The following is a 56,407-nucleotide window of genomic DNA, read 5'->3' on the forward strand; positions in this document are numbered from 1 at the left end:
TTTGATATCCTTGTCATAGATCACAGATCCTTCCTCTCATCTCTAAGTTAGACATTTCTAACTATGTGCATCATAACATACTGACTGATATTCAGTCAATATGCTTTTGCGATAATACGCCACAGATTTTTCCCCGCGAACCGCCCCGGATTTGTATATGTTTGGCAAAAGCTCATACGCAAAAGCTCCTCATTGCGTGCAGGGGCGATTATCAATCGCCCGCCCCGCCGCGCCCGCCCGTGTCAATATCCAAAAAACGCGCGCTGTCCAGGGGAAATATAGAAACTTTCACAACTTGACAACGCCTGTGAGTTAGGCTAAACTAACCAGTAGTTAGCTCCTGCTAACTTTTTTTGACAGATACGCGGGAGGGGTTGTCGCATGACGCTCAGCAATATGCCTTTACATAAAGAAGCGGTCATCACCAGGGTCGGCGGCGAGGGGGTGCTGCGCTGCAGGCTCCTGGACATGGGGCTGATACCGAAGACGAAGGTCACGGTCTGCCACGTGGCGCCCCTGGGCGACCCCATCGAGATCCGCCTCCGCGATTACACGCTCACGCTCCGCAAGGAGGACGCCGACAAGATCGAGGTCAGCGGGACGGAGGCCGGCATAGAATGATTCTGGCGCTCGCAGGCAATCAGAACAGCGGCAAAACGACGCTTTTCAACCAGCTCACCGGCTCCAACCAGCGCGTGGGCAACTTCCCCGGCGTGACCGTGGAGCAGAAGACCGGCGCGGTCCGGGCCGTCAAAAACTGCACGGTGGTGGACCTGCCCGGCATCTACTCCATCCGCCCCTATTCCGCCGAGGAGATCGTCACCCGGGACTTCATCCTGAACCAGCGGCCCGACGGCATCATCAACATCGTCGACGCCACCAATATCGAGCGCAACCTGTACCTGACGCTCCAGCTCATCGAGATGCGCGTCCCGATGGTGCTGGCGCTGAATATGATGGACGAGGTGCGCGGCAACGGCGGCACCATCGACATCGCGAAAATGTCCGAGGAGCTGGGCATCCCCGTCGTTCCCATCAGCGCCGCCAAAAACGAGGGCATCGACGAGCTTGTGGACAAGATGGTCAAAACGGCGAAGGACAAGGCTCTGCCCCGCCGCATCGACTTCTGTGAGTCCGGCCCCGTGCACCGGTGCATCCACGCCGTCTCCCATATCATCGAGGATCACGCGGAAAAGCTCGGCATCTCCCCCCGCTTTGCCGCCACAAAGATCATCGAGGGCGACGAGGACCTCACAGGCCGGCTGGAGCTGGACGGCAACGAGCTGGAGATGATCGAGCACAGCGTCGTCGAGATGGAGACCGAGCAGGACCTGGACCGGAACGCCGCCATGGCGGAAATGCGCTACCAGTTCATCGAAAAGGTCTGCGCCCGCACCGTGGTCCGCAGCCGGGAGAGCCGGGAGCACAGCCGCAGCGTCAAAATCGACAGCGTCCTCACCAATAAATACCTGGCCATCCCCCTTTTCCTCGCCATCATGTTTGCCATCTTCTGGCTCACCTTCAGCGTCATCGGCGCCCGCCTGAGCGACCTTTTGAGCCTGGGCATCACGGCGCTGACGGACCTTGTGGACCTGGGGCTCACCGCTTACGGCATCAATCCCGTGGTCAAAAGCTTCGTGGTGGACGGCGTCTTTACCGGCGTGGGGAGCATGCTGAGCTTTCTGCCGCTCATCGTCACGCTGTTCTTCTTCCTCTCGATTCTGGAGGACACGGGCTATATGGCCCGGGTGGCCTACGTCATGGATAAGCTCATGCGGAAAATCGGCCTTTCCGGCCGGAGCATCGTGCCGATGCTGCTGGGCTTCGGCTGCAGCGTCCCCGCCGTCATGGCAACGCGCACCCTGTCCTCCGACCGCGACCGGAAAATGACGATACTCTTAACGCCGTTTATGAGCTGCTCGGCGAAGATACCGATCTACGCCGTCTTCACCGCCGCGTTTTTCGTCCGCTACAGGGCGCCCGTCATGATCGGCCTGTACGCCGGCGGCATCCTCGTCGGCATCGTCGTGGCGCTTCTGTCCAACAAAACGGTCTTCCGCGGCAAACCCGTGCCCTTCGTCATGGAGTTGCCCAACTACAGGTTCCCGTCCGTCAAAACGGTGCTCATCCTCATGTGGGAAAAGGCCAAGGATTTTCTCGCCCGGGCGTTTACGGTCATATTGCTGGCCACCGTCGTCATATGGTTTTTGCAGACGTTTGATTTAAAGCTCAACGTGGTCGCCGACAGCGCGGACAGCCTGCTGGCCATCATCGGCCGGTTCGTGTCGCCCATCTTCAAGCCCCTGGGCTTTGACGACTGGCGCGTCTCCACGGCGCTCATCACCGGCTTTACGGCCAAGGAGGCCGTCGTCAGCACCATGGGCGTGCTTTTAGGCACGGACGCGGCCAGCCTGTCCTCGGCCCTCAGCGCCATGTTCACGCCCCTCACCGCCGTCAGCTTTCTGGTTTTCACGCTCCTGTACACGCCCTGCGTGGCCGCCGTCGCCACTATCCGGCGGGAATTCCAGTCCGGCCTCATGGCCGCCGGCGTCGTCGTGGCCCAATGCGCCGTCGCCTGGCTCGTCGCCTTCGGCGCGTATAATTTGTTCCGGCTGATATTGTAGTGGTACGAGGCGAACACAGTTCGCCCCTACGGGGCAGCGCTTCTAGTCTTTGCGACTGCATTGCCCATTCCCCTCGTAGGGCGGGGGCTTGCTCCCGCCGCTCTTGTTGGTGCGGCGCCGACAAGCTCCCTCCTTCAGCCGCCCACGGGCGGCAGCTCCCTCGTCTGAGGGAGCCAAAGAAGACGCGCCGCCCATTCTAAGCCTCCCTCGGACGAGGGCGGTGGCGCGCAGCGCCGGAAGGAGTGAATCTTGTTCCGCGCCGCGGCGTGTGACATTCCCCCGCGCCGGGAAAGCGCCCTCCTTCAGCCGCCCACGGGCGACAGCTCCCTCGTCTGAGGGAGCCAAAGAAGGACGCGCCGCCATTCTAAGCCTCCCTCGGATGAGGGAGGTGGCGCGCAGCGCCGGAAGGAGTGAATCCTGTTCCGCGCCGCCGCGTGTGACATTCCCCCGCACCGGGAAAGCGCCCTCCTTCAGCCGCCTGCGGGCGGCAGCTCCCTCGTCTGAGGGAGCCAAAGAAGACGCGCCGCCATTCTAAGCCTCCCTCGGACGAGGGAGGTGGCGCGCAGCGCCGGAAGGAGTGAATCTTGTTCCGCGCCGCGGCGTGTGACATTCCCCCGCGCCGGGAAAGCGCCCTCCTTCAGTCGCCACAGGCGGCAGCTCCCTCGTCTGAGGGAGCCAAAGAAGGACGCGCCGCCCATTCCAAGCCTCCCTCGGACGAGGGAGGTGGCGCGCAGCGCCGGAAGGAGAGATACGCCGCACCCGGAGCGCGCCGTATCCCTCTCAGCCGCCCGCGGCGGCAGCGCCCTCGCCTGAGGGCGGAAGAATCAGGAGGTACCCATGCATCTTCTGGACTACATCGTCCTGTCGGTTATTTTCGTATGGCTAATTGCTGCAATATGTTATATAATAAGGCAAAAGAAGGCAGGCCGGAGCACCTGCGGGGGCGACTGCGCCGGCTGCCAAAAACGCTGTGCTCAAGCTGGAGTGAAGCAGAATGAAAATTCTCGAAGCGGCGGAAAATTATCTTGAAATCATCCTGATCGAGCAGGAAAAGCTGGGCCACGTGCGCTCTATCGACATCTGCAACGCGATGAATTACTCAAAGCCCACCATCAGCGTCATGATGAAGCAGCTGCGCGAAAACGGCTATATCGACATGGACCGGGACGGCTACATCACGCTGACCGACAAGGGCAGCGAAATCGCCCTGAAAATTTACGAGCGCCACGAGCTCCTGGCCAAAATGCTGATCTCCCTCGGCGTCGACGAGGAGACGGCCTATCACGACGCCTGCAAAATTGAACACGACATCAGCGAAGTCACCTTCGACATGCTGAAGGCCCATTATTACAAGGTTATTTTGAACAAATAATCAATGCGGCGCAAAGCTATATATTCGGCGTTCCGGTGCAAACTATAGGCATCAGGAAAAAAGGAGCATTGGAATGAACCGAGACAAATTGATCGCCCAAGTCAAGAACGAATACGCCCGCCTCTCCCAGACGGAGACCCAGCAGCATTTCGGCCAGACGACCACCGGCCTCAACGCCGAAGCCTATTACGGCAACCTCCTGAACCTGGTCGAACGGGAGATATCCGCCGGCACGTTCGACGGCTTTCACTCCGGGCAGGAAATCGTCGACGCCGTGGCAAACGACAAGAACAAATGGCTGTCACAGTGGAAACAGTAGCCCCCTGCCGCGCGGGCGGGACAGGCACAGTTCCCGGAAGCTTCCGCCAACGGCGGGGGCTTTTTTTTATTGGCGGGACAACGCCGCGCCGTTGTAACACCTTGTCACAGAAAAGCTATAATGATGGCAGACAAGTAAATAAGGGGGGATAAATGTAATGACTCCGCCATTCGTCAGCTACACCACTTTTAACCGGCTGGGGCTGACGGCGAGAAACTTAAATTCACTTTTAAGTAATACGACGGATGATTTTGAACTGCATATTATCGACAATAACTCCCAGGATGGTACATGGGACTATGTTCAAACTCTGACCGACAGCAGAATCAAATCCAAAACGCGGTTCGAGATAAATTTCGGCCCCATCTATTCTGTTAACTTTAATCTGGCGCGCCGCCGCCCCGATCAATATTTCATCGTCATCGAAGGCGACGTCCACCAATACGCCCCGGACTGGATCAGCCGGTTTATGCGGGTCTTTGAAGCGTTTCCGGAGGTCGGGCTCCTCGGCATGTCGAGGCCCTCTCCGTATCCGCCGTTCCTGCCTGAAGTCTCACTGCAGGAGAGGAACGGCGTCAACTATCTGCAGCTGGCGCGCACGGAGGTCAACGGTACCCTCGATTTCATTCCCGGGCAATGCCAGATGCTCCGGCCGGAGCTGATCAGCATGCTCGGCTACTGGTGCGAGGAATGCGGCTACGGCGACGCGGAGCTGTCTCTCAGAACCAATAATTATACGCCCTATAAAGCCGGCTTCGTCATCGATGTGCCCACCGACATGGAGCAGTCCGTCCCGTGCGAGGGCTGCCAGGCGTCGCCGTGGTGCAGGTTTGACAAGGTCAGCTACAAATGCCAGGACGTCTGGGCCAGCAAGCACAAAAACGAAGGCTTTGTCGCCGCCAACGGCTGGAAATACAACGCGTACTTCAACGAGCTCAGCCAGGGCCTCAGGACGGCTTACTGCGCCAGCATCCACGATCCCGCGTCCATCAGCACCCATCTTTATCATATGGACTGGGCCCTGGAGAATTTCGCCTACTATATCATCAACGCCAACTGATATAAAATAAAGCGGCGTGCCGCCGCGCGTTAAAATAAAACATATTGTGGCACACCCGTTTAGGAAAGGCCTGGTATACGCCCGCGCGTATAAACCGGGCCTTTCGGCAGCCAAACGGTGCGCGGCCGCAGTAACACCTTGCCATATAAAAGCTATAATATGATACAGACAAGTAAATAAGGGGAGGATAAGTGCAATGACTCCGCCATTTATCAGCTATACCACCTTTCACAGACTCGGGCTGACGGCCCGGAACCTGAACGCTCTGTTAAGAGATACGACGGACGATTTTGAAATGCATATTATCGACAATAATTCGCAGGACGGAACCTGGGAATATGTCCAAAGCCTGACCGACAGCCGGATTAAATCGAAAACGCGGTTCAATGCGAATTATGGCCCTATTTATCCTCTGAATTACAATCTGTCCCGCCGCCGGCCCGATCAGTATTTCATCGTCGTCGAAAGCGACCTGCATCTCTACGTCCCGGACTGGATCAGCCGGTTTATGAAGGTCTTCGACACATTTCCCGAGGTCGGCCTTCTCGGCATGGCCAGGACCACCCCGTACCCGCCGTATCTGCCCGAGGTCACGCTCCAGGAACGGAACGGCGTCAATTACCTGCAGCTGGCGCGCACGTCGATCGGCAGCAGCATGGATTTCGTCCCCGGGCAATGCCAGATGCTCCGGCCGGAGCTGATCAGCCTGCTTGGCTACTGGTGCGAGGAATGCGGCTACGGCGACGCCGAGCTGTCCCTCAGGACCAATAATTATACGCCGTACAAAGCGGGCTTTGTCCTCGATATTCCCACCGATATGCTGCAGTCGTCCCCCTGCGAGACCTGCGAGGCCACGCCGTGGTGCAGATTTGACAAAGTCAGCTCCAGATGCTACGACCTGTGGGTCAGCAAGCACAAAAACGAGGCCTTCGTCCGCGCCAACGGCTGGAAATATAACGCGTATTTCAATGAGCTCAACCAGGGCCTCAGGACGGTTTACTGCGCCAGCGTCCACGACCCCGCGTCCTGCGCCACGCATCTTTACCACGCGGACTGGGCCCAGGAGAATTTCAACTTCTACGTCAACAACGCCAATTAGCATAGAGCATAAACGCCGCCTCAAACGGGGCCGCGCCGTTCCGGGCCGTAAAACGGCCGGGAAAATTCAAAACCGGGGATAGCCCCGGTTTTGAATTTTTTCTTCTTTCGTCAGTCCATCCGGGGCCGGGCGCCGGCGCTCTCCGGCACCGGCGGGGGCACGAGCCCCTGTACCGGCGGCTCCTCCATCGAATCGAAGCACGTCTCCTCCGCCGTCTGCAGCATTTTCACCAGCGTCAGCTTCGCGCTGCCGTAATTCTGCTTTTCGATCTCTCCGATCGCGTCCAGAACGCCGTTGAACAACACCCTGTAAACCGCCTCGTGGTCTACCATTCTAAAACCTCCATACGTCTTTCTCAATGAAGGTCTGCCCGAGAGGCCGCGCCTTTTACTGCCGGAACTTCTCATTCCCTCTACCGCTTAACTTTCGCGGCCTCCCGGGGCATCCCCCATCGAGAAATAACAAACGCGGTGCAAGGATAACACCCTACACCGCGAAACATGCGCAACACAATATTACAACACCTTGCCAAAATGAGGAAAGAGTATTATAATTCTGGTTGGTACAGCTCTGCTGTTGTGCGGGATGCCTAGTACATCCTGTACAGGGCGGGGAGTGCGCCAACACTCCTCGCCTGCCGCATTTATTATATTCTCGATAGGCTAATATTAACTCCATTGGGATAAAAATGCAAGAGGTAAATTTGAGCTTCCGGCGACAGCCGGGAGCTTTTTTGTTGGCTGTTGATTATTGCAGGGTTTGGGAATATACTCCAAGGTGGGGGGATGGGGTAGATGATATAGCAATACGCGACTTAGTTTAAGAAATTCGACCATATCAAATTGGAGAAATCTGTGGGAGAAAGCAGTATGGACTATAAATATTACTTGCCAAATGAAACTAATCAACCGGTGGAGTATACTACACAAAGCAACGCTGTAATTATTATTGGTGCAAATGGTTCCGGCAAAAGTAAGCTTGGCGAATGGATGGAAAAACGGTATGGAACTACTACCCACCGAGTAGGTGCGCAGAGGTCGCTGGTATTTGGTCAGTATATACAGCAGAAAAGCTATGAGCAGGCAACAAACCTGCTATTGTATGGACAAGAAAACGAACAAACTAATCATGATCAACGCTGGGGGTACGACGGAGAAAAGTATAATTATACTGCTACGCTGTTAAATGATTATGAAAATGTCCTGTCTGCTCTGGTTGCATTAAAAATAAAAGAACAAGAAGAGTACCTATCTGAATGCAGAACACGTGAAACGGCAGGACAGATTCATAATAACGTGCCTCCTATGGTTACAGATGTTTTGCAGCGTATATGGAAGTCTGTTTTTCTTCAGAGAGGCATAGAGCTCGATGACGCAAAAGTCACCGCCGTGTACTTAAAAGATGGCGCAAAGAAGGAATACAAAGGGCGTGACATGAGTGATGGCGAGCGTGTTGCCCTGTACTTGATTGCCCAAGCGCTGTGTGTGCCAAAGGATAAAACCATCATCATAGATGAGCCGGAAATCCATCTGCACCGTTCAATTATGAACAGGCTTTGGACAGCTATTGAAAAAGAGCGGCAGGACTGTCTTTTCATTTATATCACACATGATACTCAGTTTGCCGCGAATCACAGTCAGACAAAGAAGATTTGGGTGAAAAGCTATGATGGTGAACATTGGGATTTATCTGAAATGAGTGACAGCAATCTACCAGAGGAACTGCTACTCAACATTCTTGGGAATCGAAGGCCGGTTTTGTTCGTGGAAGGTACAGCAGACAGTTACGATACAAAGTTCTATTCTGAGCTATACAAAGAATACTATGTTGTCCCTTGTGGTGGTTGCTCCAGAGTAATTGCGCAAACAAAGGCAATGAAGTCCAATCCGCAATTACATCACTTAAAGTGCTATGGCCTGATTGACCGAGATTTCCGCAGTGATTATGAAATGGACAAGCTTCGAGAGGATGACATTTATACCATCAAAGTTGCCGAAGTTGAAAACATATTTTTGGTTGAGGAATTACTACGTGTTGTAAACTCAATCATGAGTTTTACAGATACTTCAAGAATCGACAGAGTGAAAAATTATATAATAAGTGATCGTTTTGGACCCCAAGTAAATCACCAAATATGTAACGCTGTGATTTCGGAGTTAAAGTACCGGCTCTCCACGGCAGATATTGCCGGCAAAAATGAAGAAGAAGTGAAACAGTCTCTTACAGATGTTTATGATGGAATCGTGTTTGAAGATGTAAAGGCAAGTAAGGAGCGCATCTTTAATGAGTCGCTTGCTTCAAATGACTACGCTAAAGTTCTGCAAGTCTTTAATTACAAAACGATGTCTAAATCAATAGGACACTTTTTTGACCTTAAAGATAGTGAATATTGTGATTTCGTAATCAGACAACTAAATGGCAGCAATGCTGAAGAAATTAAAGCATCAATAGTTGGATACTTGCCGCCAGAAATAGGCCGAGAATAATAACGTTAATTTCCCATCATGTTTATAATATAGAATTATCCTAGAAAATCAACTTGTCCAAATCGGCCACTTGGAAATTGAGGTATAAAACATGCGCTACAAATGCCCTTGTTGTGGATATTACACTTTAGATCACATTGCAGATGGCAGCTATGATATTTGCCCCGTGTGTTTTTGGGAAGATGATATAGTACAAAATGAAGATCCTTCGTTCGCAGGTGGGGCAAATGAACCATGCTTGATACAAGCTCGCAAAAACTTTCAAAAGTATGGTGCATCTGAAATTAGATTAGTCCAATATGTTAGAAAGCCCTTACCGGAAGAATTACGTGGTATTGATTAATGCCATGACGTTTTCTCGCAAAACGCAAAAAAGGTGTCGGAGCTCCAGTCCGATATATTAAAACCCTCAGGTATCAAAAATCAGAAATTTGTATGCAGGGAGAAAAATGATAAGACATGTTGTGATGTTTACTTTTAAAGATTTCGCCGGTGGACGGACGAAAACAGAGAATCTCGATCTGGCTGAAGAGATGTTTTCCGGTATGTATCCGATTATCCCTGAGATAAAAAACCTTTATGTCGGCAAGGACATTGCGCTCTCGGAGGGAGCATATGACCTGCTGCTATTGGTCGATATTGAAACTCCCGAGGCTCTTAAACGCTATCTTGAACATCCATATCACGTTAAAGTTTCAAATTTTGTTGGTTCCGTTCGTGACGACAGGCGCGTAATTGATGTCGAATTATAGTTTATTATTGCAATAATAAAAATCTGCCTAAATGCCAAATCCCAAATTGTTGGCAGTTTGGCTTCCCATTATGTTTATTGAACGGTGATATTTATGTTTAAATCTGTGCTTGGTATTACTATCGCTAATTTTGCTATCATTAATATTATAGCGCTTAATAATATGGGACCAGGGTGGGAAGTACCGGTCGATACAATGATTTCAATTACTAGATACTCATTTTTATTATTTGCGGCGGTTTTATTTGCACTAATATGTTTTTTGGCTAGCTACAAGCAATTCTTAAAGTCTTCTTTTCTATTTAAGATTGTTTACTTAATAAGTGTAATAATTTGTTTGTTGTCAATTTCTTTTCTGTTTTATGTTAAAGCTTTTCAGGGACAATTCTGGAGTCAGGGTTTCTCGATTCCGATTTTTTTTGCATCTACTTTATCTTTCAATTTTATACTCTTTATTATATCAATGTTCTCTTTATATAAATTTATATTTAAGAAGAAGTATTGACATCGTGAACGACTTTGTAACTTCCCATTATGTTTATGTGTGAGGTGTAGTTTATGTAAGTATAATCCGGCGTTTATAATACCGTCGAATTGATGGCGGCGCCTATAACGCTGAAATATAGCTCAGATATACGTATATCCAACTCGTAATTTAAAGTAATTTATCAAAGATAGGAATAAAGTAATGATAGTACTGGGAAACATATTGATTCTTTTAATACTTGCATTGATTCTGGTTCTGGCTGTTATTGCAATTATACGCGGATATAAAGGTATAAAAACAAGCAGACGTTTTGAGACAGCGAGCAGAAAAATAAAGATCAGTTATTCGGTGCTTTCGGGCTTACATATGTCTGCGGGCATTTTAGTAACCCTGAGTTATTTGATAGCAGGTGTATTGATCATAGTTTCACAATAAGGGATGTGGTAAAATGGGCTTCTTACTTTTTCTGCCGTTTGTCGCGGCCATAATTGGGGTTATTATTGCGATACTTGGCTTTATAGGCATATGCATGGTGGTTATCGGCGGCACCGGCATTGCAATGGATAAGATATACATCAAGCAGGCACAAGCTAAAAACAGCGTGCCAAAAGCATTCCATAACACCGGTTCAATAATCTTGGGAGCTATCCTGATATTATTGCCTGTGGGATATGTTTTATATGGGATTATTTCTGCGGTTACAAAATAAATTGATAGTTCTGGGCCAGAGCGATATTCCAGTTTCACATTATCCATATCTACTATAGTTGGGAGATAAGGTTACATGTATAAATTGGGTGTTAACTTTCCGATATGTCACATTATCTTTACGCTGTGTCAATAAGGCTGAATCTGATTATCATATTAGTGGAGGTGTAGTTGTGAAATTGGGATGTGTTACGTTAGATTCCGGCAACGCAGAAGAACACGCGGATTTCTATCAAAAGCTATTGGGCTGGACAATACGATTTACGAACACGGATGAGGGCTTGAAGTTTGTAGGAATAGTAAATGAAGCAACCGGCATGACGTTGCTTTTCCAGGAAGACAACGACTACGTACCGCCGGTATGGCCGACAAAGCCAGGGCAACAGCAGCAAATGGCGCACCTGGATTTTCATACTGACGATCTGGAAAAAGATGTCAATCATGCAATTTCTTGCGGCGCAAAGCTGGCAGAAACACAATACTCAGATAAATGGAGAGTAATGATTGATCCTGCAGGGCATCCATTCTGTATTGAGAAACTATCCTAAGTTTTTAATACTGTCCGGCAATAATAAGCATAATCCGGCGTTGATAACACCAGTCGAGCTCCGTTTAATGTTTATACTGTGAAAGGCGGTAATTGAAGTTATGGCAGATTGGTACAGTGTAAAGCTATTGCATAAGATCATAATATCGGGGTTGCCGGAACAAGATAAGCTTGATGAATTCTATCATAATGCTAATGAATTTTTTGAAGAACGCGTTGTTTTGGTTCAGGCTTCATCATTTGATGAAGCCTATAGAATAGCAGAAAGAGAAGCTAAAGATAATAATGATATTTATGAAAATAAATATGGGCAAATTGTAGAACATGACTTCTATAAATCTTTAGATTGTTATCATTTGTTCGAAGCTCCCCAAGCGTCGGCGGAAGTCTATTCAACATTCTTTTCAAAAAAACAAAATGAAGATGAACAAAAGCTTCTCAATGAAAAATATAATAGCTGTACCATTGAAGAAATGCATGTTTTACGGCATGCATAAACTCCGATTACCCCATATAATGCGCAGACGGAAGGAAGTCTTGTGTAGTATAGCCAAACTATAACAGTTGGGAGTCTTGATATGACAAAAGTCAAAAAACCTTTGGGTCATACGATTTATTTCAAGATACTATTGACGCTGCTGGTGTTTATCCCGGGTTATTCTCAAATGCCGTACGCACAGATGGATACGACCTCTGTTATTGCTTCTGTTATGGCACACCCGCTGATTGTATCGATATCGTGGCTTTTGCCGGTATTCAAGCTGTTGCTGCTGTGCGCTGCAATCACACCGTTCGCCTTCCGGGGAAAAGCGGAAAAGGCAATTATCGGTTATTATGCTGTCATATTGGCTGTTGTCGGTGTCTTTCAGAACATGGCGCAAACAGAAGCCTACGGCTTCGTATGGCTGCTGGGTAATACCTTGATTGAATTTGCCGTGCTCGGGTTTTGTGCTTACGATTTGGTAAAGGGTAAATCTAAAATCCGAAAGCAATATTTCAACAAAAGGCGCTGCTGGATCATTCCTTTGATGCTGCTGGCATATTTAATGCCCTATGCGGTTTCGGATGCCGGCGCGGTCATTCCGGCATTTCCCCTGACCGTGCTCTCCAACGAAGCCGGTGTCACCTATTGCATGATAACACCGGTCATTATTGGTGTTATGCTATTGTTTTCAAAGGGCGTTCATAAGCCCACGTTATCCGTTGTGTCTTATGCCGGGCTTATTTTTGGCTTGCTGAATATAGTGACCTGGTTTGGCGCGCGAAGCGAAAGCTGGTGGATGGGGATTCTGCATCTTCCGCTTGTGGTTGTTGCGCTGTATGGCCTGATTATTGCGCATAAAGAAAGAGCTTTCCAAGTCGATTAAAAATGCGCAGACCTGCATCACAAAATGAAAGGGTTTATTTAAGGAGGTATCCGCGTTATGGATAATGAATTGAAAATCAAAATGTACTCGTTGACGGTGGATTGCAAAGACCCTTATGAATTAGCAAAGTTCTATGCGGCGCTGCTCAAGTGGGAAATACCGTTCCATGATGAAGAATGGGCGTGTGTCGGCGCTCCGGGAACGGCGCAGGGGGCGTATCCCGGTATAATGTTTCAGCGGAATCCTGAGTATCAAGCGCCTGTGTGGCCGGAAGAGCCGGGAGCGCAGCAGCAAATGGCGCATTTGGACTTCGCCGTCAATGATCTGGAAGAGGCTGTTCAATATGCACTTCATTGTGGCGCGGCAATCGTGGACGCGCAATTTTCCGAGGATTGGAGAGTTATGCTTGACCCCGCCGGACACCCTTTTTGCTTATGTCAGATGAAATCAGTCATCGAGAGTCCCCATTTTGCGTTGTTATAGAAAAACAATCATGAGAAAGAAATTCGTTGCCGCAGGAATTATCATCATTGTTGTCATTGCTGCGATCGCATATATTTCACAACCAAAAAACATCATAAATGATGTCAGCAGATATAACATTGACAGAGTCGTTCACAACGGCGAGGATGTTACCCAGCGCGTGGATTGCAAAGCGCTGGCTTCCATCGTAAGCAAATATCAGTGCAGCCGGTTGCCCCATTCTTTTGCGCCTTATCCACTGTCACAGGTCGCCGTTGAGCTCAACGGCGTTAACGGGAATAACTCGCTGCATATTATTTTAGGCGATATTAATGTTGCGTACGAAAGCGCAAATAAGGGCGGTTTTTCAATAAAAAACAGCGGCGCGCTTTTAAATGAAATCCTGACTGTCATGCCCTATCAAACGCAAGAAGCGCGGGGGCTGAAGGAGAAAAAGGTGATAACCTTCTCCGATGGCGAGAGCGCGGACCTGTGGCGGACAGCTTATGACGGCAGAGATACATACAAGCTTTCGGATGAAACGACTCTGCTGACCGTCCAGGACCCCATCGGCCCGGACAATACTCATGTGGCCGGGGTGGAAAGCTTCGATGACCTGAGCGCGTCCGCCCAGAAGGCTGTCAGCGCGTTTTATGAAGCGCAGGGCTTGCTCTACGACACCCAGGCAGAGCTGAAAAACGCCTATGCGGCGTATCTGGCCTGTCAAGCAAGCGGAACGGAATACCGGGCGCGTTACATCAGCCAGGATATTGCCCCCACAGCCTCTAACGATCATATCATGTGCTTTCTGACGTCGGTGCTCTTACCCGCGGATGGGCAGACGTCGCAGGAGCTTCGTCTTGGCGCGGCGTTTGACCGGGAGACCGGCAAGGCGCTGAGCAACTGGGACTTGTTTACTCTGCCCGAGGCGGAAACCCGGCAGTGGCTTTTGGACGCGTTTGATGCCGACCCCTCTTTGCGCGCCGAAATGGAAGCCGCGCTGAAGCCGGAATATATCATCCTGTTCCCTAACAATCTGGAAGTGACGTTTCCTCAGGGGGCCCTGCCGAGCCAGGAGTTCAGATATGGTATTGGTTTAGATTATAATAAGCTCCGGGCCGTGCTTCAGCCCTGGGCCATTCCAAATGATCCGGTGAATAAGTGAGCGTGATTTCGTGAAAATATTTTTAAAAACTATAGTTGCCATATGCACTCTTGGGGCGGGCTGGTTATTGGGAATTTATTTACTTGACTGGTCTGCGCCCTGGAAGATCGCGCTATTTGCACTGGCTTGCTGGAGTATCGGGCATATAGTATATTCAATATTGAGAGTGATAGATAAGCGCTTCGGGCAATGATTTGAATTGGACATAACTGATACCACCCCAAAGGAGGCCCCCCGTGCTCTACCTTGAAAGCTTCACCATCCCGTCCGCCGACATGCAGGACTCGTTTTTCTATAGAGACGGCGACATCCGCCTCGCCAGGACATGCTATACGGATTTTTACCCGTTCCGGGTGTTCAACGCGCGGGAGCCGGAGTGCGTGGCGTTTGCGCCGGTGACGGTGTTTTACGGCGGCAACGGGTCGGGGAAAACGACGCTGCTGAACGTGATCGCGGAGGCTTTGAAGGTCGGGCGCGGCGCGGCTTATAACAGGAGCGTTTTCTTCCCGGACTATATCCGGCTTTGCAAATACACGCTGGGCGGCGGCTCCAAAGGGCGGGTGCCGGAGGGCAGCCGGATCATCACCAGCGACGACGTGTTTGATTTTCTCCTCGACCTGCGCTGCCTGAACGAGAATATCGACACCAAGCGGGACGCCCTGCTGAGCGACTATACGCAGACGAAATACGCGCGCTTTCAGTTCCGCTCCATGGAGGACTACGACCGGCTCAGGCAGACGAATCTCACCCGGCGGAAAAGCGGCTCCCAGTACGTCAAAGCGAATCTGATGCAAAACCTCCGCGAGCAGTCCAACGGCGAGAGCGCTTTTATGTACTTCACGCAGGAGGTGGGGGAAAACGGACTTTACCTGCTGGACGAGCCCGAAAACAGCCTCTCGGCGGAAATGCAGCTGAAGCTGCTGGAGTTCCTGCGGGACTCCGCGCGCTTTTACGGCTGCCAGTTCATCATCTCGACCCATTCCCCGTTCCTTCTCTCCATGAAGGACGCGGTCATTTACGACCTGGATGAGGCGCCCATTCGGGCGAAAAAGTGGACGGAGCTCCAAAATGTCCGGGTTTATCGGAACTTTTTCAGGGAACACGACGTCGAATTTGATATTAAGACCTGAGAGAGGGGGCATCGGCTTGAAACAGCTGAAAAAACTCATGGGCGCGGTCCTGGGGGCCTTGTTCCTGCTTTCCGTCCTGCCGGATACGTCGCTTGCGGCAAATACCGGCTTCACCGTGGAGCACGGGGTCCTCACCGCCTGCACCGGCGCGGGCGGCGACGTGGTCATCCCCGGCGACCTCGGCATCACGGCCATCGGGGACAGGGCTTTTTACTTCAACGATACCGTGTCCTCCGTGGAAATTCCCGACGGCGTCGTCTCCATCGGCGCGTCGGCCTTCGAGCACTGCGGCAAGCTGGCGTCCGTGACGCTGCCGGACGGGCTGCAAAGTATCGGCGCGGCCGCTTTTTCAGGCTGCGCCGCCCTGCGGGCAGTGGAAATTCCCGAGAGCGTGACGCGCCTCGGCGAGGGCGCGTTTATAAAGTGCGCGGCCCTGTCCTCGGTCAATCTGCCCCGGGCTGTCACCGCGATTCCGGAATATCTGTTTTTCAACTGCGAAAGCCTCGCGTCCATCGTGATACCGGCAGGCGTCACGTCCATCGGCGAGGGTGCTTTTTCCAATTGCACCGGCCTGCCCGCCGTCTCCCTGCCGGACAGCGTCACGGCCATCGGGGCCATGGCCTTTTCCGGCTGCGCTTTTACCTCGTTTACCATCCCGGAAGGCGTTACGGCCATCAGCGACGGCACCTTTTCCTATTGCGAAAACCTGTCGTCCGTCGATATTCCGGGCAGCGTCGTCTCCATCGGCAGCTATGCGTTTTTTGACAGCGGGAGCCTGGAGGCTGTTGACCTCCCGGACAGCGTCGTCAGCCTCGGCGTCTCCGTATTCACCGGGACGGGCATCCCGGCGCCGCTTTACTCCCGCGATCAGCGCACGCTTTATTACGTCCCCGCGTCGGTTCCGAGCTTTCAGGTCCCGGATACGGTGACGGCAATCGGCGGCGGGGCGTTCCGCAACTGCGATCAGCTGTCCGCCGTCGCCATCCCCGATACCGTGATGAGTATCGGCAGCGACGCCTTCAATTCCTGCCCGCTCCTGAACAACGTCGTCATTCCAAAAGGCGTCGCGGCCCTTGCGGACTATACGTTTTATAACTGCGCCGCCCTGTCCTCGGTGACGCTGCCGGACAATTTGGCAAGCATCGGCGCCGCCGCGTTTTCCGGCTGCGCGTCGCTCGTCGCGCTGGACCTTCCCGGCGGCGTCACCGCCATCGGGGACGGCGCTTTCTCCGGCTGTACCCGGCTCTCGTCCGTCGCCATCCCGAAAGGCGTCGCCGCTCTCGGCGACGATACGTTCCACGACTGCCAGAGCCTCGTCGGCGTCGCCCTGCCGGACGGCCTGAAAACGATCGGCGACAACGCGTTTTCCGGCTGCACCGGCCTGCCGGACTTTGCGCTCCCCCGGAGCGTGACGGCCATCGGCAGCCATGCGTTTGAAAACTGCGTCAGCTTTTTGAATTTCACTGTCCCGGAGGGCGTCACATCCATCGGTGACGGGGCGTTTTACAACTGCGGCAATCTCGTCTCGGTAACACTGCCGGACAGCCTCGCCGCCATGGGCGGCAGCCTTTTCCAGGACTGCAAGAGCCTGCAAACGGCGACCCTTCCGAAAAGCCTTACGGAACTCCCCGCCGGCAGCTTTGACGGCTGCGTCAGCCTGACGTCCGCCGCCCTCCCGTCCGGCGTGACGGCCATCGGCGACCGGGCCTTCAACAACTGCGAAAAGCTCTCCGCCCTGACCCTGCCGGCCGGGCTGAAGACGCTCGGCATCATGGCGTTTTACAATTGCGGCAAGCTCACGTCCCTGCCGCTGCCCGCGGGCCTCTCCCTCGTCGGCACCGCCGCCTTCACCGGCACCGGGATACCCACGCCCCTGCTGTCGGCGGACAAAACCGCGCTCTATTACGTCCCGGCGTCCTATACGGGCTATGCGGTGCCGGATACGGTAAAGGTCATCGGCGGCGGGGCGCTGATGGGCGCCGCCGTCACGTCCGTCACGATCCCGGGCAGCGTCACCGCCATCGGCGACTGGGCGTTTCAGTACTGCGAAGGCCTCCGCGAGCTCGCCATACCCGCGAGCGTCACCTCCATCGGCAGCGCCGCGTTTTACATGGGCCATCTCAACGGCGGCCCCGTCCCCATGCCGGCGCTCCGCGGCGACGCCGGCTCCTATGCGGAAACCTACGCCAAGGCAAACAACCTGACCTTCAAGACCACCGCCGCCCCCGTCGCCTGCGCGGTAACGGTCAACGGCGCGCCCGTGACCTTTGAGGCGTATAATTTCGGCGGCCGTACATATTACAAGCTGCGCGATTTGGCCATGGCGCTCACCGGCACCGGCAAGCAGTTCGACGTTATTTGGGACGGCGCGGGCAAAACGATCTCTCTCGTGTCAAAAACGCCCTATACCCCCGTCGGCGGCGAGCTGCCCGCGTTCTGCGGGACGGGCGGCGTTGACGCCGTATCGTCAAACTTCCCCGTCTATCTGGACGGCAGCCAGATCGCCCCGGCCGCCTACACCATCGGCGGCAGCAATTACTTCAATCTCCGCGACGTGGCCGCCGCCCTCGATTTCGGCGTCGCCTGGGACCCGGCGGCGAACACCATCTCCATCGACACGGCCACAGGGTATCAGCCCTGAACAATACGCTGAAAGCATGAGGTAATCACATGAGCTTCGTATCTCAGAATATTGAAAAGCTGCGGCTTCGCAGAAAGCTGACCCGGGAAGAGCTGGCCGGCCGGCTGTCCGTCACGTCCGAGGAGGTATCGAGCTGGGAAAACGACGAGGCCCAGCCCGATATCGATACCCTTGTCAGCCTCGCCGGCGTATTGAACACGGATATCGCGGCGCTGACCGGCGAACCCCCCGCCCGGAAAAAAGACGTCCGGCGGCTGCTGATCGCCTGCGGCCTCCTGCTGGTCCTGGGCCTTGCCCTCTATTTTTTAACGCCGTTCGCCGCCAGAATGAAAAGTAATTATTATATGATGACGCCCACCCTGCTGATCGGCGCATATCTGCTGCCGCTGTTCTGGCTTGTGCTTGGCTGGGCGCTCATGCAGGCCCTGGGCGTGGCCGGCGTCGCTAAACGGGGCCGCGCGCTGCTCAGCAGGCCGCTTCATATCGCCGTGCTGATCGTCGTCCTGCTGTACGCCGCGCTGATGCTCCCGTTCTTTATAGAGACGGTCTATATCCTGTCCGAGGAACTGCGCGCGATGAAAGATCCGTCTCTTTACCCCGGCGGCCTGTCATATTCCTATCAAACCCCGCTATTTTTGCAGCGTATCGAAATGTGGTTATTGAACGCGGTCTCCAGGCAGCCCATGATATTTATCCTTCCCGGCATAATTTTCTGGCTGAGCAAACCGCCAAAGCGGCAAAAATAAGAGCGTACCGCCCGGCGGGCAATTTCGTTCAGAGATATTTCACCCGGAATTTCATCGGTTTTTGTGCGTATTTTTCGACATAAAGACTGGACAGCCGGGACAGGATGTAGTATAACAAAGTCAACAATTGGGTTATTTTGAGGATTATTATGCTGCAATATATCATCGCGCTTGTACTTTCACTGGCCCTGATGCTGCTTTTGACGCCCCGGCTCCGAAAGCTCGCCATCAGGCTCGACTATCAGGAAAAACCAAAGGCGGACGAAGAACGTAAAATCCATACCGAAGCCAAGCCGTATCTGGCGGGCTTGGGTATTTTTCTGACCTTCTGGGTCTGCTATTTCCTGATCCTCCGGGACTTCTCCATGAAATCCTGGCTTCTGCTGCTGGGCTCGACGATGATCTTCGGCGTCGGCATGCTGGACGACTGGTTCAAGATCAAAGGCCGGGACCTGAAGGCGCTCCCGAAATTTCTGGTGCAGCTGGCCGCCAGTGTCCTGATTTATTACGCCGGCGTGCGGTTTTTCGGCTTCACGAACGTCTTTAACGGGTCGTACATCCTTCTGCCCGCGTGGCTTCAATTCACGCTGACGATCACCTGGCTCGTGGGCGTGACCACCGTCATCAATTTCATGGACGGGATGGACGGCCTGGCCGGCGGCCTCTCCTGCATCTCCGCGGGCACCCTTTTCGTCGTGGCCCTGGCGAAGGGCAGCACGTATTCGGCGGTCATGGGCATCGTCCTTGTGGGCATCTGCCTGGGGTACCTGAAATACAACAAATTCCCCGCGAAAATACTGATGGGCGACGCCGGGGCCACCTTCCTGGGTTTTATGCTGGCCATCATATCGCTGGACGGGGCCTTTAAGCAGGCCACCCTGATTTCCATCTTCGTCCCCGTCCTCGCCCTGGGCCTGCCCATTTTCGACAACATCTTCGTCGTATTAAAGCGCATGAAAAACCGCAAGCCGATCTACGTCGGCGACACGTCGCAGATTCATTACAGGCTCCTGTCCAAGGGCATGACCCAAAAGCAGGTGGTCATGTTCCTGTACCTGATCAGCCTCAGCCTGAATCTCCTGGCCATCATCATCTTCATGGCCCAATCCTACACCCCGGGCCTGGCCTGAAAAACCCGAACACAATAAACAAGCGGGGCGCCGATGGTTCAGCGCCCCGCTTGTTTATCCAACCCCCACCCGGCTGTGCACAGCCGGGCTTTCTTGTCTCGCCCGGGGCCGGGCGCCGGCGCTCTCCGGCACCGGCGGGGGCACCAGCCCCTGTACCGGCGGCTCCTCCATGGAGTCGAAGCACGTCTCCTCCGCCGTCTGCAGCATTTTTACCAGCGTCAGCTTCGCGCTGCCGTAATTCTGCTGCTCGATCTCCCCGATCGCGTCCAGTACCCCGTTGAACAGTACCCTGTAAACCGCCTCGTGGTCTACCATTCTAAAACCTCCATATGCCTTTCTCAATGAAGGTCTGCCCGAGAGGCCGCCGCTTTTTACTGCCGGAACTTCTCATTCCCTCTACCACCCATTTTCCGCGGCCCCTCAGACATCCCCCATCGAGAAATAACAAACGCGGTGTAGGATAACACCCTACACCGCGAAACATGCGCAACGCAAGAATACAACACCACCTTGCCAAAATGAGGAAAGGGTATTATAATTCTGGTTGGTACAGCTTTGCTGTTGTGTACGGATGCCTTGTTCATCCTGCACAGGTCATGGGGTGCTCCAACACCCCATGGCTGCCGCATTTATTATTCTCGATAGGCTAATATTAACTCTGTTGGGATAAAAATGCAAGAGTATTTTTAAGCTTCCGCCGAAAGCCGGGAGCTTTTTGTTTGTTGCTTATTGCCGGGCTTGGGAATATACTCCAATATGTGGCGCTTAAATATGCATGGTATTTGAAGTACAAAAGCAGTTGAACGGAAATTCTGTACTATGCTTTTATTATTTGAAGGAGAAAAGGGGCAAGGCATTCATGAATCATAAATCAGCGAATATCGTTAGTGCCGCGGCCGTCGTTTTAGGAATAATCGTCACGGCATTTCTTTATCTTTTTAAAGATATAACCATCGGGTTTATTTTAGTTGCAATAATAGGATTTCTATTCGTTTTGGCTGGGTTCGCTATTAAAATTATATTTTACAGGTGTCCGCATTGCCATAGTATGTTACCGTTTAGAACTATCGCTGTCCCTGTATATTGTTCCAGTTGCGGCAAAAAGTTAAATTAAGCAATTAACATAGAATATCTATGGCAGATGATTTAACAAGAAAATGGAGTATCAATGAAAAAAATATTTATCGGATTCCTGCTGATTTTTCTGGATTTCAGCTTAAATCTCGGTAACTCAAGGATCGGACTGATTCCCGATTTTATCGGCTATATCGTGATGATAAACGGGTTGCTGGAAATGGCGGAGGAAAGTCCGCTGTTTATAAAGGTCAAGCCCTTTGCCACCTTCATGGCTGTCTATACCGGCATTGTGTACTTTATAGACCTCGTCGGCATCTCCGCGTCGCCGGGCTTTTTGTCTATTGTCCTCGGCATTGTGTCTGCCGTCATTTCTCTGTACATATCCTATAACATCATTATGGGCGTTAAAGATATGGAGGAGATATATAACACCCCTTTAAACGGCAGCAGCCTGAAATCCACATGGACAATTCTCGCTGTTTTTAACATTCTGAATTTTGTATTCCTCTTAATCCCCGCCTTGGCAATCATCAGCGTCATCGTCTCATTTATCGTCGCCATCTGTTTTCTGGTCGCTTTTAATAACTCAAAGAACCTGTATTATAATATGAAAAGCTGGCTGTAAGCAAACGGGCGGGGCCAGCCCTAACAAAAGTACTTGCAAACGCACACCGCCTTGACAACCCACATCCTCACGCCGTATACTCAATTCACGAGGTGATACAAATGGATAAGGAACTCCTGGCCGCGATCGGTCAGATGATAGACGAAAAACTGAAACCAGTGCACCAGAGCATCACCGGTATGCACCAGGATATTACCGGTATGCAGCAGGATATCACCGGTATGCAGCAGGATATAGCGGACGTCAAGCAGGAGGTTGTAAAAACCAACCTTAAGCTTGAGACCGACATCACAAAACGGCTTGACTCTTTGACCGACGGGTACATCCTCAACCACGAAAAGCAGCACGACCTTGAACGCCAGCTCACCGATTTGCAGCGCCGGGTGGAGGCGCTTGAAATAAAAGTCAGTTAATAATTCAACAGTTTCAGGCGGCGCCGGCAATCGGCGCCGTTCTGTTTTTGCCGCCGTCACATAACCTTCCGGCGCTTCATATGCTGATCTTGAGCATACATGACTCGGAGGAATGTCTATGTCCGCTTTTGTTTCCATTTATGGTATTGTCACCATGATCAGCGATTTCTGGACGGGAAGTGATGCGGCCTCGGGCTGTTATAAATTAATGACAGTGCAAAATACCGACGGCAATGTCGTCAACTTTGTCATTACCCCGACGACCTATTTCGTTTATCATACGATCATATCCGTCGGCGACCCTGTTATTGGATTTTATGACGCCAACGTCCCCGTGCCATTGATTTACCCCCCGCAGTACCATGCGATTGTCATGGCGAGATTTACACAGGATCAGAACATAAAGGTCGATTTTTTTGACAGCCAGCTTGTCAGCAGTGACGGTACATTAAAGCTTACAATCGGCCCCGCCACCCAAATCATCCAGGAAAACGGACAGCCCTATACGGCAAATCCCGCCAATAAAAACCTGATCGCCGTTTACGGCGCTTCCACGCGGAGTATCCCAGCCCAGACTGTGCCGTACATGATCGTCGTCATGTGTCCGTTGACAAGCTAGCTTTACCGAAAAAACCGAGACCCCGGCCTTGTGGCCGGGGTCTTAAACTGTCGGCAAAGCCCTCCGGGCTTCGCCGACAAAAAGCTGCATGCAGCTCGCTCAGCCGCTCCCCGCATGAGAAGTGTCATTTCCGACGTACACGCCGCCGGAAATGACGGATTTCATCTTGTTCCCGCCGTGCGCGGCGGAAATTCTGCGAAGCTTTTTGCTGCTTATGAGCTTTTCGACAAGCTGAGCCCCCGGCCACAGGCCGGGGGCTCGCATTTCGTTATACACTATGCTCGATAGGCCGGTTCCTTCACCCGGAAGGTCAGCCCTTCGTCGTCCGCGTCCACGGCGATGACGCTGCCCTCGCCGGCCTCGCCGCGCATGATGACGCGGGCGATGGCCGTCTCCACGTTTTTCTGCACGTAGCGCTTTACCGGGCGCGCGCCGTAGACGGGCGAATAGCTGTCGCTTGCGATGCGCTTCTTGGCCGCGTCGGAGAGCTCCAGGGTGATGTTCTGCGCGCGGAGCTTTAAGCGCGTCTTGTCGAGGATCAGGTCGATGATGCGCGCGATCTTGCCCAGCGTCAGGGGCTTGAATATGACGGTCTCGTCCAGTCTGTTCAAAAACTCGGGGCGGAAGCTCGCCTGCAGCTCGTTCATGACGAGCCTGCGGGCGTTTTCCGAAATCTCCCCGTCCCGGCCGATGCCCTCCATCAAATACTGGCTGCCGATGTTGGACGTCATGATGACGACGGTGTTTTTAAAGTTCACCGTCCGGCCCTGCCCGTCGGTCAGGCGGCCGTCGTCGAGAATCTGGAGCATGGTGTTGAACACGTCGGGGTGGCCCTTTTCGATCTCGTCGAACAGGACGATGCTGTAGGGCTTCCGCCGCACGGCCTCGGTGAGCTGGCCGCCCTCGTCGTAGCCCACGTAGCCCGGCGGCGCGCCGATGAGCCGGGACACCGTGTGCTTTTCCTGATACTCGCTCATATCGATGCGGATGATGGCGCTCTCGCTGTCGAACAGGGCCTCCGCCAGCGCCTTGGCAAGCTCCGTCTTGCCCACGCCCGTGGGGCCCAAAAACAGGAACGAGCCCGTGGGCCGGTTGGGGTCGGAGAGCCCGGAGCGGGAGCGCAGGATGGCGTCGGACACCGCGTCCACCGCCTCGTTCTGGCCGATGACGCGCTGGTGCAGGATTTCGCCCAGGCGTAGGATTTTCTCCCGCTGGCCCTCCATCAGCCTGGACACCGGGATACCCGTCCATTTGGCCACGATCTCGGCGATCTCCGTCTCGGTGACCTCCTCGCGCAGCAAGGCGTTGTCGTTCCCGCCCGCCTTGTCCTTCTCGAGCTCCAGCTGCTTTTCCAGCTGCGGGAGCTTGCCGTATTTGAGCTCGGACAGCGTATTCAGATCGTAATTGCGCTCGGCCTTTTCGATCACGGCCTTGACCCCATCGATCTCCTCCTTGATCTTGCTGACCTTCTGGATGTTCTGCTTCTCCTCCTGCCACTTGGTGGTCATCTCCTCGTAGTCCGCCTTCAGGTCGGACAGCTCCTTCTGGAGTGCCTCCAGGCGCTCCCTGGAGTGGCGGTCGGTCTCCTTTTTGAGGGCTTCCCGCTCGATTTCCAGCTGCATGATCTTGCGGCTTTTTTCGTCCAGCTCCGCCGGCAGGCTGTCGATCTCCGTGCGGATGATGGACGCCGCCTCGTCCATCAGGTCGATGGCCTTGTCGGGCAGGAACCGGTCGCTGATGTAGCGGCTGGAAAGTACGGCGCAGGACACCAGTGCCCCGTCCGTGATGCGCACGCCGTGATGAATCTCGTACTTCTCCTTCAGGCCCCGCAGGATAGAGATGGTGTCCTCCACGCTGGGCTCTGTGACCGTAATGGGCTGGAACCGCCGCTCCAGCGCCGCGTCCTTTTCGATGTACTGGCGGTACTCGTTCAGGGTCGTTGCGCCGATGCAGTGAAGCTCGCCCCGGGCCAAAAGCGGCTTCAAAAGATTCCCCGCGTCCATGGCGCCCTCCGTCTTCCCGGCGCCGACGATGTTGTGCATCTCGTCAATGAAGAGGATGACGCGCCCTTCAGACTTCGTGATCTCGTCCAGCACGGCCTTGAGCCGCTCTTCAAACTCGCCGCGGTACTTGGCCCCCGCGATGAGCGCGCCCATGTCCAGGGCGAAGATCGTCTTGTCCTTCAGCGTCTCCGGCACGTCGCCCTTCCAGATGCGCTGGGCCAGGCCCTCTACCACCGCCGTCTTGCCGACGCCGGGCTCGCCGATGAGCGCCGGGTTGTTCTTCGTCTTCCGGCACAGGATGGTGATGACCCGCCGGATCTCCTGGTCGCGCCCGATCACCGGGTCCAGCTTGCCGTTTTTCGCGGCCTCCACCAGGTCCGTGCCGTATTTGCGCAGCGCGTCGTAGGTGTTCTCCGGGTTCTGGCTGGTGACGCGCTGGTTTTTCCGCACGTCGGTCAGCGCCGCGAGAAACTTTTCCGTGTCGATGCCGTATTTTGAGAAAATTTTTGCCGACGGCGTGTTCCGCTCGCCTAAAAGCGCCAGGTACAGGTGCTCCACGCCGGCGTAGCTGTCGCCGAAGCGTTTGATGCTGTCCTCCGCCTTCAGCAAAAGCTCGGAGAACCGCCGCGTGGCATACAGCCCGTCGCCGCTGGCTCCCGTTACCGACGGGATTTTGCCCAGCTCCCGCTCCAGCTCGTCTTCCAGCATGGTTTTATCGGCGCCCATGATGCCCAGGAGCCTCGGGATCAGGCCGTCCTCCTGCGTGAGCAGCGCGTAGTGCAGGTGCTCTCCGTCCACCTGCTGGTGCTGGTGCCGTATCGCCGATGCCTGCGATGCCGCGATCGCCTCCTGCGCCCGCTGCGTGAATTTTTCAATATTCATGGTATTACCCCCTCGTCGTCGAGTTGTGGATTTGATTTGTTCGTTTTAAAGCCTGCGGGGTTATAACCGCATATCCTTCTTTCCGTTCCGTACGGCCCGACACTGTTTACGCTGCCCTTCTCTCGTCGGAAAGATGCCCACATCGCCCCGTTTTCTTTGGCTCCCTCAGACGAGGGAGCTGCCGCCCGCAGGCGACTGAAGGAGGGTCTTGTCGGCGCGGCACAAGGCGGCGGGCGGTTCGTGAACCGCCCCTACACAGTCACCGTTTTGAAAAGCAGCCGCTCTTTCGAGCAGCGGGAAAACGGATGGCCCGCGGGTTCAGCATTGCCTTGGCGGTGCCAAAGCATTGTTTATCCGCAACGGTTGCGCCGTCCTCGGTGCCCGATCGACGGGGCGATGTGGGCATCGCCCCCTACGAAACCTTTGCTGCCATTAGGGCCCCATTGTCATTATGAAACCGCCGCTGTCCTTGCGGCTCCCGTTGTCCTTGCGGCTCCGTTGTCCTTGCGGCCCCCGCTGTCATTGCAGCTCCCGTTGTACTTGCGGCCCACGTTGCCATTCTCGCTCTCCACCCGTGTCATTCCCGCGAAGGCGGGAATCCACGTCCCCCGGCAAGGACGAAACCCGTTTGCGTCCGCCGGGCCGTGGGGCGCAGCCCCAAACGGGGTCCCAGGGGCGGAGCCCCTGCAAAATGAGTGTCATAGGGGCGCAGCCCCTATACCTCTATCGGGCGGGTGGGCGGGATTTCTATCGCCGTACGGCGCCTTTCGCCAGCTCCGCCAGCTGCGCGTACAGCTCCTTCATATCATCCGTCAGGTGCGCCGGGTTCACGATGCGCACCACCAGGCTCAACGCGCCGCGTTTGCCGTTTTTCGCGGGATAGCCCCGTGCGGCGATGCGCAGCTTGCCGCCGGACTGGATGCCGGCCGGGATCTTCACCTTCAGCCGCTCGTCGAGCGTGGCGACCTGAATCTCGTCGCCCAGCGCGGCCTGCCACGGATAGACGTCCACCGTCTTTTCAAGCGCGCCGCCGTCGAAGGAGAAGCCCGCCTCGGGCTTTAAGCCGATCTCCAGATACAGGTCGCCGGCCTTGCCCTTGCCCATGCCGGGGCCGCCGAGGCCCGTAAGCTTGATTTTCTCACCGGGCTGAATCCCCGCCGGGATTTTGAATTTTACCGTCTTCGTGCCGGATTCGGTCTGCAGGGCGATGGTCTTCTCGCCGCCCTTGTACGCCTCGCGGATGCCGATCTCGACTCTGGCGTCGATGTCCTGCCCGCTGCCGCTGTAGCTGTCAAAGCCACCCCCGCCGCCTAAATTGGAGAATATATCGCCATAGGCGCCGCCGCGCCCGCCGCCGAAAAACATGTTGAAAAAGTCGCTGAAATCGGCCCCGCCGCCGTCCGCCGTCGTCCAGGTATACGAATACCCGCCGCCCGTATCGGCGCCGGAACGGTGCGTGGACGGGTCGAAGCCGCCGTAGTTCTCGCGGAACCGGCCGCTCTTCATGTCCTCGTAAAGCGCATCGTATTTGGCGCGCTTTTCCTTATCGCCGAGCACCTCGTACGCCTCGCTGATCTCTTTGAATTTTTCCTCGCTGGCCTTGCTGCCGCCGGCAACGTCCGGGTGGTACTTTTTCGCCAGCTTCCGGTAAGTCTTTTTGATTTCCTCTTCCGTCGCGTCCCTGCCGATGCCGAGGACCGCGTAATAGTCCTTGAACTCCATAACCGTCACCTCCCTCTCGTGGATGGGATATATGGGATATAGTTTTATATATACATAATAACGCGAAGGTCAGGAAAGGTCAAATTAAACAAACGGCGTATTTGCGCCATTTTTGACCTTTCCTGACCAATAGCGAATTCGGATGCGCTCGCACCCGTTATTGCTTTATTTTGCTTTGTTTTTCTCGTTTGCGAAACACAATTTGCGCCGCCCGGTATTGTGCCGTACCGCCCGGCATTGTGCCGCACCGCCCGGTATTGTGCCGTACCGCCCGGTATTGTGCCGTACCGCCCGGTATTGTGCCGTACCGCCCGGTATTGTGCCGTACCGCCCGGTATTGTGCCGTACCGCCCGGTATGTCATTCCCGCGAAGGCGGGAATCCAGGCCCTCGTACAGGGAAACGTGGATTCCCGCCTTCGCGGGAATGACAAACGTTGCGGGAATGACAACATTTGGTTGCGGGAATATCGGCGTTTGGCTGTTTACATGTTTCTTGCATCCCGTCGCGGCTGATACGAACCCCATTTTTTGCAAACACTAGTGCCGGGAGGCGGTATCATGAAAAAAATCCTTGCATCGGTTTTCATCCTCGGGGCGATCCTCGCCGCGCAGACGCCGGCGGCGGCGGTGCCGATCGAGAGCGTTGCCCAGTATAAGGCGCAGATTTCGTTCTTCAAGGACGCATTGGACGCGCTCTCCGCGTCCTCGCCGGACGAGGCCGTCCGGCTCTGGGTCAAGGGGGATGAAATGCGCAACGGCGTTTACAAATACGCTGTCGGCAGCGGGCCCGTCAAGCGGTGGCTCACGGACCGGTGGGGAGACCCGGAAGAAAACTTCTGGATCATCGGCGGCTCCAGCCCATGGCTGACGTCCTATGAAATCGCCGGCAAGACAAACATCTCGCCGACGGCTGTTGAATATATCGTCAAATATTTCTGGGCCACCTCCGCCGGGCCGGAGGAGCCGACCGTCGAGCACCTGACCGTGTCGCAGGAAAACGGCGGCTGGTATATCACCAAAGTCAATCCCGTCAGCGGGCCGCAAAATTACTGAGATTTCCATCCGCGCCCCAATGTACAAAATCGCCCCGGCGCGCCGACAAGAAGGGCGGGATGAATACATCCCGCCCCGTATGTCCGTAGGGTCGATCTGTGATCGCCTCTGTTTCCCCGCCTCTATTTCCCCACGGCGACCTTTCCGCGCCCCATGCCGTAGCACAGCGCCCTTTTGGGGCAGCCGTCGATACATTCGCCGCAGCGGATGCAAGCCAATGACGCGACGCTGCCCGTTTTGATCTCGGCGGCGACATCGATGCTCATGGGGCACTTCGTGGTGCATTTCCCGCAGCCGACACAATTGGAGGGGTTCGCGCGGATTTTGAGCTGCGGCAGGCGCAGCGCCCGGCCCACCAGCTCTCCCGCCGTCAGAAACGGCGCCATCCAGCAAATGGTGTGGCAGGCCCCGCGCTTCCCCACCGTGACGGTGAGCGCGAACAGGATCGCCAGCACCAGATAGTAATTGATAAATTTCAGCGGCTCATCGACCGAGACGATATGCTCCGTCAGATACAGCGGATCGAAGCCCCGGATGCCGCCGGCCAGGATAAAGCCCGCCGCCAGGGCGGCAAACCACACCCCGAAAATGGCGTACCGGATCACCGCGAGCCTGTTCACCTTGACGGGCCTGTCGTTGATGGTCGCCCCCAACTCGCTCAGGCCGGCCACGGGGCAGAACCACGCGCACCACGCCCTACCGAGAAATATCCCCGACAAAAAGAGAAACGCGAACACCATGACGCTGCCGGCGACGAGCCCCGCAAACGCCGCGTCCAGCGAAACGTAGGGCGACAGGTAATTGAAGATGACCGGGAACAGAAACAGCGTTGTGAAGACGATGACTCTTCGGACCTTCTGCCTCATTTTCTCCACCTGCTTTCCAAAAATTCCGTTGTCTCCCGGCACCAGTCCAGATAGGCCCCGTTGGCCTTCCGCCCGAAATCGACGACGCGGCGGATCGTCGGGTGGGCCGGGTCGTCGTCCTCGATGGCCCTCAGCTCCGCGTCAAAGGCGTCCAGCACCTTCAGGTCCTGCTCATGCGCGGCCTGAAATTTTTTTACATGCTCCAGCATCACGTCCGGGTCCGTCAGATGCGAAAAGTACATCTTCAAAAGTATCTCAAACCGCATCGACTCTTTTTCCACCGGCAGCGCCAGCCATCCGCGCAGCGCCTCAAAGCCCTGGGGCGTCAGCCGGTACGCCTTCTGTGCCCGGGGCTGCGCCGCGTCCGCGTCCGTCTCCTTGACGTAACCGGCCCCGCACAGCGCTTTCAGCGACGGATACAGCTGGCCGTAGCTCTCGTTCCAGAAAAACCGGAACCGGACGTCGATGATCCGCTTGATCTGATACCCCGTCAGCGGCTCCTCGGACAAAAGCCCCAGGATCACGTAATCTGTTTGTTTCATAAAATCCACCTATCTAAAAGATATATATCTATTAGATAGGTTATCATGTAATTATTCCGATTGTCAAGGGGCAGAATTCGATTTTTTCCGGAGTTATCGCTAAATAGCTATTGCATTTTTAGCCCATTTAAGGTAATATATGGTAAAACAACGCTAAGGAGTGTTTAAAACAGCGAAAGCTGCGGCGCGGTATCGGGGGATGTAGCATGGTCGATTACGAAAAAATATACAGGGCATTGTTCAACGGTATTGCCGAAGCCCTCGTCAGCATCGAGCAGCAGGAATACGTCCAGGCCCGCGACAGTCTCGTCAAAGCCCAAATGGACGCCGAGGACATCTTCGCCGAAAAAGGCTGATGACCGTAGCGCCCTATCGATATTCCCTTTCAGCACCGACGATTTCAGCGTCGGTGTTTTGTTCCGTAAAGCGGAGAATGCTTTCCATAACGCCGTCGGCGAGCCGGTGGTCGGCGGCGAGGGCGGCGACGGAGAGGATGAGGGTCTGGTGGACGTCCTGGGCGCCGGTTTCGGCGGCGGAGACGTTGAAATTATTGCGGATTTTCGCCAGCAGGCTTTTGAGCACGCTGCGCTTTTCCTTCAGGGAATGCACCCACTCCGCGCGCAGCGTGACTGTCAGTACGGCGACGATCATGCCCTACCCCCTCCCCCTTCTTTTTTATTATCATAGCTTTTAATGGTTAAATTTTCAAATAATTTTACCATATAATTTCAACAGGATGATGGGCCGGTTATTCATAAACGGCGGCAGACAATATTTCGCCGGGCAGTTAAATTATTTCGAAGCATTTATTATTTGCATCGTATTTAATTTTATACGCTGCGCACACTATAATCGTCAGGCACGCAGATCGTTTAAAAAAATGAAAAAGAGGAGATTCAATTTGTCCGGGAGCGAGAACATTTATAAACCGAGCGCGCTGTCCGAGCAGCGCAAGTCGGAAGCGGCGCGCAGCGCCGCCGTTCGGGAGAGCGCCGCTGGAAACGCCGCCGTCAAACCAAAAAAATCGGAACGGGATTGCGACAAAACGCTGGGCCAGTCGAAGGACAGCGACGTCCGGAACATGTCGCCGAACGCCACGAATATCAGCCATGGCTGACACTCCAATCCAATAACCGAACCGGCTCATCCCGCACCAGATGAGCCGGTTCTTTTAACACCGCAGTTAAAATTTCGACGCGCAGTAAAAAATGATCGGAAGATATAGTATTTGCATCGTATGAAGTTTTATACGATGGCGCACACTATAATCGTAAGACGAAGGATCGTCGATTTCAATTTCAACAAATAAAAATAACGAAGGAGAAACGAACAATGGCCAGAAATAATCAGTTACTGAACCCGAAAGCCCGCGGCGCTCTGAACCGCCTGAAGATGGAGACGGCCAACGAAGTCGGCGTCAAGCTCAACGAGGGCTACAATGGGGACATCAAGTCCAAGGACGCGGGCCAGATCGGCGGCAACATGGTGAAGAAAATGGTCCAGTCTTATGAAGACAAGGCCACGGGCAGCACCTCGAGCACCGGCAGCAACTCCTGACACGTTTTGATAAAAAGCGCGCCTCACCGTCACGGTGGGGCGCGCTTTCAGGCCGTCGGATAAAGCCCTTCGGGCATTATCCGACAAGGGGGCATGCAGCGCGCTCAGCCGCGCGCTGCATGAGAAGAGTCACTCCGGAGGCGCATGTCCTCCTGCGTGACAATTTTAAATTTATTTGCCGCTCCGGCGGCAAACTCTGCGAGGCTTTGCCCCTTGTATGCAGATTTTTGACAAGCGGCAAGCGGCTGGGGAGCGGCGGGCGATTCGTGAATCGCCCCTACTTTCTATGCAGGGCCCAGAATCGCCCGCACTTTTCAGCTGTTCACCGCTTTTTCGAGCTGGGTCAGGGCCTTTTCGAGGACGCTGCGGGGGCAGGCGATGTTGATGCGCTGGAAGCCGGTGCCGGCCGGGCCGAACATCAGCCCGCCGTCCAGCCAGAGTCCCGCCTTGTGCACGATGAGCCGCTCCAGCGCGTCGTCGTCAAGGCCCAGGTCTTTGAAGTCCAGCCAGACGAGATACGTGCCCTCCGGCTCGATGAGACGGACCTGCGGGAGCCGTTCTTTCAAAAATCCGTGTACATAACCAAGATTTTCATTTAAGTACGATTTTAGAGCCTCCAGCCAGTTCCGCCCGCAAGTGTAGGCGGCCTTGCAGGCGACGATGCCCATGATGCCCAGCTGGCTGTAGCCGGTTTTTCCTATCTCGCGCCGGAACTGCAGGCGGAGCCTTTCGTCCGGGATAAAAATATTCGACACCTGCAGCCCCGCGAGATTGAACGTCTTCGTTGGCGCGGTACAGATAATGCTCAGCTTTTCAAATTCCGGCTTCAGGCTGGAAAAGACGATATGGCGGTGACCGGGATAGACGAAATCGGCGTGGATCTCGTCCGAGACGACGAGGACGCCGTGCCTGAGACAGATATCGCCCAGCCTTGTCAGCTCCTCCGCCGTCCAGACGCGCCCGACGGGATTGTGCGGGCTGCAGAGGATAAAGAGCTTTACATTATTTTCCTTGATCTTGCGTTCAAAATCCTCAAAATCGATGGCGTACCGCCCCTCGGAATAGACAAGCTCGCTCACCACCAGCTTCCTGTCGTTTTTCACGACGCTCTCCGTAAAGGGGTAATAAACGGGCTGCTGGATGATCACGCCGTCCCCCTCCCGCGTCAGCGCGCGGACGGCGGTGCTGATGGCAAAGACCACGCCCGGGGTTTTGACGAGCCACTCGGGCCTTACCTCCCAGCCGTGGCTCTCCTGGAACCAGCCCTTCAGCGCGTCGAAATATTCCTCGCCGCTTTCGGAATAGCCGAAAATGCCGTGCCGGCTCTTCTCGGTCAGGGCCTCCAGCACGCAGTCCGGCGCGCGGAAGTCCATATCGGCCACCCACAGGGGCAGGATTCCCTCCGGCTTACCGCGCTTTACGGCAAAATCGTATTTGAGGCTGTCCGTATTTCTTCTGTCGATAATCTTGTCAAAATTCATATTATTCTCCCAACGCCGCGCTTAAATCCGATATCAGGTCGCCGGCGGATTCCAGGCCGACGGACAGGCGCAGCAGCCTGTCGGTAATGCCTATCTTAAGCCGCTGCTCCTCCGGCACGTCGGCGTGCGTCTGCAGCAGCGGATAGGTGATGAGCGACTCCACGCCGCCCAGGCTCTCCGCGTACCGGATGAGCCGGACCCGCTCCAGCAGCCGCACCGCCGTCGGCGCGTCCGCCGCCTCGAAGGAGATCATCGCCCCGAAGCCCGAGGCCTGGCGCTTTGAAATTTCGTAATGCGGATGTGACGGCAGCCCCACGTAGTGCACGGCCTTGATCTTTTTCTGCTTTGTCAGCCATTGGGCTATAAGCAGCGCGGTTTCCTGCTGCTTTTCCATCCGGATGGCCAGCGTTTTGATCCCCCGGAGGATCAGCCAGCTGTCGAACGGCGCCAGGCACGGCCCCACCGTCTTGTAGATGTACCGCAGGCGCTCGGCGACCTCCTTGCCGCCGGCCACGAGGAAGCCCGCCAGCGTGTCGTTGTGGCCGCCTAAATATTTCGTCCCGCTGTGGACAATAATATCGGCGCCGAGGTCTATCGGCCGCTGGAAATACGGCGTCAAAAACGTGTTGTCCACGATGAGCAGCAGGCCCTTTTCCCTGCATATGCCCGCGATGGCCGCGATGTCGCTGACCTGCATCATCGGGTTCGTCGGCGTCTCGACGAAGACAGCCTTCGTCTCGGGCGTCAGGGCCGCTCTGATCTCGTCCAGGTTCGACGTGTTGACGAGGTCGAAGCTCAGGCCGTTTTTGACGGAGATGCCGTAAAAATACCGGTGCGTCCCACCGTACAGGTCGTCGGAGGCGACGATGCGGTCCCCCGGCGAAAAGAGCTCCAGCAGCGTCCCGATGGCGGCCATGCCCGAGGCAAACGCCATCGCGTCCACCCCGTTTTCGAGCCCGGCGACCGTTTTTTCCAGGTGCTCCCGCGTCGGATTCTGGACGCGGGTATAGTCAAAGCCCGTCGACCGCCCGACGCCCGGATGCGCGAAGGTGGCCGACTGGTAGATCGGCACGCTCACCGCGCCCGTGGTGTCGTAGGCGGCGCCGTCTCCGTGAATGCATTTGGTCTGAATATCCATTTTAACCTTTTAACCTCCCATGGGATGGAACAAAACAATGCTGAAAAAACCTCCCTGTCCGGGAGGCTTCCCGTCAAATTCCGGCCGCCTTTGCCGGCGGCCTTATACAATATTAGATATAGAACATCAGCGCGTCGTCCGACTTGTACTTCTCCGCCTCGAGGACGAGGTCGTAGAGCGTGACGGCCTGCATGCTGCTTTTGAGCGCCGCTTCGATCTTCTCGAAAACAGCCGTCTGCATGGCTTTTTCGATATCCGGCGCGCTGTCCGGCACGGTGGCCTCGCTGGGCTCGAACAGCGTCAGCTCGACGGCGGACAGAATGTCGTACAGGGTGATCTCGCGGGGCATTCGGGCAAGCTGATATCCGCCCTGGGCACCCTTGACAGAGTTGACGATACCCCCGCGCTTTAACAGCGAGAAGACCTGCTCCAGATAAATTTTAGAAATCCCGAGTTTTTCAGAAATGCTCAAGACCGTCGTACACTCGCCCTTGCCGTAATCCTCCGCCAGGCTGATCGTCGATGCCAGCGCATAGCGGCCCTTCGCTGAGATTCTCATAAATCAACGCTCCGTTTCACTGCTGTAAGTCTCGCCCTTCCGGGCGGAATGACGTTAACTTATTGCATATATTACCTCTAGGTTTTGTATCAATCTTATTCAATATGTGCGCTTTTGTCAATGTTTTATTAATCATATAAAATTACTATAAATTATTTCCGAAAACCCCTTGACAAATCACAATAGCGGGAATAGACTATAACATATCAAACATATATGAATTATATTTTGTAATTGGAGGTCTTTTCAATGTCTAAAGTTTATAAAAGCCTGACGGACCTTATCGGCAAAACGCCGCTCCTGGAGCTCACCAACTATAATAAAAAGCACGGTCTGGGCGCCACCGTCATCGGCAAGCTCGAGTACTTTAACCCCGCCGGCAGCGTCAAGGACAGGATCGCCAAGGCGATGATCGACGACGCCGAGGCTCAGGGCCTTTTGAAGCCGGACTCGGTCATCATCGAGCCGACCAGCGGCAACACGGGCATCGGACTTGCTTCCGTCGCCGCGGCCAGGGGCTACAGGATCATCCTCACCATGCCGGAGACCATGAGCGTTGAACGCCGGAACCTTCTGAAGGCCTACGGCGCGGAGCTCGTCCTCACCGAGGGCGCCAAGGGCATGAAGGGCGCCATCGCCAAGGCTGACGAGCTGGCGAAGGAAATCCCCCATTCGTTCATCCCCGGCCAGTTCGTCAACCCCGCCAACCCGAAGGTCCACAAGGAGACGACGGGTCCCGAAATCTGGGAGGACACGGACGGCAAGGTCGACATCCTGGTGGCCGGTATCGGCACCGGCGGCACCATCACCGGCGCCGGCGAATACCTGAAATCCAAGAATCCGAACGTCAAGGTCGTCGCCGTCGAGCCCTTCGATTCGCCCGTTTTGTCCGAGGGCCGCTCCGGCTCCCACAAAATTCAGGGCATCGGCGCCGGCTTTGTCCCCGACGTTCTGAACACAAAGGTTTATGACGAGATCATCCCCGTCAAGAACGAGGACGCTTTCGTCACCGGCCGGGAGCTCTCCAAAACGGAAGGCCTGCTCATCGGCATCTCCTCCGGCGCCGCCGCCTGGGCTGCCACGGAGCTTGCCAAACGCCCGGAAAACAAGGGAAAGACGATCGTCGCCATCCTCCCCGACACCGGCGAGCGCTACCTGTCAACGGCGCTGTTTTCGGAATAAGCGACATAACGACATATCTGGAGGACGGTTTATGGCCGTCCTCCTTTTGCGTTGCGCCGCTATTACCCCTCATGCCGGATGAACCCCCGCTCTGCACGCCCAAAGTATCTTGAGATGCCCCAAAGTATTGTCATTCCCGCGAAGGCGGGAATCCACGTTCCCCGTCCCTCTGCCCACGGGCCACCGCCGCGCCGACAGGAGTGGGCGAACACAGTTCGCCCCTACGATGACAATCCATGCCGTCCGCATCCTATTTCGCGCCGCAACCGCCAACCTTGCCGGACGCGCCATCGCAGCAGGACGACGGGCGATTGATAATCGCCCCTACAGGCATCGGCAAGGTTTTGCACCTTGAGAATGTCTCCTATGCCATTCCGTTTCCCGCAGCACAACGCCGAAACGAACGAAGTGCCAAGGGCCCCCGCAATATACGCGGACGCACCCCGTAGGGGCGATTATCAATCGCCCGTCCGCCCAGAGTTACAATATATCTATCAGATATATATCTTATAGATATATCACGCTATACCCTTCAGCCCTGTAACATTGCTGCACTGCGCATTGGGGAGGGCAGACACAAGGTCAAGGTCTGCCCCTACGCGGAGCGTGGGACGGCGGCCTCGCGCAGAGGGCTCAGGGGAATGGGACGCCGCCCTCTGCGTCCCACCGTTCGTACCATGGGGAACGGGCCGCCGAAGGGGGCAGATCGACGGCGGGCCGGGTCGTCCCGCCCTACGGGGTGCGGTAAACTATGTCCTGCGGGCTGCGGACATGGTACCCATCTGCGGCGTCGACAAGAACGGCGGGAGCAAGCCCCCGCCCTACCGTATATCGATGTTCGAAGCAAAAATACCAGTTCCCACCGTATATCGATGTTCAAAGCAAAGATACCAGTTCCCGTCCTTGGCACGGGTCGCAGACCCGTCGCCATACCTTCAATGGGTCATAGGGCGAAGCCCTATACCTTTATCGGGCGGGCGGGTGGGGGCTTGAATTCCTATAATTCATACTGTAAAATGGTAAATACGAAAGGATGATGCATTATGAAGATCTCGACGAGAGGCCGATACGCCATCCGGCTGATGCTGGACCTGGCGCAGAGCGGCGGCGATCATTATGTCACCATCAAGAGCATATCCGAGCGGCAGGACATTTCGAGCAAGTACCTCGAGCAGATCATCTCCATCCTGAATCGGGCCGGATACGTCAAAAGCGTTCGCGGCTCCCAGGGCGGCTATAAGCTCGCGCGACCCCCGGAGGAATACACCGTGGGCATGATTTTGCGGCTCATTGAGGGCAGCCTCGTGCCGGTCTCCTGTATGGACGACGAGCCGAACCAGTGCCCCCACTGCGAAACCTGCGTCACCCTGGATGTCTGGAAGCAGATCGACGAGGCCGTGAGCGGCGTTGTGGACAACATCACGCTGGCGGACCTGGCCAAAAAAGAAAGCCTGAAGAACGCCTCAGCGCCGGCCGCGCCGGAATATCACATCTGACTTACTGCCGGGCGGACGATACACCGCCCGAGAACCGGGAGCGTATCGATGACTCAAAGCGTTATGATCGCCATGAGCGGCGGCGTGGACAGCTCCGTGGCCGCTGTCCTGCTCCTTGAGCAGGGCTGCCGCGTCGTCGGCGCCACGCTCAAGCTTTTTTCAAACGACGATATCGGCCTGGACCCGTCCTCCAGAACCTGCTGTTCCCTCAGCGACGTGGAGGACGCGCGCAGCGTGGCCTACCGCCTGAATATCGACCACTTTGTCTTCAACTTCGGGGACGAGTTCAACCGGGACGTCATTGCCCGGTTTGCCGAGGCCTATCTGCAGGGCCGGACGCCGAACCCGTGCATCGACTGCAACAGGTTCATCAAATTCGACAAGCTGTTGGAGCGCGCGCGGCTTTTGGGCGTGGATCATATCGCCACCGGGCACTACGCGCAGGTGGCCCGGGACGAAAATACGGGCCGCTGGCTGCTGAAAAAATCAGCCGACGCCTCCAAGGACCAGACGTACGTCCTCGCCGCGCTCACCCAGGAGCAGCTCAGCCGGACGCTCTTCCCTCTCGGCGGCCTGACGAAGGGCGCGGTGCGCGCCATCGCGGCGGAACGCGGGCTCATCAACGCCAAAAAGCCGGACAGCCAGGACATCTGCTTCGTGCCGGACGGCGACTACGCGGCCTTTATCGAAAACGTGCTGGGCTACAAAAGCGTTCCCGGCAATTTCACCGACAGCGCCGGCCGGGTGCTGGGCACCCACAAGGGGATCATCCACTACACCATCGGCCAGCGCCGCGGCCTGGGCCTTGCCGCCGACCGGCCGAAATACGTCATAGGCAAGGACCTCGCCGCAAACACCGTCGTCGTCGGCGACGAGGAGGAGCTCTATTCCCCCGCCATGACCGTTGGGGACCTCAACCTCATCGCCGTTGAAAGCATCCCGGCGCCCATGCGCGCCACCGTCAAAACGCGCTACAGCCAGAAGGAGACGCCCGCCACCCTCTATCCGCCCGAAAACGGCCGGATGACCGTCGTGTTCGATCGGCCCCAGCGCGCCGTCACCTCCGGCCAGGCCGCTGTTTTTTACGACGGTGATACCGTCCTCGGCGGCGGCACCATCGTCTGACACGGCGGGCGGCAGATGCCCCAATAACGACGGCGGGCCGGGTCGTCCCGCCCTACGGCGTGCGGTAAACTATAGCGTTTGCGTCTATGTAGGGCACGGGCTCTGCCCTTGCCTCTGCCGGATGGGCGGGAAAACTTATGGTTGCAATCCCATTTTGGCTGTGATAAAATCCTGTTAATCCTACTAAGATAATATGAATTGAGTCGGGTGATTTACAATGTCGAAAATTGTTTACGCGGACAACGCGGCGACGACCTTTCTGTCGAAGCACGCGCTTGAGGCAATGATGCCGTTCCTGACGGACCAGCCGGGGAACGCCTCCACTGTCTACGCCTACGGGAGGGCCGCGAAGCGCGCCGTTGAGGACGCGCGTTCAAAGGTCGCGGCGGCCATTGGGGCAAAGCCCGAGGAGGTCTACTTCACGTCGGGCGGCACCGAATCGGACAACTGGGCCATCAAGGGCGTCGTCGAGCTCCGGAAAAACAAGGGCAAGCACATTATTTCCACGGAAATCGAGCATCACGCCGTCCAGCATACGCTCCAGTATCTCGAAAAACAGGGGTACGAGGTCACCTACCTGAAGGTGGACCAGTACGGCAACATCTCGCTCGACGACCTGCGCGCCGCCATTCGCCCGGACACGATACTTATCACGGTCATGACCGCCAACAACGAAATCGGGACCATCCTGCCGATCGCTGAAATCGGCGCCATCGCGCAGGAGAAGGGCATTTTGTTCCATACGGACGCCGTGCAGGCGGTGGGGCACATCCCCGTCAATGTATCGGAGATGAACGTCGACCTGCTCTCCCTGTCCGGCCATAAATTCAAGGGCCCGAAGGGCACCGGCGCGCTTTACATGAAAAAAGGGCTGCGCCTGCCGGCGCTTCTCCAGGGCGGCGGGCAGGAGCGCGGCGTGCGCTCCGGCACCGAAAACGTGCCCGGCATCGTCGGGCTGGGCGCCGCTCTCGAGGAGGCCACGGCCAACCTCGGCGAGAGCATGAAACGCCTTGCCGCCATGCGGGAAAAACTGGTGAAGGGCCTGACGGCGATTCCGTACACGCGCCTGACCGGCGACCCGGTGCACCGGCTGCCCGGTATCGCGTCGTTCGTCTTCGAATGCGTGGAGGGCGAGTCGATGGTGCTGCTCCTGGACCAGAACGGCATCTGCGGCTCCTCCGGCTCCGCCTGCTCCTCCGGGTCGCTGGACCCGTCCCACGTGCTGATGGCCATCGGCCTCCCCCACGAGATCGCCCACGGCTCCCTGCGGCTGTCCCTGAACGAGGACAACACGGAGGAGGATATCGATTATCTTCTGGAAAAAATCCCGCCGGTCATTGAGCGTCTGCGGGCCATGTCCCCCCTCTGGGAAGACAAGATGGCCGGCATCGCGGCCGCGGCTGCTGCCAAATAACATTTATTTCTAAGACGAGGTGTCACGTATGTATTCCGAAAAGGTGATGGATCATTTCTCGAATCCCCGCAATGTGGGCGAGCTCCCGGACGCCAACGGCATCGGCCAGGTCGGCAACGCCGTCTGCGGCGATATCATGAAGATATATCTGAAAATCGAAGACAACATCATAACCGACGCAAAGTTCAAGACCTTCGGCTGCGGCGCTGCCGTCGCGACGTCCTCGATGGCCACCGAGCTCGTCAAGGGCAAAACGGTGGAGGAGGCGCTGGAGCTGTCCAACAAAGCCGTCGCCGAGGCGCTGGACGGCCTTCCCCCGCAGAAAATGCACTGCTCCGTCCTCGCCGAGGAGGGTATCAAGGCCGCCATCGACGACTACCACGCCCGGCAGGCGCAAAAAGAAGCGGTATAAGCAGCCCGGCAGATTTTGCGGTCTGTCTGCATAATGAAAGCTGTCATTCCGGAAACGGGATGACAGCTTTTTCGTTTCGTGCGGCGGCGTGGTGGGCATGGAACCCCGCCTTATAATTTATGTAGTGGCAATTCACGAATATGGCTATTAGGTTAGCTCAGCAAAGCTGCTGCGCACTGGTAGCCTTCCCCCGGGGGAAGGTGGTACGGCGAAGCCGTGACGGATGAGGGCGGCTTGCGGCGCGTAAATACGGCTTTTAGTTCAACCGCCTGCGGCAGACCCTCATCAGTCGGCTCCGCCGACAGCTTCCCCCAGGGGAAGCCTTTAGATTGACGGGCTCTGAGTTAACTTTATGGCCATATTCACGAATCACCCGCCCCCGGGGAACGGGCCGCCGAAGGCGGCGGCCCCTACATGTCGTGTATCCCCGTCCTTCCCCGGCTCCCTCAGACGAGGGAGCTGTCGCCCGCAGGCGACTGAAGGAGGGAGCTTTGTCGGCGCGGCATGTTGTCCGCTTCGCTGCAAGCTCGTTCGTTATACACGCCCGCCCAGCGACTCTCCCAGCAAATACCCAAACGTGAGGGCGGTGCCGTGGCTGTTGCCGGCGATGAGGATGGGATAGTCCACGCCGTAGCGGCCGCCGGCGGCGTTGCCGATGGCGTAAAGGCCGGGGACGGGCGCGCCCGCCTCGTTCAAGACGCGCATGTCCGTGTCGACCCGGAGCCCGCCGGCGACGGCCAGGAGCGCGGGGCCGAATTTCAAGGCGTAATAGGGCGGCTTATCCAGCGGGACCATCAGCTCCCGGCGCTTGCCGAAATCCAGGTCCTGCCCTGCCCGCGCCATTGTATTATACCGCTCAAACACCGCGGCGAACGTGTCCGCCGGGACGCCCATTTTACCGGCCAGCGCCTCCGGCGTGCCGGCTGAAACGACGACGCCGCGCTCGAGGCCCCGCTGGAGCTGCGCCTTCTCCGCCTCCACGTCAAAGTCCTTTTCGCCGAGAACATAGTCCTGTCCCCAGAACATGCCCCCGCCGTATTGCAGCGTGGGCGGCACCTTGGCGGGCCAGTCGCTGTCGATAATGGACCAGGCGTACGTCATGCGCTCTCTTAAGATCGCCACCGACTTGCCCTGGACGTAGTTGTCCTCGTTCATAAAGCGCGTGCCGTCGGGCTTGACGAAGAGGAAGCAGTAGTTGGCGTAATGATACGCCTGGGGGTGCAGGATGGTGGGAAACGGCGCGTCCTCAAAGGCGCCGCCCGCCCAGAGGCCCATGCGGTGGCCGTCGCCCATGTTGCCGCCCTTGGGGGCGTATATTTTCGCGGCGACGCGGTTGGCAATGGGCGCGAGGTCTTCGCACATCGCGTCGTTGCCGCCGATGTCGCCGGTGGCCAGGACGACGCCCCGCCGTGCCCGGGCGAGGAGGTGCCCCTCCCCATCCTTGGCTATGGCGCCGATGATAGCACCGTTTTCCTTGACGAGCTGCTCGGCGGGGCACTTGAAGAAAAAGCGCGCGCCCAGCTTCAGCGCCTCGCTGTACATGGCGCAGACGGCGTCGGCGCCGCCGGCGCGGGCGCCCTTTTTCGCCATGGGGCCGTCAAAAAAGCGGTGGGAGCCGGGAATCTCGAGATACGTCTCCCCTTTGTACGCGTTGCCCTGCAGGGCCGGGCGGGCGCCGTATTCGGGCCGTGTGAGGATGTCCACGAGCCAGTCCATGGCGCGCCCGCCGTTGTTGAGATACAGCCAGAGGATCTTTTCGTCGCAGCGGTTGCCGCAGCGCTTGATCCACTCCCGGGCGACCGCTTCCAGGTCGTTTTCATACCCCGCGCCGCGCATGAACGCCGAGTTGGCCACGCCGATGTTGCCGCCGCGGCCGGACCAGCTGGCGCCCTTTTCCAGTACGAGCACGCTGGCGCCCGTCTGGGCCGCCCGCAGCGCACAGGCAACGCCGGCGATGCCCGCGCCGATCACCACAACGTCGGCCTCCTCGCGCTGTGTGAGCTTCTCCTGGGGAATCGGCTCGGGCGGCGCCGCCCAGGACCCCCAGCGCGGATCGATGTTTGACATAATACCCCTCCTCAAACCGGAATGTCTCACAATATTTTACCATGTTATACCATACCGCAGCGATGTTTTAAATGCGGTTTAACGGGGGGTTCATTCGTAGGAAGTGACGAAAATTCACCGCCCGTTTTAATAAGCCGCGACCGTGCCGCCCGATCGATGCCCTGCTATGCTTGAGGCAAGCCAAAGCTTTACAACAATCATGATTGGAGGAATCGCAATGCAGGAGTATAAAATGCTGATCGGCGGCGCGTGGACGGACGCCGAATCGGGCGGGACCTTTGTCACCGTCAATCCGGCGACGGGGGAGGCACTGGCCCGCGTGCCGCTGGCGGACGAGCGGGACGTGGACAAGGCGGTGCAGGCCGCCCGGGCCGCGTTTCCGGCCTGGGCGGGACTCAGGCAGTCCGAGCGCTCGGCGATGCTGAACAGGATCGCCGCGGCCATCCGGGAAAACGCCCGGGAGCTGGCGATGTGCGAGGTGCTGGAGCACGGCACGCCGTATAACGACGCCTTCGGCGTCGTTATGGGCGCGGCGGAGAAGTTCGACTACAACGCCTCCGTGGCCCAAGCGCTCCTGGGCATCCATATTCCGATGGAGCGCGGGATGACCTCGTACTTCAGGCGCGAGCCCTTCGGCGTCGCGGCGCTCATCATCCCGTGGAACTTCCCGATCATTATGATGGCGGTCAAAGCGTCGATGGCTCTGGCCGTGGGCAACACCTGCGTCATCAAGCCGCCCAGCATCAATTCGATGACCGATCTGAAATTCGCCGAGGTCATCCAGAAGTCGGGGCTCCCGGCAGGCGTCATCAACGTGATCACCGGCCCGGGCGACAGCGTGGGCAAAGCGCTGGCCTCCCATCCGGACGTGGACCTCATCGGCTTCACCGGCAGCAGCGAGACGGGCAAGGCTGTCCTCCGGTACGCCAGCGGCACCGTTAAAAAATGCGTCATGGAGCTGGGCGGCAACAACCCCGTCGTCATCATGCCGGACGCCGACCTTACCGCCGCCGTCAAGGTCCTGGGCTTCCGCCAGTACAACAACTCGGGGCAGCACTGCTCCGGCCCGGGCCGGTACTACGTCCACGAGAAGGTTTACGACGCTTTTCTTGAGAAGCTGGCCGCCTTTGCCGGAACCGTCACGGTGGGCGACCCGGCGGATGAGGCCACCTTTATGGGCCCCGTGGTAAGCAAATCCCACCAGGAGAAGGTGGAGGGCTATATCAAAGGCGCTTTGGAGGGCGGCGCGGCGCTCTACTATCAGGCGGAGAAAACAGACTGCCACAAAAAAGGCTTTTTCGTCATGCCCGCCATCGTCTCCGGCGTCACCCACGACATGCCGATTGCCAAGGAAGAGGTCTTCGGCCCTGTGGCCGTCGTTATCAAATACACGGACAAGGACGACATTCTCGCCCTGGCCAACGACTCTCCTTACGGGCTCTGCGCGCACCTGTGGTCCAGCGATATCAGGCGGCTCCTGAAGCTCTCCGAGGACCTGCGGGTCGGGAGCGTCTTCATCAACTGCCAGACGCTCACAAACGAGCAGTCCTGGGGCACGTCCGTCAAGGAAAGCGGCCTCGGGAAGGAGGGCGGCATGGCGGGCCTTGCCGAATTCACGGAGCTCAAGATGGTCACCGTCGACTATACCGTTTGAAAGGGGCAGCCATGGATTTTCTGAATCAGGAATTTTACAATCTCATCGACGGCGCACTCGTCAAGGCGCAAAAGGGCGGGACCATGAACATTATAAATCCCGCAAACAACAAGGCCGTCGCCGTCGTGCCGAAATGCACCGCCGAGGACGTGGCACTCGCCGTGGCGGCGGCAAAGCGGGCCAAAAACAGCTGGAAGAATACCTACGTGGGCGACAGGGCCGCGCTGCTTTACAAGCTGGGCGCCCTGGTCGCCGCCCACGCCGGGGAGCTCATCCCCATGGAGACGGCCCAGTACGGCGGGCCGGTGAGCAAGACAAGCAACTTCGATATTCCGGCCGCCATCGGCGAGTTTGAGCTGATGGCCGGCATGGGCCGGAGCGTCACCGGCACCACCATCACCGCCGACCCGACGGCCCGGATCCTGACGCTGCGGGAGCCCTACGGCGTCGTGGGGCTCATCACGCCGTGGAACTTCCCGCTGGTCACCGCCGTCAGCAAGCTGGCCCCGGCGCTCATCACGGGCAACACGTGCGTGTTAAAGCCGCCCTCCTGCGCGCCGCTCACCGTTTTGAAGCTTGCGGAATACGCCGTGGAGGCCGGTTTCCCGGCGGGCGTTATCAATATCGTCACCGGGCCGGGGCCGGAGGTGGGCGAGGCGATCGTCACCCACCGGGACGTCAACAAAATCAGCTTCACCGGAGATTCCCGCACCGGCAAGCGCATCATGGAGCTGGCGAGCGGGCAGGTCAAGTCGGTGGCCAGCGAGCTGGGCGGCAAAAACGCCATGATCGTCCTGGACGACGCCGAAATCGACGCCGCCGTGGAGACGGCCGCGTACAGCGCTTTCTTCAATTCCGGCCAGAACTGCGGCTCTCCCAGCCGCTTCTACGTCCAGGAGGGCATCTACGACGAATTTGTCGGCCGCTTCGTCCGGGCCGCAGGCAAGATCGTCGTCGGCGACCCCACGGACCCGAAAACGATGATGGGCCCCCTGGCGTACAACGCCTGCCGCGACACGGCGGAGCGCTACATCGCGTCGGCGAAAAAGGCCGGCGGCAGGCTGCTGCTGGGCGGGGAGCGCCCTGAGACGCCGGACATGAGGGACGGGGCGTATGTCTGTCCCACGATCTTCCAGGTCTATGACAACAGGCAGGAGATGATGCAAGAGGAGATTTTCGCCCCCGTCGTGGGCGTGATGAAGGTCAAAACGGCGGACGAGGCCGTGGATCTCGCCAACGACTGCCGCTACGGCCTATGCGCCTCCATCTGGACGCGGGATTACAGGAAGGCCCTCAAGCTGATCGACCGTCTCGAGGTGGGCACCGCCTGGATCAACCAGCATCTCAAAATCGTCCCCGAAACGCCCTGGGGCGGCTGCAAGGAGTCCGGCTGGACGAAGGAGAACTCCATGCTCGTCTTCGAGGAGTACACCTTCCACAAGCACGTCTGGCTGGAGCTCAGCGAGCAGCCCCACACGTTCTGGGAGACGATGCTCGATCTGAATTGACCCACCTTAAAATAGTATAGGGCCGCGCCCATTTTCTGTTTAACCGTCGCACCCTGTAGGGGCGATTCACGAATATGGCTATAAGGTTAGCTCAGGAATCCGTCAATCTAAAGGCTTCCCCCGGGGGAAGGCTAACAGTGCGCAGCCGACTGAGGATTGCTCCCGTGCCGCGCCGCTGCGCACCCCGCTCGGGGCGGCTGCAAATCCGCCCCGATATTTTTATTGACTGTTCCAGATCATGGCAGTATTATTATGTCACGCGATATATCGCGTGACATAATAATATGGAGGCATATCTATGGCGGAGCAGCAGCCGATGACGGAAGCCATGTATTATATCCTCCTCGCCCTTTTGAAGCCGGGGCACGGATACGGCATGATACTGCGCATCAGGGAGCTGTCCGGCGGGCGCCTTGAGATGGGGCCGGGCACGCTCTACGGCGTTCTGACCCGGATGAAAAAAGAGGGGCTTATCAAGCTCGCCTCTGAAAAGGACCGGCGAAAGACATACGCGATCACCGACAACGGCGGGAAAGCGTTATTGGACGAATACGCGCGGCTGAAGCTGCTGGTCCGGGACGGCGCGATATTGGAGGAGCTGGAATGAACAGAAAATACGTCATCCATCCCGCCGAGTATGCCATCGGAGAAAATGAAAAGCTGTACGCCGACATGGCCGCGAGGGGCTGGCTGCTCGAAAACCGGGGCGCGTATTTAAGCCGGTTCCGGAAGGCCGCGCCGGAGAAGCTGCGCTACCGCCTGGAGCCCTGTTCTCCCGACACGCCGAACGGTGAAACCGAGCTGCCGGAGGACCAGCGGGCGCTTTACGAGGAATGCGGCTGGCGTTATGTGACGGGCAGGGTCTGGATACACGTCTTCTCGGCGCCGGAGCGCAGCGACATCCCGGAGCTTCATACCGACCCCAGGCAGCAGGCCGCCACGCTGAAAGGGCTGCGCCGCCAGTATTACTTTAGCTGGATTCCGGCGATTTTATTTTTGCTGCTCTACTTCAGCCTGCGCATGGTAATCATCAGAAGCAGCGTAGAAAGCGCTTTCGCGGGATTGGCGACTGCGTTTAAACTGACGTGGTTTACGCATACCGCATCTATTTCGCTCTTTGCCTTCGCGGCGTTCTGGTCTTTGTATGCGGCGCTGCGCGGCGCGGTATGCATCGCCCGGCTCCGCCGGCGGCTGAAGCGCGGCGCGCCGATTGACCACGCGCCAACGAAAAGGCATCTCCCCCACCGCATCCTCAGCGGCATCCTGCTGGCCTGCTGCGCCGCCGGCGTTGTGCTGTCCGTTGTGCAATGGGCGCAAAACGAGAAATATGACATGCCATATGAGACAGGCGGCCCGTATCTGCTGCTGAAGGACCTGGGATGGAACGGCGAGCGCACACAGGTTTTCTACTCGGACACGTCCAGCTATGTAAAGACAAGGCGTTCGCTCCTTGCCGGCCAGTGGTATACATACGAGTGTGTCTCGACGAACGATAGAAACGGCGGATATGTCTGGATGTACCAGGACATTTACGAGCTGCCCAGTGAAAGGCTGGCGGCGGCCATTGTCCCCATGCTGATGAATGAAGCCGTGTTCGCACGGAGCAATTACGGTTTTAAGCGCGTTGACGTGCCGGGCCTCGATATTGCGTACATTGGATATATGGAATATATCGCCGTAAAGGGTAACACCGCGTACTTCATAAAATATTCCGACCAGGGGACACAGGCCGACGTGCTTGCCAGGCTGGCGGAGGCTTGAAAGGCGGAGGCGATCACAGTTCGCCCCTACGGCCGGGGCGCGATGCAAGTCTGGGGGCGACAGCCCCAGCGGGGTCCGGGGCGGCAGCCCCGTAAAAAGGGGTCATAGGGCACAGCCCTATACCTTATAAGGGCGGGCGGGTGGGCTAATGATCTGATTCCGGGAGCTCGTCCCATTTGAGGTACCGTTCAATTTTTTTATCGTATTCCAGGAGCCTGAAGGTGAGTTCAATCTGCTGGACGGCGTCGTAATTGTCGAGACTCAGGTCCATGATTTCCTCGATGCGCTTGAGGTGATAGACCATCGTGTTGCGGTGGAGGTGCAGAGCGCCGGCGGCGTTGGTAATGTTCTTAAAAGACCGGAGATAGGCGTAGAGGCTGGCGGTGAAATGGGTCTGGTACTCCCTGTCGTGGGCCATGAGCGCCTCCAGGGCCGGGTGGCCGTATTTTTTTACGCCCCCCGCGCCGGCGCAGGCCTCCGAGATGTGGTAGATGGCGTATTCCCCGTAGGGGTAGATATACCGGTCGCCGTCCATGTGGGTGCCGACGCGCATGGCGTCCAGCGCCTGCTCGTAATAAAAGCGGAGCTCGGAGGGCTGGGTGCACCGGCGGGATATGCCGCAGCGGATATTGTATTTTTTCAGAAAGACGCCGAGGTTTAAAAGCTCGGTTTTAAAAATGTCCCTGGCCCGGGAAAAGCTGGCCGTGATGACGATGTAATTGTTGTAGACGATCGCCCTGCCGCCGCTGATCATCTGCTCCAGCGTGTCGCGCATGTAGGACACGGAAAACTGGCGCACGTCGTACTCCCGCACGTCGAAGACGAAAATGTAAATGTTTTTCTTGAGGCCGAGATTTAGAAGCCTGACCCGCTCCTCGATGGCCCGGGGGTCGGTCAGCCGCCCCTCCAGGAGGTTCCAGATAAAATCCTCGTAGAGCATTCCCCGGGAATACTGCCGGAACCGGCTCTTTTGAAGCTCGGCGGAGACGGCGTCGCACAGGAGATTCAAAAGCGGCACGTCCTCCTCGGAAAAGGGCTTTAAATACTCGAGGACGGAGACCGTCGCGGCCGTCTTCTCCCCCACCGTCAGCCTTTTGAAGATGCGGGGGTACGCCATGCCGGCGGTCTGATACCGGAAAGCCGCGTCGCTCCGATCGATCCGGTCGGCCAGGTTTTCCCGGACGCCGGCGGCGACGGCGTCCGGCGTGAGCAGGCCGTTTTCGCGGAGGGCGTTCCAGTCCTTATCGTCCGGCACGTCCACCTCCGACGCCATGGCGAGGGCCTTCCAGCTCTTATCCGTGACGATGAGAGGGTTTTGGAGCATTTTGAAGCCGATTTCAACAATGCTCTGCAGCCCGCGGTCGCCCGCCAGGGCGCCCAGCAGCTGGGACGCAAACTGCCCGTATGAACCGCTTTTCTCGGTGCCGTTATCCATCGTGTCACTCCCCCGGTTTGAAGTCCGATTCAAGGCGCCTCACGCTTTGACAGCCTGTGCGCAGCCGTTGAAGCGCGCAAAGCGCTGAAGCTGCGCGGCCAGCTGCCGGTCAAAACGCTTTGATTGCTGAAAGCCCGGCTCCGGCCAGAAGTTTTTGACGAGGAGCCGCGCCGCCTTCCTGTCGGCCTCCAGCTCGATCCGGCCGGCGAAGGCGCCGCCGTAAAGCACCGGCAGCACGTAGTAGCCGAACCTGCGCTGGCTGACCGGCGTGTAAATCTCCCACTTGTAGTCAAAATCGAACAGCGCTTTGATGAGCTTTCTGTCCCACAGCATATTGTCCAGCGGGGCGAGAAGCTCCAGCCGGCCGTGCCCGCCGCCGCCCTCCAGTATCTCACGCGCGAGGGGCTCGTCCTCCCCCTGTAAATAAAGCGGCGCCGACAGGCCGTCCACCCGGCAGGCGATGAGCCTGTCCTCCTCCAGGAGCCGGGAGAACGCGCTGTTCCGCTTTTCCGCCGTCAGCCCGCCAATACCGAGCCAGGCGTCGGAGGGCCTGTTCCAGAGCAGGCCGACGGCGCCGACGCGCCGGGCGATCATCCAGCGGATGAAGTCCGCCTCGGTCTCGTTCGGGTCCGCCGCGCTCAGGATGCCGGCGCCCAGGGCATCGGACGCCAGGGTATAATACTTCATCGTCCCCTTTTTGTGGTGCAGGACGAGCTCGCCCCGGAAGTAGAGCGTCTCCAGCGCGGCCCTGGACAGCGGCGCGGGGTTCCAGGACCAGTCCACCTTTCCGGCGCAGTCGATGCCCGCCGAGGCCGCGTTCAGCGCGGCCACATCCCTGGAGCAGACGAAGCCCCGCTTCCGGATCAGCTCCTTTACCGGGCCGGCCACCGCCTCCACCAGCTCCCGGCTGTGCCCGTGCTCGGCGTTGTGCCGCCGCGTGCGGGCGAAGTATTTCCAGTCTTCGGCGGCGATAATGGCCATGTTCTTGTCGAAATAGTCCACCAGCGCCCTGTCCTCGTACAAAAGCGCGTTCAGCAGCTCCTTCGTAAAGCCGGCCACCCGGGAAAACAGGACAAGCTCCGCGTTTTTCCCGCAGATGTCGATGGGGTCGTACTGAACGCATCCGGCCTGGCGGATAAAGTCCAAAACGCCCTGCCTGCCGCTGAATTTGTGCGCGCCCGAAAGCCCCTGCTTTGCCAGCATGAACCGCCGGGCCTGTTCTACCGTAAACGCGTATGTTTTCATGCGCGGCTCTCTTTCGAAATTTTAATCAGATAGATTTACTATATCATATTTACAGAATTTCACAAGAAAGTAAAAGGCCGGCGGCTCGCTTACATTCGCGAGGCGCCGGCTTTTTTGCCGTATCGATTGTTTTTTGCCCGCCGTCCCCTGTCCGGTTCAGCCTCCGGCCTGCAGCAGGGCGTTTTGCACCGCCATGAGGTAGCCCTTGGAGGTCAGCGTGGCGCCGCTGATAACGTCCACCTGGAGGGACTGGTTTTTGACGACCCTGTCGTAGAGCGCGTCCCGGGCCGCGGTATCGTTATACTTCATGGACTCCTCCAGCAGCCGGATGCTTACCACGCGGCCGCCCTGCACCGTCACCTGGGCGGAGTTGGCGCGCCAGCCGTACATGCCGCCCTGATATCCGCCGGTATAGACGCCGTCCCTCAGCCGGCTGAAATCGGCCATATGAAGCGGGACGCCGGCGGCCTCCTTATGCTCCTTATCGATTTGCAGCCAGCCGACGAGCGCGGCGGCGGCAATAACGACGGCGGCAAGGACGGCGATAAGACCGGCACGGCGCTTTTTCTTTTTTCCCGCGCGCACGGCGGCATTGTTTTTCATCCCGTCACGCTTCTTTCAGCACTTTTTCCCGCAGCTTGCCGACGACGGTCCCGGTCAGGCGGCGCGCGGTCTCTTCACTGACACGGTAAGCGCCGATGTCCTTTGTGGTCGGCTTCGGGTCCTGGGGCAGCAGGTCGGCGATGTGGAGGTCAACGACCGCCTCGGGCGCCCGGCCCGTCTGCTTTTTGAGATTCGCGGAAAGCTTTGTGTTCGAGCCCAGGGAGCCGCCGCTCAGGGAAATGTAAGCGTACCTCTTCGCTTCCTTTTTGAGCCGGCGGAAATAGGCGCGGAACGGGAAGGCCGCCGTGCCCATCCAGACGGGCCCGACGAAGATCACAAGGTCGTACGGGGCCATACTTTCCGGCCCGGGGCGCACCTTCGGCGTCCGTCCGAGGACCACGTCCCCGAAGATGGTGGCGTTGGTACGCCGCTTGTCTTCCGTAAGCCTGATGTGCTCGGCCGGGAGCGCCCCGGCAACGCCTTTGGCCAGGACCTCGTTATTGCCGGTGAGCGAGTATGATATCACCGCGATTTTCATATTTAACATCCTTTCTTTCGCCTGTTCTCCGTTCATGCCCCGGTATCCATCAGGCCCTTCATTGTGAATTCCGACATGTAATCCAGCACCTGGGGGAAATAGTGCAGGCCGATTTCCGCCTTGTGGGTGTCCACGGACACGAGGGCGGCGAAGATGGCCATGATCAGCTCCGGAGAAATATCGCGGCGCATTTTGCCGTCGGCCTGCCATTTCCTGACCACGTCGATGAAGCTGTCGTACAGGAAATCCACGCACTCCACGGCGTTTTCCTCCCGGTAGTTCTGCTCGAGCTTCTGAAAAACCTCCCTGTTGTACCACTCCCTCAGGATGGGGTTTTCCAGCATCCCCCGGAGGTTTCGGCCGGTCATCTCCTTCATGACGGCCATGGGGTCTGCCTCCAGGTCCAGCGTATCCAGGATGCTCTTTTTCAGCCTGACGTTCTCCGCGTTGAACAGCTCCATAAAGAGCTGGTCCTTGGACGTGAAGTAATTATAAAACGTGCCGACGGCCATGCCGGCGGCCTTCATGATTTCCGCCACGCCGGTGTCCTTAAAGCCCCTGGCGCTGAACAATTCCTTCGCGCACCGTAAAATCTCCGCTTTTTTGTCGGTCATGCTTCGGCCTCCCGCTTTGGTTTGCTGGTTTGTATCTGAATGAATATTTTTTTATTCATTCAGATAGTAGCATAAGAAAAGAGCCCCGTCAAGGGGCCCCGGAAATTTTATCACGATGTGCCGCGCGGCATTGCAGTTGCCCTGCCGCGCCAACGGGAGTGGCGTGCCGGGGTCGTCACGCCCTACGCATAGCATAACGGCATCCCATAGTCCCCGTACCGTGTCATTCCTGTAGTCCATACTATGTCATTCCCGCGAAGGCGGGAATCCAGGCCTTCCCCGACAGGGGAAGGCGGCGCGAAGCGCCGGATGGATGACTCCCGGCGCGCCAGCAAGGCCCCTCATCAGTCGGCTGCGCCGACAGCTTCCCCCAGGGGAAGCCTTGGGGACGCGGGCGCTTATTGCGGCAGCGTGACGATGAATTCGCTGCCTTCGCCGGGGGCGCTCTTTGCCGTGACGCTCCCGCCGTGGGCGGTGACGATGGATTTGACGATGGCGAGCCCGATGCCGCTGCCGCCGGTGTCGCGGCTGCGGGACTTGTCGGCCCGGTAAAAGCGCTCGAAGATATACGGCAGGTCCTCCGGCGCGATGCCGGCGCCTGTATCGCGGACGGAGATGCAAACGCCGCCGTCGCCCTCGGACGCGGCAACCTCGATCCGGCCGCCGGGGGGCGTATATTTCACGGCGTTTGACAGGAGGTTCACCAAAACCTGCGTCAGCTTGTCCCTGTCGGCGGACACGGCGATATCCGGCAGGTCCGCTCCGAGCGTGATGCGCTTGGCGGCAAGCTCGCTTTCAAAGCAATCCGCCGCCCGCCGGACAAGGGCGTGGAGGTCCACGGGCTCTTTTTGGAGGGCGCGGGTCCCGCCCTCGATCCGGGCGAGATTTTCAAGGTCGGCAACGAGCTTTGACAGGCGGACGGTCTCCTCGTGGCAGCTTTTGAGCCGCGCCGCGTCGGGCGCCCAGACGCCGTCCAGCATGGCCTCCAGATGGCTTTGCAGGTTTGCCATGGGGGTGCGCAGCTCGTGGGCCACGTCGGCGGTGAGCCGCTTGCGGAGCGACTCCTGCTTTTCCAGCTTTTCGGCCAGCGTGTTGATGGCGCCGGCCAGCGCGGCGAGCTCCGCCGTCGTCGAATCCTCTTGCAGGCGGCTTTCGTAATCGCCGTCCGAGATGCGGTCCGCTGTCCGGATGACGTTGGAGATCGGCTCCGCCAGGCGCTTTGCCATGACGGCGCCGGCGACGAGGGCCGCGCCGCCCACCAGCGCCATGGCCAGCAGGATGAGAAGATTCAGGGTGTTTAAGTAGCGGATGTCATTGTCCGTGTAAAAATACGGCCCGTAATAGCCGATAGTCACGGTACCGACGGTTTTGCCGCCTGAGACCACGCCGTAGGTCTTCTCGGTATAGCCCCCGTCGAAGCCGGCGTCCTGGCGAAGCATGTTGGCGGCCATCGCGTCGAGCATGGCCGCGCACAGACCGCTGTTATGGACCCGGGCGTCCCACAACACGGCGCCGGCGCTGTTGCTGACGCGGAGGATGAGCCCGTCGCTCATAGCCCCAATGCCGATGCTTTCAAGGCCGCCGATATCCCACCGGCCGCCCCAGTCGGCGTAGCGGACAGAGAGCGTCGAGACGATCTCGGTGTTTTTACGGCTTAAATTATCGATGACGTAGCTTGCAAACTGCTTTTTCAGGATGACGTTGGCCAGGACGCCCAGGAGCGTGAACGTCAAAAGCGTCAGCAGGAGAAAGGCCGCTGTGAGCTTAAACCGCAGTGACCGCTTCATCCGGCGCCCCCGATCTTGTAGCCGACCCCGTGGACGGTCAGCAGATAGCGGGGCGACCGGCCGCCGTCGCCCAGCTTCTGCCGGATGTTTTTGATGTGCGTGTCGATGACCCTGTCGTAGCCGTCAAAATCCTCGCCCAGCGCCAGCTCTATAAGCTCCGCCCGGGTAAAGGTCTTTTTCGGGTATTTGGCCAGCGTCAGCAGGATGCCGAACTCATTGGGCGTCAGGGGCACCGGCGCGCCGGCCTTCAGCACCTCGCGGGTGCGCGCGTCGATGACCACCTCGCCGCCGTACAGCTCGTACGTCTCCAGCGGCGGCGGCGCCGGCGCGCGCCGCAGCACGGCCTCCACGCGGGCAATGAGCTGGCGGGGCGAAAACGGCTTTGTGACGTAGTCGTCGGCGCCGATGGAGAGCCCGCCGACCACGTCGGCGTCCTCCACCTTCGCCGTCAGCATGATGATCGGGACGGCCGAATTTTTCCGGAGCTCCCGGCAGACCTCCTCGCCCGTCATGTCGGGCAGCATCAGGTCCAGGATGACGAGGGCGGGACTGCGCTCGTTAAAGCGGCGCAGGGCGTCGCCCCCGCTGTGGGCCCGGATGGCCGTATACCCCGATCTTTCCAGATAGGAGCTCACGACCTCGGTGATTTTGGCCTCGTCATCCACGACGAGGACGGTTTTTCCCTGCGTCATCCGCGCGCCTCCCTGTCAGGCCGCCGTCACGCGACGACGTCGTAGCCCTCGTGCTCGATCGTTTCCCGGATTTTAACGGCGTCGAGCACCGTGGGGTCCAGCTCGACGGTGACCGTCTTGTCCTGGAGGCTCACGCCGACGCTTTTGACCCCCGTCAGATTCCCGACCGCTTTCTTGATCCTGTTTTCACAGTGGCTGCAGGACATGCCTTCTACCTTGAGGACGATGTTTTGCATTGTAAATTCTCCTTTGATTTGATTGAAGTGAATGAATCGGGCTTTGCCCGTCATTGCCTGACTTTAAAGCGCTTGAGGCGCAGGGCGTTGGTGACCACCGACACGGAGGAGAACGCCATCGCCGCCCCGGCGAAGATCGGGGACAGCAGAGGCCCGCCGAACAGATACACCACCCCGGCGGCGAAGGGGATGCCGATGGTGTTGTAAATAAACGCCCAGAAGAGGTTTTGCCTGATGTTCCTGATGGTGGCGCGGGACAGCGCCACGGCGGCGGGCACCTCGTTGAGGTCGCCGCGCATGAGCACCACGTCGGCGGATTCCACCGCCACGTCCGTGCCCGTGCCGATGGCGAGGCCCACGTCGGCCTGGACGAGGGCCGGGGCGTCGTTGATGCCGTCGCCGACCATGGCGACCTTCCGCCCGGCCTCCTGGAGCCTTTTGACCTCGCCGGCCTTGTCCTGGGGCAGCACGTCGGACAGGACGTTGTCGACGCCCACCTCGCCGGCGATGGCCTGGGCCGTGGCCTTATTGTCGCCCGTGATCATCCAGACCTGGATGCCGAGCTTTTTAAGCCTCTCGATGGCCGCGCGGCTGGAGGGCTTGACCGTGTCGGAGGCCGCCATCAGCGCCATGAGCTGCCCGCCGGCGGCGATATACATGAGCGTCCGGCCGGCGCCGGAGAGCGCCTCGGCGTCCCTGTCCGCCGCGGCGGTATCGATATTATTTTCCCGCATGAGCTTTAAGTTGCCGGCCAGGACGCGGACGCCGCCCACTAAAGCGTCGATGCCGCGTCCGGGCACCGCCTTGAAGCTCTCGGGCTTCGTCAGGTCAAGGCCTCTCGTTTCGGCGTCCTCGACGATGGCGCGGGCGATGGGGTGCTCGGAGCCGCGCTCGCTGGAGGCTGCCAGCGCCAGCGCGCCGGCCTCGTCGTAGGCCCCGTAAAGCCGGATATCGGTCAGGCGGGGCTTTCCCTCGGTGATGGTGCCCGTTTTGTCCAGCACGACGGTGTCGATTTTGTGGGTCGTCTCCAGCGCCTCGCCGCCCTTTATCAGGATGCCCAGCTCCGCGCCCTTTCCGGTGCCCACCATGATGGCCGTCGGCGTAGCGAGCCCCAAGGCGCACGGGCAAGCGATGACGAGGACGGAGACGAAAATCGTCAGGACGAAGTTGAAGTCCTTGCCGCCGAGCGCCCACGCCACCGCCGCCACGACGGCAATGCCCAGAACCACCGGCACGAACCAGCCGGAGACAACGTCCGCCAGCTTGGCGATGGGCGCCTTTTTGCCCTGGGCGTCCTCCACCAGCCTGATGATCTTGGACAGGGCCGTGTCGCCGCCGACGCGGGTGGCCTTAAACCGGACGAGCCCCTCGCCGTTGATGCTGCCGCCGGTGACCTCGCTGCCGGGCTGCTTGTCAACAGGCAGGCTCTCGCCCGTCAGCATCGATTCGTCCGCCGTGGTGACGCCGTCCACGACGACGCCGTCCACCGGGAAGGCCGCGCCGGGCCGCACCACGACGATATCGCCCACGGACACTTCGTCCAGCGGAACCTCCAGCTCCCTGCCATCCTTCTCCACGGTGGCCGTGGTGGGCCGGAGCTGCAGGAGCTTTTTGATGGCGTCGGACGTCTTGCCCTTGCTGGCGGCCTCCAGATACTTGCCGAGCATGACGAGGGTGATGACGACGGCGGCCGACTCAAAGTAGAGCGACATGGCAAACATCTCGTCCCCCAGGTAAACACGCACCGTGGCGAACAGGCTGTACAAAAACGCGCTGCCCGTGCCGATGGCCACCAGCGTGTCCATATTCGGCGCGCCCTTGAAAAGCGTTTTGAAGCCCCTGGTGAAAAACCGGCTGCCGGCAATAATGACCGGGATCGTCAAAAAGAGCTGCACAAGGGCGAAAACGAGCGGATGCGCCTGGGGACTCATGAACTGCGGGATCGGTATATGGAGCCCCGGGAACATGTGGGACATGGCGATGTACAGGACCGGCGCGGCGAAGAC

General features: G+C 57.5%; 57 protein-coding genes (2 of these 57 cut by a window edge). 36 read left to right on the forward strand and 21 right to left on the reverse strand.

All coding sequences use genetic code 11. The annotated features are described in order from the left end of the window. Window positions 1-17: the beginning of a TetR/AcrR family transcriptional regulator gene (locus tag BUB60_RS15160; RefSeq protein WP_073080773.1), read on the reverse strand. 589 nt of this gene lie to the left of the window's left edge; 17 of the gene's 606 nt are visible here — the first part of the coding sequence; it begins with the start codon at window positions 15-17; its stop codon lies off the left edge, out of view. Between the two features lie 364 nt (window positions 18-381). On the opposite strand from BUB60_RS15160, the gene BUB60_RS15165 reads away from it, so the two are divergent. From BUB60_RS15165 to BUB60_RS15205, 7 genes are all read left to right on the forward strand, one after another. Continuing rightward, window positions 382-621 (forward strand): FeoA family protein, encoded by a 240-nt coding sequence (locus BUB60_RS15165; RefSeq protein ID WP_073080775.1) that lies wholly within the window; start codon window positions 382-384, stop codon window positions 619-621. After that, entirely contained in the window at window positions 618-2,624 is a 2,007-nt protein-coding gene (gene feoB / locus BUB60_RS15170) for a ferrous iron transport protein B (RefSeq protein WP_073080777.1), read from the forward strand. Before BUB60_RS15165 ends, feoB begins: the two co-directional genes overlap by 4 nt. An 837-nt stretch (window positions 2,625-3,461) precedes the next feature. Continuing rightward, window positions 3,462-3,653: a FeoB-associated Cys-rich membrane protein gene (locus BUB60_RS20875; RefSeq protein ID WP_073080783.1), complete on the forward strand. Its 192-nt coding sequence runs from the start codon at window positions 3,462-3,464 to the stop codon at window positions 3,651-3,653. After that, window positions 3,619-3,996, forward strand: a complete 378-nt coding sequence (locus tag BUB60_RS15190; protein WP_073080788.1) for a metal-dependent transcriptional regulator — start codon at window positions 3,619-3,621, stop codon at window positions 3,994-3,996. The genes BUB60_RS20875 and BUB60_RS15190 overlap by 35 nt, the downstream gene beginning before the upstream one ends. 73 nt (window positions 3,997-4,069) lie before the next feature. Further along, entirely contained in the window at window positions 4,070-4,315 is a 246-nt protein-coding gene (locus BUB60_RS15195; protein ID WP_073080790.1) for a hypothetical protein, read from the forward strand. Window positions 4,316-4,472: 157 nt separating this feature from the next. Beyond that, complete coding sequence (locus tag BUB60_RS15200) at window positions 4,473-5,375, forward strand: glycosyltransferase family 2 protein (protein WP_073080791.1); 903 nt, start codon at window positions 4,473-4,475, stop codon at window positions 5,373-5,375. A gap of 196 nt (window positions 5,376-5,571) precedes the next feature. Continuing rightward, window positions 5,572-6,474: a glycosyltransferase family A protein gene (locus BUB60_RS15205; RefSeq protein WP_073080793.1), complete on the forward strand. Its 903-nt coding sequence runs from the start codon at window positions 5,572-5,574 to the stop codon at window positions 6,472-6,474. A gap of 110 nt (window positions 6,475-6,584) precedes the next feature. Here BUB60_RS15205 and BUB60_RS15210 read toward each other — a convergent pair whose 3' ends face one another. Further along, entirely contained in the window at window positions 6,585-6,806 is a 222-nt protein-coding gene (locus tag BUB60_RS15210; RefSeq protein ID WP_073080795.1) for a hypothetical protein, read from the reverse strand. Window positions 6,807-7,343: 537 nt separating this feature from the next. On the opposite strand from BUB60_RS15210, the gene BUB60_RS15215 reads away from it, so the two are divergent. The 13 genes from BUB60_RS15215 to BUB60_RS15285 all read left to right on the forward strand — a co-directional run bounded on the left by BUB60_RS15215 (window position 7,344) and on the right by BUB60_RS15285 (window position 20,094). Continuing rightward, window positions 7,344-8,960 carry a DUF4435 domain-containing protein gene (locus BUB60_RS15215; RefSeq protein ID WP_073080797.1) on the forward strand — a complete coding sequence of 539 codons (1,617 nt, stop codon included), beginning with the start codon at window positions 7,344-7,346 and terminating at the stop codon, window positions 8,958-8,960. Between the two features lie 91 nt (window positions 8,961-9,051). Next, the gene (locus BUB60_RS15220; protein WP_073080799.1) at window positions 9,052-9,303 is read left to right on the forward strand and encodes a CPCC family cysteine-rich protein; all 252 of its coding nucleotides are present in this window, start codon (window positions 9,052-9,054) and stop codon (window positions 9,301-9,303) included. A gap of 106 nt (window positions 9,304-9,409) precedes the next feature. Next, window positions 9,410-9,712: a Dabb family protein gene (locus BUB60_RS15225; RefSeq protein WP_073080801.1), complete on the forward strand. Its 303-nt coding sequence runs from the start codon at window positions 9,410-9,412 to the stop codon at window positions 9,710-9,712. A 934-nt stretch (window positions 9,713-10,646) separates the two neighbouring features. Beyond that, window positions 10,647-10,907, forward strand: coding sequence for a hypothetical protein (locus BUB60_RS15240; RefSeq protein ID WP_073080808.1), 261 nt, complete (start codon window positions 10,647-10,649; stop codon window positions 10,905-10,907). 172 nt (window positions 10,908-11,079) lie between these two features. Beyond that, window positions 11,080-11,454, forward strand: a complete 375-nt coding sequence (locus BUB60_RS15245; protein WP_242941225.1) for a VOC family protein — start codon at window positions 11,080-11,082, stop codon at window positions 11,452-11,454. Window positions 11,455-11,554: 100 nt separating this feature from the next. Beyond that, window positions 11,555-11,950 carry a DUF4288 domain-containing protein gene (locus BUB60_RS15250; protein WP_073080810.1) on the forward strand — a complete coding sequence of 132 codons (396 nt, stop codon included), beginning with the start codon at window positions 11,555-11,557 and terminating at the stop codon, window positions 11,948-11,950. Window positions 11,951-12,031: 81 nt separating this feature from the next. Further along, window positions 12,032-12,820, forward strand: a complete 789-nt coding sequence (locus BUB60_RS15255; protein ID WP_073080812.1) for a hypothetical protein — start codon at window positions 12,032-12,034, stop codon at window positions 12,818-12,820. Between the two features lie 57 nt (window positions 12,821-12,877). Beyond that, complete coding sequence (locus BUB60_RS15260; protein WP_073080814.1) at window positions 12,878-13,303, forward strand: VOC family protein; 426 nt, start codon at window positions 12,878-12,880, stop codon at window positions 13,301-13,303. Between the two features lie 160 nt (window positions 13,304-13,463). After that, a complete protein-coding gene (locus tag BUB60_RS15265; protein WP_143162380.1) occupies window positions 13,464-14,447 on the forward strand; it encodes a hypothetical protein in 984 nt (327 codons plus the stop codon). A gap of 236 nt (window positions 14,448-14,683) precedes the next feature. Further along, on the forward strand, window positions 14,684-15,577 hold the full coding sequence (locus tag BUB60_RS15270) for an AAA family ATPase (protein ID WP_073080817.1): 894 nt from the start codon (window positions 14,684-14,686) through the stop codon (window positions 15,575-15,577). 16 nt (window positions 15,578-15,593) lie between these two features. Continuing rightward, entirely contained in the window at window positions 15,594-18,218 is a 2,625-nt protein-coding gene (locus tag BUB60_RS15275) for a leucine-rich repeat protein (RefSeq protein WP_073080819.1), read from the forward strand. A 29-nt stretch (window positions 18,219-18,247) separates the two neighbouring features. Continuing rightward, window positions 18,248-18,964 carry a helix-turn-helix domain-containing protein gene (locus BUB60_RS15280; protein ID WP_073080821.1) on the forward strand — a complete coding sequence of 239 codons (717 nt, stop codon included), beginning with the start codon at window positions 18,248-18,250 and terminating at the stop codon, window positions 18,962-18,964. 149 nt (window positions 18,965-19,113) lie between these two features. Then, a complete protein-coding gene (locus BUB60_RS15285; protein ID WP_073080823.1) occupies window positions 19,114-20,094 on the forward strand; it encodes an MraY family glycosyltransferase in 981 nt (326 codons plus the stop codon). Window positions 20,095-20,148: 54 nt separating this feature from the next. On the opposite strand, the gene BUB60_RS19870 is transcribed toward BUB60_RS15285, so the two are convergent. Continuing rightward, window positions 20,149-20,409 carry a hypothetical protein gene (locus tag BUB60_RS19870; RefSeq protein ID WP_073080825.1) on the reverse strand — a complete coding sequence of 87 codons (261 nt, stop codon included), beginning with the start codon at window positions 20,407-20,409 and terminating at the stop codon, window positions 20,149-20,151. Window positions 20,410-21,262: 853 nt separating this feature from the next. On the opposite strand from BUB60_RS19870, the gene BUB60_RS15295 reads away from it, so the two are divergent. From BUB60_RS15295 to BUB60_RS15305, 3 genes are all read left to right on the forward strand, one after another. Beyond that, window positions 21,263-21,796: a hypothetical protein gene (locus BUB60_RS15295; RefSeq protein WP_073080827.1), complete on the forward strand. Its 534-nt coding sequence runs from the start codon at window positions 21,263-21,265 to the stop codon at window positions 21,794-21,796. Window positions 21,797-21,897: 101 nt separating this feature from the next. Next, window positions 21,898-22,209 (forward strand): hypothetical protein, encoded by a 312-nt coding sequence (locus BUB60_RS15300; RefSeq protein WP_073080829.1) that lies wholly within the window; start codon window positions 21,898-21,900, stop codon window positions 22,207-22,209. Window positions 22,210-22,327: 118 nt separating this feature from the next. Beyond that, window positions 22,328-22,828, forward strand: coding sequence for a hypothetical protein (locus tag BUB60_RS15305; RefSeq protein WP_073080832.1), 501 nt, complete (start codon window positions 22,328-22,330; stop codon window positions 22,826-22,828). A gap of 275 nt (window positions 22,829-23,103) precedes the next feature. Here BUB60_RS15305 and clpB read toward each other — a convergent pair whose 3' ends face one another. Together clpB and BUB60_RS15315 are read right to left on the reverse strand one after the other, a co-directional pair. Then, window positions 23,104-25,713: an ATP-dependent chaperone ClpB gene (gene clpB / locus BUB60_RS15310; protein ID WP_073080834.1), complete on the reverse strand. Its 2,610-nt coding sequence runs from the start codon at window positions 25,711-25,713 to the stop codon at window positions 23,104-23,106. Window positions 25,714-26,460: 747 nt separating this feature from the next. Continuing rightward, window positions 26,461-27,435, reverse strand: a complete 975-nt coding sequence (locus tag BUB60_RS15315; protein WP_073080836.1) for a DnaJ C-terminal domain-containing protein — start codon at window positions 27,433-27,435, stop codon at window positions 26,461-26,463. 559 nt (window positions 27,436-27,994) lie between these two features. On the opposite strand from BUB60_RS15315, the gene BUB60_RS15320 reads away from it, so the two are divergent. Further along, window positions 27,995-28,489 carry a hypothetical protein gene (locus tag BUB60_RS15320; protein WP_073080838.1) on the forward strand — a complete coding sequence of 165 codons (495 nt, stop codon included), beginning with the start codon at window positions 27,995-27,997 and terminating at the stop codon, window positions 28,487-28,489. Window positions 28,490-28,611: 122 nt separating this feature from the next. Here BUB60_RS15320 and BUB60_RS15325 read toward each other — a convergent pair whose 3' ends face one another. Both BUB60_RS15325 and BUB60_RS15330 read right to left on the reverse strand, forming a co-directional pair. After that, window positions 28,612-29,355, reverse strand: a complete 744-nt coding sequence (locus tag BUB60_RS15325) for a 4Fe-4S binding protein (protein WP_073080840.1) — start codon at window positions 29,353-29,355, stop codon at window positions 28,612-28,614. After that, a complete protein-coding gene (locus tag BUB60_RS15330) occupies window positions 29,352-29,897 on the reverse strand; it encodes a PadR family transcriptional regulator (protein ID WP_073080841.1) in 546 nt (181 codons plus the stop codon). Before BUB60_RS15330 ends, BUB60_RS15325 begins: the two co-directional genes overlap by 4 nt. A gap of 206 nt (window positions 29,898-30,103) precedes the next feature. Between BUB60_RS15330 and BUB60_RS20210 the strand changes: the two genes are divergently transcribed. Further along, on the forward strand, window positions 30,104-30,253 hold the full coding sequence (locus tag BUB60_RS20210) for a hypothetical protein (RefSeq protein WP_159435438.1): 150 nt from the start codon (window positions 30,104-30,106) through the stop codon (window positions 30,251-30,253). Between the two features lie 13 nt (window positions 30,254-30,266). On the opposite strand, the gene BUB60_RS15335 is transcribed toward BUB60_RS20210, so the two are convergent. Next, on the reverse strand, window positions 30,267-30,548 hold the full coding sequence (locus BUB60_RS15335) for a DUF503 domain-containing protein (RefSeq protein ID WP_073080842.1): 282 nt from the start codon (window positions 30,546-30,548) through the stop codon (window positions 30,267-30,269). Window positions 30,549-30,798: 250 nt separating this feature from the next. Here BUB60_RS15335 and BUB60_RS19875 point away from each other — a divergent pair, with 250 nt between their 5' ends. Both BUB60_RS19875 and BUB60_RS15345 read left to right on the forward strand, forming a co-directional pair. After that, on the forward strand, window positions 30,799-31,014 hold the full coding sequence (locus BUB60_RS19875) for a hypothetical protein (RefSeq protein WP_143162381.1): 216 nt from the start codon (window positions 30,799-30,801) through the stop codon (window positions 31,012-31,014). A 215-nt stretch (window positions 31,015-31,229) separates the two neighbouring features. Further along, a complete protein-coding gene (locus BUB60_RS15345) occupies window positions 31,230-31,454 on the forward strand; it encodes an alpha/beta-type small acid-soluble spore protein (protein ID WP_073080844.1) in 225 nt (74 codons plus the stop codon). Window positions 31,455-31,768: 314 nt separating this feature from the next. On the opposite strand, the gene BUB60_RS15350 is transcribed toward BUB60_RS15345, so the two are convergent. From BUB60_RS15350 to BUB60_RS15360, 3 genes are all read right to left on the reverse strand, one after another. After that, window positions 31,769-32,935 carry a MalY/PatB family protein gene (locus BUB60_RS15350; RefSeq protein WP_073080845.1) on the reverse strand — a complete coding sequence of 389 codons (1,167 nt, stop codon included), beginning with the start codon at window positions 32,933-32,935 and terminating at the stop codon, window positions 31,769-31,771. Between the two features lies 1 nt (window position 32,936). Further along, complete coding sequence (locus BUB60_RS15355; RefSeq protein ID WP_073080846.1) at window positions 32,937-34,073, reverse strand: trans-sulfuration enzyme family protein; 1,137 nt, start codon at window positions 34,071-34,073, stop codon at window positions 32,937-32,939. A 112-nt stretch (window positions 34,074-34,185) separates the two neighbouring features. Beyond that, window positions 34,186-34,632, reverse strand: coding sequence for an RrF2 family transcriptional regulator (locus BUB60_RS15360; protein ID WP_073080847.1), 447 nt, complete (start codon window positions 34,630-34,632; stop codon window positions 34,186-34,188). Window positions 34,633-34,881: 249 nt separating this feature from the next. On the opposite strand from BUB60_RS15360, the gene cysK reads away from it, so the two are divergent. The 5 genes from cysK (at window position 34,882) to nifU (ending at window position 40,261) form a co-directional block, all read left to right on the forward strand. After that, entirely contained in the window at window positions 34,882-35,814 is a 933-nt protein-coding gene (cysK, locus tag BUB60_RS15365; RefSeq protein WP_073080848.1) for a cysteine synthase A, read from the forward strand. A gap of 1,043 nt (window positions 35,815-36,857) precedes the next feature. Beyond that, window positions 36,858-37,310, forward strand: coding sequence for an RrF2 family transcriptional regulator (locus BUB60_RS15370; protein ID WP_073080850.1), 453 nt, complete (start codon window positions 36,858-36,860; stop codon window positions 37,308-37,310). Window positions 37,311-37,358: 48 nt separating this feature from the next. After that, window positions 37,359-38,435 (forward strand): tRNA 2-thiouridine(34) synthase MnmA, encoded by a 1,077-nt coding sequence (gene mnmA / locus BUB60_RS15375; protein ID WP_073080852.1) that lies wholly within the window; start codon window positions 37,359-37,361, stop codon window positions 38,433-38,435. Between the two features lie 217 nt (window positions 38,436-38,652). After that, window positions 38,653-39,849: a cysteine desulfurase NifS gene (nifS, locus tag BUB60_RS15380; RefSeq protein ID WP_073080854.1), complete on the forward strand. Its 1,197-nt coding sequence runs from the start codon at window positions 38,653-38,655 to the stop codon at window positions 39,847-39,849. Between the two features lie 28 nt (window positions 39,850-39,877). Continuing rightward, window positions 39,878-40,261 (forward strand): Fe-S cluster assembly scaffold protein NifU, encoded by a 384-nt coding sequence (nifU, locus tag BUB60_RS15385; protein WP_073080856.1) that lies wholly within the window; start codon window positions 39,878-39,880, stop codon window positions 40,259-40,261. A 534-nt stretch (window positions 40,262-40,795) separates the two neighbouring features. Here the strand turns inward: nifU and BUB60_RS15390 are convergent. Then, on the reverse strand, window positions 40,796-42,328 hold the full coding sequence (locus BUB60_RS15390) for an FAD-dependent oxidoreductase (protein WP_073080858.1): 1,533 nt from the start codon (window positions 42,326-42,328) through the stop codon (window positions 40,796-40,798). A 217-nt stretch (window positions 42,329-42,545) separates the two neighbouring features. Here BUB60_RS15390 and BUB60_RS15395 point away from each other — a divergent pair, with 217 nt between their 5' ends. The 4 genes from BUB60_RS15395 to BUB60_RS15410 all read left to right on the forward strand — a co-directional run bounded on the left by BUB60_RS15395 (window position 42,546) and on the right by BUB60_RS15410 (window position 47,251). After that, entirely contained in the window at window positions 42,546-43,982 is a 1,437-nt protein-coding gene (locus BUB60_RS15395; RefSeq protein ID WP_159435439.1) for an aldehyde dehydrogenase family protein, read from the forward strand. Between the two features lie 11 nt (window positions 43,983-43,993). Beyond that, the gene (locus BUB60_RS15400) at window positions 43,994-45,490 is read left to right on the forward strand and encodes an aldehyde dehydrogenase family protein (RefSeq protein ID WP_073080860.1); all 1,497 of its coding nucleotides are present in this window, start codon (window positions 43,994-43,996) and stop codon (window positions 45,488-45,490) included. A 298-nt stretch (window positions 45,491-45,788) separates the two neighbouring features. Then, window positions 45,789-46,097: a PadR family transcriptional regulator gene (locus BUB60_RS15405; RefSeq protein ID WP_073080862.1), complete on the forward strand. Its 309-nt coding sequence runs from the start codon at window positions 45,789-45,791 to the stop codon at window positions 46,095-46,097. Then, window positions 46,094-47,251, forward strand: coding sequence for a DUF2812 domain-containing protein (locus BUB60_RS15410; RefSeq protein ID WP_073080864.1), 1,158 nt, complete (start codon window positions 46,094-46,096; stop codon window positions 47,249-47,251). Before BUB60_RS15405 ends, BUB60_RS15410 begins: the two co-directional genes overlap by 4 nt. 145 nt (window positions 47,252-47,396) lie before the next feature. Here the strand turns inward: BUB60_RS15410 and BUB60_RS15415 are convergent, their stop codons facing one another. From BUB60_RS15415 to BUB60_RS15455, 9 genes are all read right to left on the reverse strand, one after another. Then, window positions 47,397-48,686 (reverse strand): PucR family transcriptional regulator, encoded by a 1,290-nt coding sequence (locus tag BUB60_RS15415; RefSeq protein WP_073080867.1) that lies wholly within the window; start codon window positions 48,684-48,686, stop codon window positions 47,397-47,399. A gap of 39 nt (window positions 48,687-48,725) precedes the next feature. After that, window positions 48,726-49,931, reverse strand: coding sequence for a winged helix-turn-helix domain-containing protein (locus BUB60_RS15420; protein WP_073080869.1), 1,206 nt, complete (start codon window positions 49,929-49,931; stop codon window positions 48,726-48,728). A gap of 156 nt (window positions 49,932-50,087) precedes the next feature. Beyond that, entirely contained in the window at window positions 50,088-50,534 is a 447-nt protein-coding gene (locus BUB60_RS15425; protein ID WP_073080872.1) for an FMN-binding protein, read from the reverse strand. Window positions 50,535-50,538: 4 nt separating this feature from the next. Then, a complete protein-coding gene (locus tag BUB60_RS15430) occupies window positions 50,539-51,072 on the reverse strand; it encodes a flavodoxin family protein (protein ID WP_143162382.1) in 534 nt (177 codons plus the stop codon). Window positions 51,073-51,104: 32 nt separating this feature from the next. Beyond that, the gene (locus tag BUB60_RS15435) at window positions 51,105-51,686 is read right to left on the reverse strand and encodes a TetR/AcrR family transcriptional regulator (protein ID WP_073080877.1); all 582 of its coding nucleotides are present in this window, start codon (window positions 51,684-51,686) and stop codon (window positions 51,105-51,107) included. 398 nt (window positions 51,687-52,084) lie between these two features. Continuing rightward, window positions 52,085-53,473, reverse strand: a complete 1,389-nt coding sequence (locus BUB60_RS15440) for a sensor histidine kinase (RefSeq protein ID WP_073080879.1) — start codon at window positions 53,471-53,473, stop codon at window positions 52,085-52,087. Next, a complete protein-coding gene (locus BUB60_RS15445) occupies window positions 53,470-54,165 on the reverse strand; it encodes a response regulator transcription factor (RefSeq protein ID WP_073080881.1) in 696 nt (231 codons plus the stop codon). The genes BUB60_RS15440 and BUB60_RS15445 overlap by 4 nt, the downstream gene beginning before the upstream one ends. A 26-nt stretch (window positions 54,166-54,191) precedes the next feature. After that, window positions 54,192-54,401 (reverse strand): copper ion binding protein, encoded by a 210-nt coding sequence (locus tag BUB60_RS15450; protein ID WP_073080883.1) that lies wholly within the window; start codon window positions 54,399-54,401, stop codon window positions 54,192-54,194. A 50-nt stretch (window positions 54,402-54,451) separates the two neighbouring features. After that, window positions 54,452-56,407, reverse strand: partial view of a heavy metal translocating P-type ATPase gene (locus BUB60_RS15455; protein ID WP_073080885.1) — the 3' portion only. Its footprint extends 510 nt past the window's final position; the window shows 1,956 of its 2,466 coding nt (coding positions 511-2,466); its start codon lies off the right edge, out of view; its stop codon occupies window positions 54,452-54,454.

Origin of the sequence: Sporobacter termitidis DSM 10068 (genome assembly GCF_900130065.1) — a bacterium.
Taxonomy (GTDB): domain Bacteria; phylum Bacillota; class Clostridia; order Oscillospirales; family Oscillospiraceae; genus Sporobacter; species Sporobacter termitidis.

Excerpts from the sequence above, each read along its gene's own strand:
- BUB60_RS15165 (WP_073080775.1), top strand. The coding sequence starts at position 382 with ATGACGCTCAGCAATATGCCTTTACATAAAGAAGCGGTCATCACCAGG.
- feoB (WP_073080777.1), top strand. The coding sequence starts at position 618 with ATGATTCTGGCGCTCGCAGGCAATCAGAACAGCGGCAAAACGACGCTT.
- BUB60_RS20875 (WP_073080783.1), top strand. The coding sequence starts at position 3,462 with ATGCATCTTCTGGACTACATCGTCCTGTCGGTTATTTTCGTATGGCTA.
- BUB60_RS15190 (WP_073080788.1), top strand. The coding sequence starts at position 3,619 with ATGAAAATTCTCGAAGCGGCGGAAAATTATCTTGAAATCATCCTGATC.
- BUB60_RS15195 (WP_073080790.1), top strand. The coding sequence starts at position 4,070 with ATGAACCGAGACAAATTGATCGCCCAAGTCAAGAACGAATACGCCCGC.
- BUB60_RS15200 (WP_073080791.1), top strand. The coding sequence starts at position 4,473 with ATGACTCCGCCATTCGTCAGCTACACCACTTTTAACCGGCTGGGGCTG.
- BUB60_RS15205 (WP_073080793.1), top strand. The coding sequence starts at position 5,572 with ATGACTCCGCCATTTATCAGCTATACCACCTTTCACAGACTCGGGCTG.
- BUB60_RS15210 (WP_073080795.1), bottom strand. The coding sequence starts at position 6,806 with ATGGTAGACCACGAGGCGGTTTACAGGGTGTTGTTCAACGGCGTTCTG.
- BUB60_RS15215 (WP_073080797.1), top strand. The coding sequence starts at position 7,344 with ATGGACTATAAATATTACTTGCCAAATGAAACTAATCAACCGGTGGAG.
- BUB60_RS15220 (WP_073080799.1), top strand. The coding sequence starts at position 9,052 with ATGCGCTACAAATGCCCTTGTTGTGGATATTACACTTTAGATCACATT.
- BUB60_RS15225 (WP_073080801.1), top strand. The coding sequence starts at position 9,410 with ATGATAAGACATGTTGTGATGTTTACTTTTAAAGATTTCGCCGGTGGA.
- BUB60_RS15240 (WP_073080808.1), top strand. The coding sequence starts at position 10,647 with ATGGGCTTCTTACTTTTTCTGCCGTTTGTCGCGGCCATAATTGGGGTT.
- BUB60_RS15250 (WP_073080810.1), top strand. The coding sequence starts at position 11,555 with ATGGCAGATTGGTACAGTGTAAAGCTATTGCATAAGATCATAATATCG.
- BUB60_RS15255 (WP_073080812.1), top strand. The coding sequence starts at position 12,032 with ATGACAAAAGTCAAAAAACCTTTGGGTCATACGATTTATTTCAAGATA.
- BUB60_RS15260 (WP_073080814.1), top strand. The coding sequence starts at position 12,878 with ATGGATAATGAATTGAAAATCAAAATGTACTCGTTGACGGTGGATTGC.
- BUB60_RS15280 (WP_073080821.1), top strand. The coding sequence starts at position 18,248 with ATGAGCTTCGTATCTCAGAATATTGAAAAGCTGCGGCTTCGCAGAAAG.
- BUB60_RS15285 (WP_073080823.1), top strand. The coding sequence starts at position 19,114 with ATGCTGCAATATATCATCGCGCTTGTACTTTCACTGGCCCTGATGCTG.
- BUB60_RS19870 (WP_073080825.1), bottom strand. The coding sequence starts at position 20,409 with ATGGTAGACCACGAGGCGGTTTACAGGGTACTGTTCAACGGGGTACTG.
- BUB60_RS15295 (WP_073080827.1), top strand. The coding sequence starts at position 21,263 with ATGAAAAAAATATTTATCGGATTCCTGCTGATTTTTCTGGATTTCAGC.
- BUB60_RS15300 (WP_073080829.1), top strand. The coding sequence starts at position 21,898 with ATGGATAAGGAACTCCTGGCCGCGATCGGTCAGATGATAGACGAAAAA.
- BUB60_RS15305 (WP_073080832.1), top strand. The coding sequence starts at position 22,328 with ATGTCCGCTTTTGTTTCCATTTATGGTATTGTCACCATGATCAGCGAT.
- clpB (WP_073080834.1), bottom strand. The coding sequence starts at position 25,713 with ATGAATATTGAAAAATTCACGCAGCGGGCGCAGGAGGCGATCGCGGCA.
- BUB60_RS15315 (WP_073080836.1), bottom strand. The coding sequence starts at position 27,435 with ATGGAGTTCAAGGACTATTACGCGGTCCTCGGCATCGGCAGGGACGCG.
- BUB60_RS15320 (WP_073080838.1), top strand. The coding sequence starts at position 27,995 with ATGAAAAAAATCCTTGCATCGGTTTTCATCCTCGGGGCGATCCTCGCC.
- BUB60_RS15325 (WP_073080840.1), bottom strand. The coding sequence starts at position 29,355 with ATGAGGCAGAAGGTCCGAAGAGTCATCGTCTTCACAACGCTGTTTCTG.
- BUB60_RS15330 (WP_073080841.1), bottom strand. The coding sequence starts at position 29,897 with ATGAAACAAACAGATTACGTGATCCTGGGGCTTTTGTCCGAGGAGCCG.
- BUB60_RS20210 (WP_159435438.1), top strand. The coding sequence starts at position 30,104 with ATGGTCGATTACGAAAAAATATACAGGGCATTGTTCAACGGTATTGCC.
- BUB60_RS15335 (WP_073080842.1), bottom strand. The coding sequence starts at position 30,548 with ATGATCGTCGCCGTACTGACAGTCACGCTGCGCGCGGAGTGGGTGCAT.
- BUB60_RS15345 (WP_073080844.1), top strand. The coding sequence starts at position 31,230 with ATGGCCAGAAATAATCAGTTACTGAACCCGAAAGCCCGCGGCGCTCTG.
- BUB60_RS15350 (WP_073080845.1), bottom strand. The coding sequence starts at position 32,935 with ATGAATTTTGACAAGATTATCGACAGAAGAAATACGGACAGCCTCAAA.
- BUB60_RS15355 (WP_073080846.1), bottom strand. The coding sequence starts at position 34,073 with ATGGATATTCAGACCAAATGCATTCACGGAGACGGCGCCGCCTACGAC.
- BUB60_RS15360 (WP_073080847.1), bottom strand. The coding sequence starts at position 34,632 with ATGAGAATCTCAGCGAAGGGCCGCTATGCGCTGGCATCGACGATCAGC.
- cysK (WP_073080848.1), top strand. The coding sequence starts at position 34,882 with ATGTCTAAAGTTTATAAAAGCCTGACGGACCTTATCGGCAAAACGCCG.
- BUB60_RS15370 (WP_073080850.1), top strand. The coding sequence starts at position 36,858 with ATGAAGATCTCGACGAGAGGCCGATACGCCATCCGGCTGATGCTGGAC.
- mnmA (WP_073080852.1), top strand. The coding sequence starts at position 37,359 with ATGACTCAAAGCGTTATGATCGCCATGAGCGGCGGCGTGGACAGCTCC.
- nifS (WP_073080854.1), top strand. The coding sequence starts at position 38,653 with ATGTCGAAAATTGTTTACGCGGACAACGCGGCGACGACCTTTCTGTCG.
- nifU (WP_073080856.1), top strand. The coding sequence starts at position 39,878 with ATGTATTCCGAAAAGGTGATGGATCATTTCTCGAATCCCCGCAATGTG.
- BUB60_RS15390 (WP_073080858.1), bottom strand. The coding sequence starts at position 42,328 with ATGTCAAACATCGATCCGCGCTGGGGGTCCTGGGCGGCGCCGCCCGAG.
- BUB60_RS15395 (WP_159435439.1), top strand. The coding sequence starts at position 42,546 with ATGCAGGAGTATAAAATGCTGATCGGCGGCGCGTGGACGGACGCCGAA.
- BUB60_RS15400 (WP_073080860.1), top strand. The coding sequence starts at position 43,994 with ATGGATTTTCTGAATCAGGAATTTTACAATCTCATCGACGGCGCACTC.
- BUB60_RS15405 (WP_073080862.1), top strand. The coding sequence starts at position 45,789 with ATGGCGGAGCAGCAGCCGATGACGGAAGCCATGTATTATATCCTCCTC.
- BUB60_RS15410 (WP_073080864.1), top strand. The coding sequence starts at position 46,094 with ATGAACAGAAAATACGTCATCCATCCCGCCGAGTATGCCATCGGAGAA.
- BUB60_RS15415 (WP_073080867.1), bottom strand. The coding sequence starts at position 48,686 with ATGGATAACGGCACCGAGAAAAGCGGTTCATACGGGCAGTTTGCGTCC.
- BUB60_RS15420 (WP_073080869.1), bottom strand. The coding sequence starts at position 49,931 with ATGAAAACATACGCGTTTACGGTAGAACAGGCCCGGCGGTTCATGCTG.
- BUB60_RS15425 (WP_073080872.1), bottom strand. The coding sequence starts at position 50,534 with ATGAAAAACAATGCCGCCGTGCGCGCGGGAAAAAAGAAAAAGCGCCGT.
- BUB60_RS15430 (WP_143162382.1), bottom strand. The coding sequence starts at position 51,072 with ATGAAAATCGCGGTGATATCATACTCGCTCACCGGCAATAACGAGGTC.
- BUB60_RS15435 (WP_073080877.1), bottom strand. The coding sequence starts at position 51,686 with ATGACCGACAAAAAAGCGGAGATTTTACGGTGCGCGAAGGAATTGTTC.
- BUB60_RS15440 (WP_073080879.1), bottom strand. The coding sequence starts at position 53,473 with ATGAAGCGGTCACTGCGGTTTAAGCTCACAGCGGCCTTTCTCCTGCTG.
- BUB60_RS15445 (WP_073080881.1), bottom strand. The coding sequence starts at position 54,165 with ATGACGCAGGGAAAAACCGTCCTCGTCGTGGATGACGAGGCCAAAATC.
- BUB60_RS15450 (WP_073080883.1), bottom strand. The coding sequence starts at position 54,401 with ATGCAAAACATCGTCCTCAAGGTAGAAGGCATGTCCTGCAGCCACTGT.